Below are 57,156 nucleotides of genomic sequence, written 5' to 3'. Positions count from 1 at the left end.
CCGGGCGATGCCCAGCACGGCCGCGGCGTCGTGGGTCTCCTTGACCCGGCGCTCGGCGAGGGTCTCGCCGTCGGCCAGCACCCCGGGCACGATCTCGCCGTGCTCGCCCCGGGTGGCGACCACCAGCACCACACGGTGCCCCGCGTCCGCGGCCGCCCGCATGACGCCGCCGCAGGAGATGCACTCGTCGTCGGGGTGCGCGTGGAAGCTCACCATGGTCACCACGCGGCCGAGCCTAGTGATCGACCCTCAGGCCAGCGCGATCGACGCCACCAGCACGACGAGGACGAGCAGGACCACGGCCGCGGCGCCCAGGATCGCGCCGGCACGCGGGCCCGGGCCGCGGGCGAAGAGCTCGCGACCCGGCAGGCCCTCGGACCGTGCCGCGCCCGCCGCCCACGGCGGCACCGTCTCCTCGGGGCGGGCGACCCCTCCCCCGGCCGACCGCGCCGGCACCGACCCCGGCACGAACTGGGTGCGCTCGGGGGCGGGCGGCGCCGCGCGGGGTGGGACACCGCGCGGAGGCACCGACGAACGCCGCACCACCTGCGTCACCTCCGGCCCCGGGACCCCGCGGGAGACGACCTGCGTGCGGTCGGCGGCGGGTCCGGCCGCGTCGCGGACGACCTGGGTGGTGTCCGGCGACGCGTGGCCGTCGGTCCCCTCGGTCGACCAGCGGAACGGCGGCGGGAACGGGTCGGCCGGCAGCGGGCGCTCGTCGGTGCGCGTGGCGTCGTCCGCGTCGTGCTCGTCCACGTCGACGGGTGGGGGCGGCGGGCGCAGCGCGGGCACCGCCGGTGCGCCCGGCAGCGGCGGCGCGTCGGCGGTCGGGCCGGGGATGCCGGGCGGGCCGGGGTCCCGGGGGACGTCCTCCTCGGGCGGCGCCGAGGTGCCGCCCTCCTGCTCCTCCGGCCCGGCGGGAGCGGCCGTGGTCTCGGCAGGAGCAGCCGGCTCCTGCGCCCCCGCCTCCGCTCGCGAACCGTGTCCTGAGGACACGGTCTGCGCCGTGGCCTCGGCAGGAGCGGCCGGCTGCGGCGCAGCGGTCGGGTCGTCGGCGGTCGCACGGTCTCCCGAGGACACGGTGTCGGTCGGGGCCGGGCCGGGTCGGGCCTCGGGTGGGTCGCCGTCCGCGGGGGCGGGCGTCGGCGGGGCGAGGGCGTCCGCGAGGGATCCGGCCACCGGGCGAGCGGGGCGAGCCCCGGCCTCCGGAGGATCGCGCTCGGTGGCCGGCCGATCGGTCGCCTCGGACGACGGGGGTGTGACGGCGGGTGCCGGCGTCGACGGCGCGGGCGTGGCGACCGGCTCGGCCGCCGGGGCGGCGCGGCGAGGTTCACGGGACGTCGGCCCGTCCGCGGGCCGGGGCGGAGGAGGCGGCGGGGTCGTCGGGGAGGCGGTGCGGGGGCCGCGGGCCGCGCCGGGGCCGGACGGTGTCGTCGGAGGGATCGCAGGGCCGCCCGGGTGCGCCGGGCCGGAGGGCGGCGGGCGCCGGGAGAACGGCGGGGTGCCGGGCGGCGGGGTCCGGGGCGGCGGGGCCTGGGGTCGCGCGGCCTGGGAGGTCGTTGCGGGACCGGACCCGGGGCCCGTCGGCGGCCGCGCCCCGTTCGGGCGGGCGGGCGGGGGCGGGGCGCCCCGCACGCCGTGCCGGGCGTCGGGCGTCGTCGTGGCCGCCCGGGTGCGGGCCGAGGCCTCCTCGTCCTCGAGGCCCAGCTCGCGGTCGGCGGCGTCGAGCTCGCTGTCGTCGAGATCGTCCGCCGGGGCGGGCGGCGGGGTCGCGGGGAGCCGGGCGGCGAGGAGCTCGTCACGTCGCCGCCGATAGGACTCGGCGTCGACCCGCCCGGTGGCGAGGTCCTCGTCGAGCCGACGCAGCTGCTCGGGGACGCCCATCTCACCTTCCTCCGGGGCTCTCGGCGGACGGCGAGGTCACCCTCCGGTCTCGGGGACTCCGCACGGTAACCCACCACGGGCGTCCTGAGTGATCGTCGGCGAGGACCTCGGACGTGATCTCCGCGAAAAGCGGCGAACACTCCGGCGCCCGATCACGAAGGTGCCGTGGAGTGCGGCGACAGGGCTCGCACCGCGAAGGATGCACAGGCGGTCGAAAAGCCGGCCGCGAACGAGAGGACAGCCACGTGTCATCGACCTCGCGCACCACCGAGCCCCGCCGCGTCGTCCCGCGGCCCGCAGAGGGCGTGTGGCCGGGCCTGCAGGACCCGGGCGAGAACCGGCTCCGCATGATCGTGGCTCGCGCCCTGGTGCGCGCCGCCATCGTCCGTCTCCCGCTGCACCTCGTGTGGCCCGACGGGTCGGTCGAGGGCGACCCGCAGGGTCCCGAGCTCCGCCTCATCCGCCCGGAGGCCTTCTTCACGCGCCTCGGCCGCCAGGGCCTCATCGGCTTCGGCGAGGGGTGGATGGTCGGCGACTGGGACTCCGACGACCTCGTCGGCGTGCTGCGCTGCCTCACCGACCACGTCGAGCAGCTCGTGCCGCGTCCGCTGCGCAACCTGCGCCGGGTCTACGACCGCGGCCAGCCGCACGAGGAGGTCGCGGCCGACGCGACGGTGTCGCGCGAGAACGTCCACCGGCACTACGACCTGTCGAACGACCTGTTCAGGCTCTTCCTCGACGAGTCGATGATGTACTCCGCCGCCTGGTTCGACCCCGCCCGGCCGACCGAGTCCCTCACCGACGCCCAGCACCGCAAGATCGACGGGGTCCTCGACCTCGCGGGCGTGCGCGCCGGCAGCCGCGTCCTCGAGATCGGCACCGGGTGGGGCGAGGCCGCGATCCGCGCCGCGCAGCGCGGCGCGCGGGTGACGACGCTGACGCTCTCGGTCGAGCAGGCGGAGCTCGCTCGCGTCCGCGCCGAGCAGGCCGGCGTCTCCGACCGCATCACCATCGACGTCCGCGACTACCGCGACGCCGTCGGCGAGTACGACTCCGTGATCAGCATCGAGATGATCGAGGCCGTCGGCGAACGCTTCTGGCCCGAGTACTTCGCCACCGTCGACCGGCTGCTCGCCCCCGGCGGTCGCTTCGGTCTGCAGTCGATCACGATGCCGCACCACCGGCTCCAGGCGACCAAGGACAACTACACCTGGATCCACAAGTACATCTTTCCCGGCGGCCTGATCCCCAGCCTCGAGGCGATCGACGCGACGCTGGCGGGGCACACGTCGATGGAGGTCGTCGAGCGCCGGTCGATCGGCCTCGACTACGCCGAGACGCTGCGCCGCTGGCGGGCCACGTTCCTGGTCCGGGAGCCGGAGGTCCGCGCGATCGGCTTCGACGAGACGTTCGTGCGGATGTGGGACTTCTACCTCGCCTACTCCGAGGCCGGCTTCGCCGCGCGGTACCTGGACGACTTCCAGCTGGGCATCGCGCGGCGATAGACGTCACGGCCCGAACGGTCAGTGCTGACCGGCGGCCCGGTCGGCGCGGCGATAGCCTGCGCACCCATGGACACGACCGATGTCGCCGCGATCGTCACCGGTGGGGCCTCCGGCCTCGGGGGCGCCACCGTCCGCAAGCTCGCCGCGGGCGGCGCCCGGGTGATCGGGATCGACCTGCCCTCCGCGGTCGAGGACGCCGAGAAGCTCGACAACGTCGAGTACGTCGGCGCCGACGTGACCGACCCCGACCAGGTGGCGAGCGCCGTCGAGGCGGCGACGTCCACCGGCCTGCCGCTGCGCGTGGTGGTCAACTGCGCGGGCATCGGCACCGCCGGGCGCGTGCTGTCCAAGAAGGGCCCGCACGACCTGAAGGTCTTCCAGCAGGTCATCGGGGTCAACCTGGTCGGCACGTTCAACGTCATGCGCCTGGCGTCCGAGGCGATCGCCGCGACGGAGCCGCTGGCGGACGGGGCGCGCGGGGTCGTCGTCAACACGGCGTCCGTCGCCGCCTTCGAGGGACAGATCGGCCAGATCGCCTACTCGGCGTCGAAGGGCGGCGTCGTCGGCATGACCGTGCCCGCGGCCCGCGACCTCGCGCAGTACGGCATCCGCGTGATGACCATCGCCCCGGGCATCATCGACACCCCGATGCTGGCGGGCGTCGAGGAGTCGTTCCGCGAGCAGCTCGCGGCCGGCATCCCGTTCCCCCAGCGGCTCGGGCGTCCCGACGAGTACGCGCAGCTCGTCGCGATGATCGTCGAGCACGACTACCTCAACGGCGAGGTCATCCGGTTCGACGGCGCGCTGCGGATGCAGCCTCGCTGACCGTCGCTACAGGTCGTCGACGAACGGCACCTCGAGGACACGGTCGGACGTGAGCCACGTGCGCAGCGTCCACGTGGCCCGCACGTCGTCGGCGTTGTAGACGAGCAGCCGCTCGCGCTGTGCGGCGTCGGGCTCACCCCCGTCGAGGGCGACCGCGTCGCGGTACCAGCGCATGGAGTTCTCCCCGCCGGCCTCCGGGTCGTGCCAGGCGAAGCCCGCCGACGGCGCGACCCGCTTGAGGCCCTTGCCGTGCGGGCAGAGGAAGGCGTCGCTGACGACGGGGAAGAGGTCGATCCACGCGTCGGAGGCGATGAACTCCTCGATCTCCGCCGCCGGGGGCACGCCGGCCATGCCGGCGAAGCGCTCGGCGGAGGCGCGCAGCCAGCGGTTCTCCGCCTGCTCGTTGTAGCAGTAGGCCCGCAGCACCAGCCCGCGCTCCGCACACCGGGCGCGGACGTCGGTGAGCCACGTCCAGAACTCCCCGAACGAGCGGCCCTCGTCGCGGGTGGGCAGCGGGTCCCAGGTGACGAAGCCGCGGTAGCCGGGCTCGACCCCGATGTCGGCGCCGGAGAGCAGCGCGCCCCACAGGTAGGCGCCGTCCTCGCCGAGGCTCTCCATGTCGACGTCCACCTCGACGTCGCCGCGCGCGACGGTGGGCCGGCGCACACGGCGCACCAGCGGGACGTCGCGACGCCAGGCCCGGGCGAGGGCCACCGCCTCCCGCAGCTCCGCGCCCTCGAGCGCGCCGTCGCCCACCTCGGGGTCGTCCGGGGGCGGGCCGGGCAGCCCGACCGCGGGATCGAGCGCCGCGAGCTCGCGCACCGTGGTGACGCCCCGGCCGCGCAGCCGCAGCGCGGCGTCGCCCCGGACGACGAGGCTGACGTCGTCGACCGCGCGCAGCTCGGCCTCGCACGTCGGCCACCACGGGCAGCGGCGGCACTCGGTGATGCGCGAGGGCTCGGCGAGCGCGGGCGCCCGCCGGCGCGCGGCCTCGGCCACGGCCAGCCGGTCGGCGTGCCGCCCGTCGTAGGTCTCGAGCGCGCTGCGACCGCCGGAGCCCGACGGCGCCGCCAGGTCGATCCACACCACGACGTCGGCGTCGAGGCCGACGACCCCGCCCCAGACCGGTGCGCCCGGGCTCTCGGGGGGCGCGAGGTCCGCCGCACGCAACATGCGGTGCAGATGGGCGAGACGCAGCACGTCGCGGGTGACGGTGCGGATCCGGCGCGTGTCGTCGGGAGCGGCGGCCGCCGGGTGCGGCCTGCCGAGCGGCGACGTGAGCGCCCCACCGCCGGGATCGGTGACGCGGTGCCGCACGACGACCAGGGGCCACCAGCCGGAGGCGGGATCGCCCGGCTCGGCCCGCACCAGCACCTCGACGTTGCCCCGGCGGCCCTCGGCGGCGGGCAGCTCCGCCCCGCCCACGAAGTCGGGCACCGGGGCGGGGCCCGAGAGGAGCGCCTCGGTGGCCTCCGCGCGCGCCCGCGAGCCGGACGCCGGCGGCACCGACGTCCAGTGCGGACCGAGGAGCTCCGCCCACCGGGCGGCCAGGTCGGCACGGTGGGCCGCCGCGTCGGCACGGCGCATCGCGACCCCGGGATCGGCGTCGTCACCGCTGGGCGGGGGGCCGCCCGGGAGGTCCTCCACCGGGACGTGCTCGAGGTGCACCCGGCGGCGGCAGCGCGTGGTGGCGGCCGCGTCGAGCAGGACCGGCCGGGGCGCGGCGGCGGGCGCGCACCCGTCGTCGGCCTCCCGCGCGGTCGTCGTGCTCATGACCCGAGCTTCCCACGCCCCCCTGACACCCCGTCACGCTGCGGGATCCACGCCGGGCGCGCCGGGTGGACTGACCACTAGGGTGCGGGCGTTCGCCCGGGCGCCCGACGCGCCGCGGGCACGAGACGGGGAGGGTCCATGGGACTGCTGCGCCGCGGACGGCCCGCGACGGAGGCCGACGCGCTCGAGATCAGCGACGACGTCTTCGTCGTGAGCCCGAAGGCCGCCGACCTCGCGGTCTCGGCGCAGAAGGAGCGGCGCAAGGCGGCCCGGGCGGAGCGGCTGCTCGCCGAGACGCAGGAGGCCACGCTCCTCGGCGACAAGAAGGCCCTCAAGGCCGCGAAGAAGCGCCGGAAGAACGAGCCCGAGGACGAGGACGACGACGACCTCACCGGCACCGCCGCCGACCCGCTGACCGGCGCGAAGATCAAGCGCTACATCGGCATCGCGCGCATCGTCGTGCCCGTCGTGGCGCCGATCGTCTACCAGGCGGTGGGCATGGCCCGGGACCGCTGGGACGCCCACCGCGCGCGGCAGTTCGGCGTCGCCCCCGACGAGCTCGCGGAGTTCACCGGTCGCGGCGCGGCGCTCTACGCCCGCATCCACAACCTCGCGCTCTCCGCCCGGGACCTGCGCTCGCGCTACGGCGACGGTGACGACTCCCGCGCCGCCGAGGTCCGGTCCTTCGTCGACGACGCCCAGCAGCGCCTCACCGACCTGGAGTCCGCGGTGCGTGCCGCCGAGCAGATGCCCGGCTCGCGGCGGCGCAGCGCGCACGTCGCGGTGGGCGGCGAGCTCGACCGGATCGAGAACCGGCTGCTGGCGCTCTGGGGCGTCGGCGCCCCCACGCGCACCGCGATCTCCGGTGGCACCGACCGCTCCTGAGCACCCCGGAACGTCCCGGAGCACCCCGGAGATGGCCCGATCGGGCTACCACCGGGTGTTCCCGGCACATCACGATCTCGATACGCGTCCGCCGTCACGCGGGGTGACCCCGGCGGCCCGTGAGCGGGTGGGATCGCCTCACCGTGGCCTGGAGCTGGCCGAATCCGGTTGTGGGCGGCCCATCGGAGCGCTGGTGGCTACCCAGTGCGTCCGGGACGCGCGAGAAACATCCCTCGAATGTCGGACCTACGGGGTGACAACCTCCGCCTGACGCGCCTACTGTCCCCGCAGCCGTTGTCGCAAGGACAACGCCCGTTGCCGCAGACGCCCCGAGTGAGGGCCGTCACCCAGGTCGGCGTGGAGGGGAGGAAGGCGGTCGATGAGCCCACGCGCGCGCACCGGCGGGCCCGACGCCCCGGCCCCGCGGTCGCCCGCGACCTCCCTCGCCCCCACCGCCGGCTCCGGCGCCCCGCACGGGCGCCGCAACCGTGACGAGGCCGGCGGGCCCGTCCACCGCGCGCTCGACGTGCTCGACCTGCTGGGGGCGCCCGGCGGGCCGTCCTCGCTCGGCGTCGTCGAGATCGCCCGCCAGCTCGGGCGTGACAAGTCCCAGGTCTCGCGCCTGCTCAAGGTCCTGGCGGACGCCGGCTACGTCGACCGCGAGCCGGGCTCGCTGCGCTACCGCATCGGCACGCGCCTGTTCGCCATCGGCGCCACCGCCGTCGAACGCCGCCTGCGCGACGAGGCCGACGCCGCGGTCGCCCGCGAGGCCGCCCTGCTCGGTGAGCGCATCGACGTCGGCATCCGCAGCGGCGGCAGCGTGATGACCATCAGCACGGCCGCGCCGGACAGCGAGCTGCGGGCCTCGGGCTGGGTCGGACGCACCGCCCCGTTGTCGTGCACCGCCACCGGTCGTGTGCTGCTGTTCGACCTGGACACCGCCGCCATCGCCCGCGTGATCGTGCCCGAGGGCCTCGGGCCGGCCGGTCCGGCCGCCCCGCGTTCGCTGGACGAGCTCGTGTCGCGGGTGGTCGACGAACGCCGGCGCGGATGGTCCACCGCCCGCAACGAGACCGACCGCGGCCTGCTCGCCGTCGGCGCCCCGGTGCGCGACAGCGGCGGGACGGTGGTCGCCGCGCTGGGCGTCAGCGGGCCCGAGTCCCGTGTGGACCCCGTGTTCGACGAGGTCCGCGCCGCCGTCCTGCGCGCCGCGGCCGATCTCTCCCGAGCGCTCGGTGCCGGCGCCGGTGCCGGTTCCGGGGGACTCGCCGGCGCCCGGGCCGGTCCACCGCCCACCCACGCCACGGAAGGCGTGTCCCCCCTGTCCACTCCCCCTGCTCCCGAGAGAGGAGCGTCGTGAACTTCCTGAACTACCTGGCCAGCAACGCCCAGCAGATCATCTTCCTGACCCAGGCCCACTTCCTGGTGGTCCTCATCGCGGTCGGCGTCGGTTCGCTGATCAGCGTCGTCCTGGGTCTGGCGGTGTCCACCGGCGAGCCGGACCCGCCCCGTTACTCGGTCGACTGGTTCGCGGCCGGCGTGCGTGAGGGCGGGCTGGTCTTCACGGCGGCGCTGCTCACCGTGCCCTCGCTGGCGCTGTTCGCGCTGTTCCTGCCGATCACCGGGCTCGGCGTGACCACCGCGATCATCGTGCTGATCATCTACACGCTCTACACCGTCCTGCGGAACACCGTGGCCGGCCTGACCACCGTCGACCGGGCCGTGCTCGAGTCGGCCCGCGGGCTCGGCTACGGCCGCATGCGGCGGCTGCTCACGATCCAGCTGCCGCTCGCGTGGCCGGTCATCCTCAACGGCATCCGCGTCACCACGCTGATCTCGATCTCGATCGCCGTCGTCGGCGCCGTCGTCCAGGGCCCCGGCCTGGGCATCCTGCTCCTCAACGGGATCTCCCGCATCGGCGCGTCGAACTCCTTCTACCAGGTGCTCGCCGGCACGCTGCTGTGCCTCGTCGTCGCCGCCGTCTTCGAGATCTTCTTCGCCATCGTCCAGCGCCTGACCATCCCCAGGGGGATCCGTGTCTGACACCGCAGACCAGACCACGTCCGTCCCGGAGCCCGGCGCCGGACAGACCGACACGATCGTTCTCGAGGGCGTCGAGAAGATCTACCCGGGCAGCACCCAGCCCGCGGTGAGCCAGCTCGACATGCGGATCCCCAAGGGCGAGATCGTCATGCTCATCGGCCCCTCGGGCTGCGGCAAGACGACGACGCTGAAGATGATCAACCGGCTCATCGAGCCGACCGCGGGCCGCATCCTGCTGAACGACAAGGACGTCACCCACGTCAACGGCGACCTCCTGCGCCGCGAGATCGGCTACGTCATCCAGCAGGGCGGTCTCTTCCCGCACTTCTCCATCGCCGACAACATCGGCGTGGTCCCGAAGATGCTGGGCTGGGACAAGCAGCGGATCCGGGAGCGGGCCGACGAGCTGCTCCACCTCGTCGGGCTCGAGCCCTCGACGTTCCGCGACCGCTACCCGCGCCAGCTCTCCGGCGGCCAGCAGCAGCGTGTCGGTGTCGCCCGGGCCCTGGCCGCGGACCCGCCCGTCATGCTCATGGACGAGCCGTTCGGCGCCATCGACCCGATCACGCGCGACCGCCTCCAGGACGAGTTCCTGGAGATCCAGCGCACCGTCGGCAAGACCATCGCCTTCGTCACCCACGACCTCCAGGAGGCCGTGAAGCTCGGCGACAAGATCGCGGTGTTCGCCACCGGCAAGCTGGAGCAGTACGACGAGCCCGAGACGATCCTGACCCGCCCGGCGAACGACTTCGTGTCGGACTTCGTCGGCGGCGGCGCGGCGGTCCGGCGGCTGAGCCTCCTGGACCTCGCCCGCCTCGAGCTGCACCCCATCGAGACCGATGAGCGGGCCGTGGGCAACCAGAACGGCACCCCGGTGGCCGAGGTCGACGGCTCCGGCAAGCCGGTGTCCTGGCGGCACCTGCCGGGCGCCGAGGCGTCGGGCACCCCGCTGGTGACGGTGCCGCTGTCCGGCACGGTCTACGACGCCGTCGACGTCATGCTCGACGGCTCGGCCTCGCTGGTGGCCGTGGTCGACGAGGAGGGCCGCGCCGCGGGCGTCCTGCACTGGAACGACCTCGTCGGCGGCCTGCGGACCCGGAAGGGTGACGCATGAGCACCGCGACCACGGAGACCGTCGACTCCCAGTCCGACGTCGCCGTCCTGGAGGAGGAGAAGAAGCAGGGGCGCTTCGCGTCCCTGTGGCTGCAGCACTACGACCTGGTGATCCTCCCGGGGATCATCGTGGTGCTGCTGCTCGCTCTGCTCCTCTACATCGGCACCCGCGACCTCGACACCATCGAGCAGCGCGTGCTCGCGCCCGACAACCTCGCCTCGTTGCTCGGGCAGCACCTCTGGCTCGCCGCGCTCTCGACGATCCTCGTGCTCGTCATCGCCGTGCCCCTGGGCATCCTGCTCAGCCGGCGGGCCGCCCGCCGGGTGCAGGGCCCGGTGCTCGCCATCGGCGGGTTCGCCCAGGCCCTGCCGCCGTTCGGCGTGCTGCTCCTCATGGCGTTCGCGTTCAACTTCGGCGTCACCACCGCGGTCATCGGTCTGACGCTGGCCGCCCTGCTGCCCGTGCTCCGCAACACGGTCATCGGTCTGCAGCAGGTCGACCAGTCGCTGATCGAGGCGGCCCGCGGCATGGGCATGTCGTCGCGGCAGACGCTGTTCCGCGTCGAGGTCCCGCTGGCGGTCCCGGTCATCGTGGCCGGGCTGCGCGTGGCGCTCGTGCTCAACGTCGGGACGGCGACCCTGGCCAGCTACATCGGTGCGGGCGGGCTCGGCGAGCTCGTCCAGCAGGCGCTTCGACTCAACCGCATCAACGTCCTGCTCGTGGCCGGCGCGATCATCGCCACGGTCGCCCTGCTCATCGACTGGCTCGCCGGCGTCGCCGAGCGGATCGTCGTCACCCGGTCCGGCTGACCGGCCCGGTCCCCAGAGTTTTCTCGGCCGTCCGCCCCGCACGCGAGGCCCGGCCAACCCCGGAGGATAAGGAGATCACTGTGCGGTGGACATTCCGCGGCGACCGCTCCGGTCGTCGTTCCGGCTGGCGGGCGGGTGCGGTCACGCTCGCCGCCACGGCCCTGCTGGCCGCCGGCTGCGGCGGCCTCTCGGGCTCGGGCCAGCCCCAGGCGCAGGGCGGCAGCCTCGCGGCCAGCGGCATCAACCTCGCCGGCCAGACCTACACGGTCGGCGGCAAGGAGTTCGACGAGCAGCTCGTGCTCTGCAAGATGACGATCGCGTCGCTGCAGTCGGTGGGCGCCACGGTCAACGACCGCTGCAACATCACCGGTACCGCGTCGACGCGGGCCGCCCTCACCAGCGGCCAGATCGACATGTACTGGGAGTACACCGGTACCGGCTGGATCACCCACCTCAAGAACGCCAGCCCGATCCCGGAGTCGCAGGCGCAGTACGCCGCCGTCCGTGACGCCGACCTCGCGCAGAACCAGATCGTCTGGCTGCCGCCGTCGCCGTTCAACAACACCTACGGCCTCGCGGTGACCCAGGCGTTCGGGCAGCAGAACAACCTGCGCACGCTCACCGACTGGGGCAACTTCGTCAACAGCGGCAACCCGGCCGCCACCACCTGCGTCGAGGCCGAGTTCGCCGGCCGCGACGACGGTCTGGCCGGGCTGTTCCGGACCTACGGCGTCACCAACCCGCCGTCCGGTCCGCCCGGGCTGAACACCCTGGACACGGGGGCCATCTACCAGGCCACCGCCAACGGCAACCCGTGCAACTTCGGCGAGGTCTTCACCACCGACGGCCGCATCCCCGGCCTGAACCTGGTGACGCTCCAGGACGACAAGAACTACTTCCCGAAGTACAACGCGTCGCCGACCATCCGCAAGGAGGTCTTCGACCGGAACCCGAGCGTCCAGCGGGTGTTCGACGCGATCACCCCGCGTCTGACCGACCCGGTGATGCTCGACCTCAACGGGCAGGTGTCCTCGCAGGGGCAGGACCCCCAGCAGGTCGCCACGCGTTGGCTGCAGCAGCAGGGATTCATCGGCGGCCAGTGAGCCCCTGGTGAGTTTCTGACGGTGTGACGGCGACGGCCGGCCGCGGGTCCTCGACCCCGGCCGGCCGTCGTCGTCCGCCCCCTCCCCGACCACCCTCGCGATCGGACCCCACACCCGTGCCCCGACTGCGGCCCGCCCTGGTCCTGCTCACCACCCTCGTCGCGGTGCTCGCGCTCGCCGGCTGCTCGAGCAGCGAGCGGCTCACCCCGCCCGGGAGCCTCGCCCGCGAGCTCGACCTCACGGGGCAGACGCTGACGGTGGGCGGCAAGGAGTTCGCCGAGCAGATCGTGCTGTGCAAGATGACGATCGCCCTGCTCCAGTCGACCGGGGCGACCGTCGTCGACAAGTGCGACACGAAGGGCTCGGCCAACGTGCGCGCCGCCCTGAGCAGCGGCCAGATCGACATGTACTGGGAGTACACGGGCACGGCCTGGCGGACGTATCTCTCCCAGGAGTCGACGATCGCCGACCCCCGGGTCCTCTACGACGCCGTGCGCGCCGCCGACGCCGGCAACCAGATCACCTGGCTCGACCCGACCCCGTTCAACAACACCTACGCGGTCGGCGTGCGCACCGACGTCGCGCAGCGCCTGCGGGTGCGCACCATCTCCGGCTTCGCCACGCTCGTGCGCGCCGGCTCGTCCGAAGCCACGCTCTGCGTCGACCAGGAGTTCACGGGCCGCGAGGACGGCCTGCAGGGGCTCCTCGCGACCTACGACATCACGCTCGGCGACCGGGCCCTCGACACCCGCGAGATCGATCAGATCTACGGCGCCGTCGCCACCCAGAACCCCTGCACGTTCGGCGAGGTGTTCGCCACCGACGGGCGGCTCAACCCGCTGCGGCTCTCGACGCTGGTGGACGACCGCGGGTACTTCCTGCCCTACAACGCGGCGCTGACCGTCCGCAGCGACGTGATGGCCCGCGCCCCCCGCCTGGCCCTGCTCGGGCGCATGGTGGCGCCGACGCTCACCGAGCAGGTGATGCGCGGGCTCAACGAGCGGGTCTCCGCCGGCGGCCGCAGCCCGGACGAGGTGGCGCGGTCGTTCCTGCGGGAGCAGGGGCTGATCGGCTAGTTCGTCCTGGTCAACGCGGGGCGTTCGCACCGACCAGCGCGGCGACGGCCTGGGCCGGCGGGACGGTGCCGCCGATGAGCTCGAGCACGGTGCCGGCGGAGTCGGGGGCGTCGAGCAGCGCGAGGAGGACGGCGGCGACGTCGTCGCGGGTCACCTCGCCGTACCCGACGGGCGGCTGGGAGCCCGCCGGCCCGAGACGCACCAGGCCGGCGCCCGGGTCGTCGGTGAGCCTGCCGGGCCGAAGGATCGTCAGGTCGAGGTCGTCCCGGGCGCGCAGCGCGTCCTCGGCGGCCTTCTTCGCCCGCAGGTAGTAGCCCCAGATCGAGTCGTCCTCGTCCTCGGTGGGCGGCGCGTCGAGGCCCATCGCCGACACCAGCAGGTAGCGCCGGACGCCCGCGGCGGCGGCGGCGTCGGCGAGGAGCAGGGCGGCGTCGCGGTCGACGGTCTCCTTGCGCTCGGCGGTGCTGCCGGGGCCGGCGCCCGCGGCGAAGACGACGGCGTCCGCGCCGGTCAGGTGGCCCGCGAGCTCGCCGGAGTCGATGGCCTCGAGGTCGGCGACCACGGGGTCGGCGCCCGCCTCGCGGACGTCGTCGGCCTGGCCCGGGTCACGGATCAGTGCGGTCGTCGCGTGGCCCCGGGCGGCCGCCTGCCGCTCGAGCCGCAGGGCGATCTTGCCGTGTCCACCGGCGATGACGATGCGCATCTCCCGACCCTAACGCGGCCGTCGGAGGTGTCGCCGATGTCCGTTTCGGCGGTGGATGGAATCCGTGCCCTTGCCCGCACCCGAACCATGACGTGTGATGTGGGCCGCCGTGTCCACCACCACGTTTCGCGTCCGGACCTCTCGTCCGCGCGCACCAGGAGGCTGTCGCCGTGTACGAGAAGAACGGTGAGAAGTACTTCGTCGTCGACTCCCACATGCATTTCTGGGACGCCTCGCCCGAGAACTGGGTCCAGGGTGCCGAGCAGTACGCCAAGGGCTGGATCGAGTGCTTCCACGCCTACCAGTCGCTGGGACCGGCCGAGACCCACCAGTCGATCGAGGAGTTCCAGAAGGTCTCCGAAGAGCAGCTGATGCGCGAGGAGTTCGAGGAGGGTCACGTCGACGTCGCGATCCTGCAGTCGACCTACCTGCGCGAGTGGTACAAGGACGGTTTCAACACCGCGGCCCAGAACGGCCACCTCGTCGAGCAGCACCCGGACAAGTTCATCGTCAACTGCCGCTTCGACCCGCGCGACGGCGACGCCGGCATGCGCGAGTTCGAGGCCGACGTCGAGAAGTGGCACCCCAAGGGCGTCAAGCTCTACACCGCCGAGTGGAACGGTGACTCGCGCGGCTTCAAGCTCTCCGACCCGGAGTGCTACCGCTTCCTCGAGCGGGCCCAGGAGCTGGGCATCAAGAACGTCCACGTGCACAAGGGCCCGACGATCTGGCCCCTGGACAAGGACGCGTTCGACGTCTCCGACGTCGACCACGCGGCCACCGACTTCCAGGGCCTCAACTTCATCATCGAGCACGTCGGCCTGCCGCGCATCGAGGACTTCTGCTTCATGGCGACGCAGGAGCCCAACGTCTACGCGGGGCTGTCGGTGGTCACCGGCGGCCTCATGCACGCCCGTCCGCGGTTCTTCGCCAAGGTCATGGGCGAGCTGCTGTTCTGGGTCGGCGAGGACAAGATGACCTTCGGCTCGGACTACAACATCTGGACCCCGCAGTGGCAGGTCGAGGGCCTCGTGGACTGGGACTTCCCCGAGGGCCACGACTTCGACGACTACCCCCGCCTCGGTGTCGACGGCAAGAAGAAGATCCTCGGTCTGAACGCCGCCAAGCTCTACGACATCGACGTGCCGGCCGAGTTCCAGCTGTCCTCGGACACCAGCGCGCCGGCGTCGTCGGACGACGCCGAGCTGGTGGAGGACCGGGCGGTGGCTCAGGCATGACGGTGCTCTCCGACGCCCGCACCTCCGCCTCCAACGAGGCCGAGGCGTCGGCCGCCACGGGGACGGCGGCGCGGGTGTGGGAGGCGCTGCGCACCGTGCGCGACCCCGAGCTGGACACCGACGTCGTCTCCCTGGACTTCGTCGGGTCCTGCTCGGTGTCCGACGACGGGGTCGCGCACGTGTCGCTGCGCCTGCCCACCTACTTCTGCGCCCCGAACTTCGCGTTCCTCATGGTCGCCGACGCCCACGACGCGGTGTCGGCGGCGGAGGGGGTCGCCCGGGCCGACGTGGTCCTCGCCGACCACTTCGCCTCCGACGCGATCAACTCCGGCGTGGCCGCCCGCGCGGGCTTCGTGTCCTCGATGGCGGGCACGGAGGTCGGCGAGGCCGTCTCCGAGCTCGACGACCTGCGGCGCACGTTCACCGAGCGCGCGCTCATGGCGGGCACGGACCTCGTCGTCCGGCCCCTCATGCGGGAGGGCGCGACGCCCGAGGACGTCGCGGCCATGACCCTCGGCGACGCCCCTGCCTCCGACGACCTCTCGCGGCTGCGGAAGCGTCGCCGCGAGCTGGGGATCCCGTCCGACGACGGCGACCCCCTGGTCGTCGACCCCTCCGGCGCGACCGTCGGCGTCGAGGCCCTGCCCCTGCACCTGCGCAAGGCGCGCAGCTACCAGGTGGGCGTCGACGCGAACACCAGCATCTGCCGCGGTCAGCTCGCGGCGCGCTACGGCGTCTGACGGATCGAACCCCGGCGCGCCCGTCCTCCTCGGAGGGCGGGCGCGCTGCGGCGTCTCCGGCCGGCAACGAACGCGCTGTTCGCTGCTTCTATGCGCACGAAGTCCCCGTTCGCTCGGGGGCGGGGCTCGGAGGGGCGGGCCTCGCTCGCAGCGAACGGGCTGTTCGCTGCTTCTCTGCGCGCGAAGTCCCCGCTCGCGCGACCGACGTCGACCGGACCCACACGGCGCGCGGGCTCGGTTCAGGAGGCGGCGACGACCCGGACGTCGGGACACGGCTGCGCGGCGGCGAGGCGATACGAGCCCCAGAGCTCCTCGATGACCGCGGGCCGCTCCGTCAGCAACCGCCGCGGCCGGGTGTGGACGACCGGGATGCCGAAGCTCTGGATCCTCGCCCGCCGGCGCAGGGTCGCGTCCCAGTCGGCGAGCAGGAAGTGGTGCTTGTAGGAGTCGATCTCCCAGGCGAGCCCGACGTCGGGGAAGTAGGCGTCGGCCTCTGCGATGTACGTCCCGGACGGGTCGTACAGGCGCGCGTTCCAGAGCACCGGCGGGAGACCGCTGTCGGCGTGGAGGTCGCGTGCCCAGGCCTCCGCCACGGAGCGGACGCCGTCCGCCATCTCCTCGAGAAGGACCTGACGCGGGAGCGCGCTCCCCCGCTGCGATCCGGCCGCGAGCTCGGCGACCAGGCGGGCCACGGTCGTCCGCCCCTTCTGGAGGGGCTCCGCGAGGAGGCCGCGCACGGCGTCGCGCCGGTCCTGTCGACGGGCGGTGTCGATGATCGCGCGGTCGAGAGGAGCGAGCGCGAGATCGTCGACCATGACTGCGGCGGGGAGACGTTCGGTCCGCTCGATCTCCACGAAGGCCGACGAGGTGCGCTGCCGATCCCGGTCGACGAGCACGAGGATGCGGCCTCGGGGCGAGGGATCGGTCAACCCGTACCGGCGGAGGGCCTCGCCACCGCTGAGCACCGACGACGGTCCCGCGTACAGGAGCGCGGCCGCTGCGCGCTGGTCCCTCGTCGGCTCGTCCGGCCCCTCCTTGACCACCCCGCGCAGGACCCGACGCGCGTGACCGGCGTGGACCCTCCGGGCGATCGTGGACGAGGGCATGCCCAGGGCCGTCAGGTCGGCCACCGCCGCCACGCCGAACAGGCCGACGGACGCGAAGGCGGCAGGGTCGATGCGGGCACGACGAGGCATGCCGCGAGCGTCGCCCGGTCACGGACGCCGGCGGTAGTCGCGCCGCGGACCCTGTGGACGCGGACGGACGATGGGGACGGGCGACCGGCGCAATCCGTCGCCATCACCCGACGCGAACGCGGAGTTCGCGCGCATAGAAGCAGCGAACAGCGCGTTCGCTGCACACCACGAGCACAACCGAGCACCGAGGTCGGGCGGCTCAGCCCCAGACGTCGCGGGCGACGGAGACGACGAGGTCCAGCTTGGCGCGCTGCTGGTCGGGGGTCAGGTCGTTGCCCTCGACCGTGGAGGAGAAGCCGCACTGGGGCGACAGGCAGAGCTGCTCGAGCGGCACGTACTTCGTCGCCTCCTCGATGCGGCGCTTGAGGGTGTCGGGGTCCTCGAGCTCGCCGGTCTTGGTGGTGACGAGGCCCAGGACCACCTGCTGGTCGCCGCGGGGCAGGAAGCGCAGGGGCGAGAAGTCGCCGGAGCGGGCGTCGTCGTACTCGCAGAAGAAGCCGTCGACCTGCAGCCCGCCGAAGACGGCCTCGGCGACGTGGTCGTAGCCGCCCTCCGCGGCCCACGACGAGCGGTAGTTGCCGCGGCACATGTGCGTGGTGACGCGCAGGTCCGACGGCCGGTCGCGGAGCACCTCGTTGATCGTGTCCACGTAGCGCTGGTGCATGTGGTCGGCGTCCTCGCCGCGCGCGGCCATCGACTCGCGCTGGGCGGGGTCGTTGAGGTACGCGAGCGAGGTGTCGTCGAGCTGGAGGTACCGCACGCCCGCGGCGTAGAGCCGGGAGACCTCGTCGCGGTAGGCGGCGGCGAGGTCGTTCCAGAAGTCGTCGGGGTCGGAGTACGGCGAGCCCTCGTGCACCGGGGCGCCGCCGAGCCGATAGTGCAGCATCGACGGCGACGGGATGGTCAGCTTCGGCACGGCCGTGGTGACGGTCGACGCCAGCATCGAGAACGCGTCCCCGAAGATCGTCGTCGACAGCCCGATGCGCTGGTCGATCACCAGGGACATGGCCGCGAACGTCAGGTCGCCGGAGGCGTTGCGGAAGGCCACCTCGACCGACGAGTCCTTCGAGGAGGACACGCCGTCGAGCTGGTAGAGGAAGTCCATGTGCCACGAGCTGCGGCGGAGCTCGCCGTCGGTGGCGGCCTGCAGGCCCACCGACTCCTGCAGGGCGACGGCCTCGCGGATCGCGTCGTCCTCGGCGGCGCGCAGGGCGTCGTCGGAGAGCCGGCCCTCCGCGTGGGCGGTGCGGGCCTGCTTCAGGGCCGGCGGGCGCAGGAGGCTCCCGACGTGGTCAGCACGGAACGGGGCGGTGGTCCGGGCACTCATGCGCGGCAGGTTAACCGCGACGGACGGCCCCCGGACCCCCGTCGTCCCATCCAGTGGAAACGGGATCCCGCAGGGCGACGGTGAGGCGCCGGGCCCCCTCGCGGATCGCCCGCTCGAGGCGGCTCCGGCGGTCGGCGATGCTGCCCGGCCCCCCGGCCGGGACGACGGGCACGGCCACGGCGACGGCCCCGACGAGGGTCGGGACCCCGGCCTCGGACATCCGCACGGGCGCCGCCATGCACGCGAGCCGCTCGCGGAACTCGCCCCGGTCGACGGCGAGGTCGTTGCGCCGCACGCCGGTGAGCTCGCGCTCGAGCGCGTCCCGCTCGGTCATCGTCCGGTAGGCGTGCGCGGGCAGGCCGTCGCGGTCGAGGATCGCGCGGCGGGTCACCTCGTCGGCCTCGGCGAGCAGCAGCTTGCCGATCGCGGTGGCGTGCAGGGCGCCCCGCCAGGCCGAGATCACGGGCACCGGGTGGTCGGCGCAGTCGTCGTGGGCGACGACCACCACGTCCCCGTCGCGGAACGCCGCGTACAGCGCCCCCGCCTGGGCGGTGCTGTGCACCTCGCCGAGGATCCCACCGAGCCCGCGGGGCACGGGCAGCTGGGCGACGAGACGGTCGTGCAGCGCCGGGAGCTTGGGGCCGAGCCCGAAGCCGCGCGAGGCCTCCAGCCGCACGAGGTAGCCGTCGGTCACGAGGCTCTCGAGCAGGTGGTAGGTCGTCGAGAGGTTGTATTCGAGGCGCCGGGCGACGGCCTTCGCGCTGATCCCGTCGCCGGCGGCCGCGACGACCTCGAGCACCTGCAGGGCGCGGTGCACCGACGAGAGCGCGCTCACAGCACCCATGACACCCGAGCGGCGCTCACCCCGCCAGCCGAGTGTCCTCCGACGCCTCGGTGAGGGCCGCCAGCTCGTCGGGGGCGAGCGTCAGTTCGGCCATCGGCAGGATCGTGCCGAGCTGCTCAACGGTGCGGGCGCTCGCGATCGGCGCGGTGACGGTGGGCTGCGCGGCCAGCCACGCCAGCGCGACGGCGGCCAGCGGGACGGCGTGCGCGCCCGCGACCTCGTCGAGCACCCCGAGCACCCGCTCGCCCCGCGCGTCGAGGTAGGCCATCGCGCCGCCGGCGCGCGCCGAGGCCATCGGGCCGCTGGTGTCGGGCGGCGTGTCGCCGGGCCGGTACTTCCCCGTGAGGAAGCCCTTGGCCAGCGCGAAGTACGGCATGACCCCGAGGTCCGCCGACGAGACGAGCTCGGCCAGCTCGTCCTCGTAGCCCGCGCGCTCGATGAGGTTGTAGTGCGGCTGGAGCGCCACGGGACGCGCGAGCCCGTGCCGCTCGGAGAGCGTCAGCACCGTCGAGAGCCGCTCCGCGGAGTAGTTCGACAGCCCCACGTACCGGATCTTCCCCGCCCGCACGAGCTCGTCGAACGCCCCGAGCGTGTCCTCCACCGGCGTGTCCGGGTCGTCCCGGTGGGCGTAGTACAGGTCGATGTGGTCGGTGCGCAGGCGGCGCAGCGAGTCGTCGCAGGCAGCGCGCAGGTTCTCCGGCGAGAGCCCCGGGCGCTCGGGCCACGAGCCGACCTTGGTGGCGACGACCACCTCGTCGCGCACCCCGCGCTCGGCCATCCAGTCGCCGAGCACCCGCTCCGAGTCGCCGCCGGTGTTGCCCTCGACCCGCCAGGTGTACGAGTCGGCGGTGTCCACGAAGTCGCCGCCGGCCGCCCGGTAGGCGTCGAGCACCGCGAACGAGGTCGGCGCGTCCGCCGTCCACCCGAACACGTTCCCGCCGAGGCAGAGGGGGTGGACGTCGAGCTCCGTACGGGGGATCCGGACGCGTGCGGCCATGCGCGCCACCGTATTCCCGCCCCCGTCACACGCGCCGACTACGCTCCCGCGCACCCGTGCAGGAGATCGACGACGTCTCCTCGAGGGCGGTCGGGCGCGGACCGCGCGCATCCGGAGTGGACGAGGAGACCCCGTGATCACGAACGCGTTCCGCGTCGACCCCTGGATGATCCACGAACCGCACGTCGACCTCGACGCGCTGCCCCAGACCGAGTCGCTGTTCGCGCTGGCCAACGGCCACGTCGGGATGCGTGGCAACCTCGACGAGGGGGAGCCGCACGCGATGCCGGGCACCTACCTCAACTCGTTCTTCGAGTCCCGCCCGCTGCCGCACGCCGAGGGCGGCTTCGGCTTCCCCGACGAGGGCCAGACGCTGGTCAACGTCCCCAACGGCAAGCTGATCCGGGTGCTCGTCGACGACGAGCCGCTCGACGTGCGCTACGGCCAGGTGCGCGCGCACAGCCGCACGCTCGACATGCGGGCGGGCACGCTGACCCGCCACGTCGACTGGGTCTCCCCCAACGGCCAGCGGGTGACGGTGACGTCGCAGCGGCTCGTGTCGTTCTCGCAGCGCTCGGTGGCGGCGATCTCCTACGAGGTCGGCGTGCCCGAGGACGCCGGCTCGGACGCGCTGCTCGTCGTCCAGTCCGAGCTCTTCGCGAACGAGCAGATGCCGGTCATCGAGGGCGACCCGCGCGTCGCGGCCGCGCTGCACGACGTCCTGGTGCCCGAGCACCACTCGAACTCCAGCCACGGTGCCCGCATGACCCACCAGACGCGGCGATCCGAGCTGCGGGTCGGCGCGGCCATGGAGCACCAGGTCTTCGGGCCCGACGACGCCCAGGTCACGAGCTCGTGCTCCAACAACGTCGGGCGCACCACGGTGATCACCCGGCTCAAGCCCGGCGAGACCCTCCGCGTGGTCAAGTACATGGCGTACGGCTGGTCGAGCCAGCGCTCCCAGCCCGCGATCGTCGACCAGGTCGAGGCCGCGCTGGACGCGTCGGTCTACACGGGCTGGGACGGACTCGTCGCCGCGCAGCGCAAGTACCTCGACGCGTTCTGGGACAAGGCCGACCTCGAGATCGACGGCGACCCGCGGCTGCAGCAGGCGCTGCGGTTCTGCCTCTTCCAGGTCCTGCAGGCCGGCGCGCGGGCCGAGCACCGGGCGATCGGCGCCAAGGGCCTCACCGGGCAGGGCTACGACGGGCACTGCTTCTGGGACGGCGAGACGTTCGTGCTGCCGGTGTTCATGTACACCCAGCCGCGGGCGGCCGCCGACGCGCTGCGCTGGCGCCACAGCACCCTGGACGTCGCCTACGCGCACGCCGAGCACCTGGGCCTCAAGGGCGCGGCGTTCGCCTGGCGGACGATCAACGGCGAGGAGTGTTCGGGCTACTGGCCCGCTGGCACCGCGGCGTTCCACGTCAACGCCGACATCGCCGACGCCACCATGCGCTACGTCGCGGCGACCGACGACAAGGAGTTCGAGCGCGAGGTCGGCGTCGACCTGCTGGTGGCCACCGCGCGGCTGTTCCGCTCGCTGGGCCACCACGACAGCGACAGCGCGTTCCGCATCGACGGCGTCACCGGCCCCGACGAGTACTCCGCGGTGGCCGACAACAACGTCTACACGAACCTCATGGCGCAGAAGAACCTGCGTGGCGCGGCCGACGCCGCGGTGCGCTGGCCCCGCGAGGCCGAGCGGCTGCACGTGACGCCCGAGGAGATCGCGAGCTGGCGCAGTGCGGCGACCGCGATGGTGATCCCGTTCGACGAGGCCCTCGGCATCCACCAGCAGAGCGAGGGCTTCACCCGCCACGCGGTGTGGGACTTCGAGAACACGCCCGAGGACGCCTACCCCCTGCTGCTCAACTACCCGTACTTCGACCTCTACCGCAAGCAGGTCGTCAAGCAGCCCGACCTGGTCCTCGCCATGGTCCAGTGCCCGGACGCGTTCACCCCGCAGCAGAAGCACGACAACTTCGTCTACTACGAGCGGATCACCGTCCGGGACTCGTCGCTCTCGCCGGGCACGCTCGCCGTGATGGCCGCCGAGACCGGCCACCTCGACCTCGCCTACGACTACCTGTGCGAGTCGGCGCAGATGGACCTCGCCGACCTCGAGCACAACGTCCGTGATGGCGTGCACCTCGCGGCCATGAGCAGCGCCTGGACCGCGGTCGTGCTGGGCCTCGGCGGGATGCGCACCCACGACGGGCGGCTGACGTTCGCGCCCCGCCTGCCCGAGGCGCTCTCCGGGCTGCGGTTCCGCATCCAGTGGCGCGGGCGTTCGGTGCACATCGCCGTCGCGGGCGGGGAGACGACCTACACCCTCGAGCACGGCGACGACCTCGATCTCAGCCACCACGACGAGAAGTTCACGCTGAGCGTCGACGGCCCGGTGACCCTCGACGTCCCGCCGGCCCCCGAGACCGGGGAGGTCGAGCAGCCGCCCGGCCGGGCGCCGCTGTTCCGGCGCCATTCGTAGATCGCCGGGTCAGTAGCGCAGGCGGCTCGCCACCGGGATGACCCGGTGGCGCCGCGACGCCCCGCACACGCCGAGCGCGCGCCAGGGCAGCGACGGTCCCGGTGACTGGTAGCGCGAGCGACCGGGGTGCCAGAGCCCGTCGGCGCCGCGGTCCCACCGGGCGACGCCCGGCACCTGGCCGAGCACCGTCACGGCGACGACGTCGAGGGGCTCGGGGTCGACGGCGACGTCCCAGCCCTCGCCGCTGACCGGCAGCCCGCAGCGGCAGTGCGTGAGCGTCGCGCGGTGCCCGGTGGCGGTGGTCGTCAGGACCCCGTGGGCGGGCTCCGCGGGCAGGATCCAGGCGTCCCCGCCGGGGAACACGGCGCGTGCCGCGTCCAGCGCGGGCTCCACACGACGGTCGGACACCGGGGCCTCCGCGTCACGCATCCGTGGCGTTACATGTAGACCGAAGAGTAGTTCACCGGTTGGTGTCGGCGTCACTGGCTACCCTCCCGGACGAACGGCGCTGATCAGTGGCGTCGCGGGGCCCGGGGGGAGGGCGTGGTCGACCGCAGCGGGGCCGGACCCGACCGGATCGATCCCAGCGCGTTGCGCTGGTTGATCGGTCACGAGCTCCGGGCCGCCCGTGAACAGGCCGGGCACACCCAGTCGGCGGCGGCCCGGGTGCTCGGCTGCACCCACGCGAAGATCAACTATCTGGAGCAGGGGAAGAACCAGCAGCGCCCCGACGAGGTCGGGATGCTCCTGCGGTCCTACGGCGCCGACCCGGGCGACGTGGAACGCCTCGCGTCGCTCGCCTCGGCCGCCGACCGCGGCACGTGGTGGGCGCCGTTCGTGGACGTGGTGCCCGACTGGCTGCGCACCTTCGTGGGCCTCGAGGGCCTGGCGTCGGCGTCGTTCGCGTACGAGCCGTTGCTGCTCCACGGGCTGCTGCAGACCCGCGCCTACGCCACGGCCCTGCTCGTCGATCCCCTGCGCGTGCCGGTGGTCGACGTGGAGCGCGTCGTCGGCCTGCGCCTCGCGCGCCAGCAGCGCCTGCACGACCGGGGGCGCCCGCTGCACTACGAGGCGGTGATCGAGGAGACGATCCTCGACCGTCTCGTCGGCGGCCCCGCGGTGATGGCCGAGCAGCTCGACCACCTGCTCACCCTCTCGGCGCTGGACAACGTGACCATCCGGGTGATGCCGCTGGCGGTCGCCGTCCACGACGGGCTCGACGGCGAATTCACCCTGCTCGACTTCGACGCTGCGCGGTCGATCGGTTACGTGGAGTTCCAGGACGGGGCCGTCTACGTCCAGGATCCCGACCGGATTGGCGGATACCGCACCGCCGCTGTCAGACTTCGCGACGCGGCGTTGCCGGAGGATGCCTCCCTGGAGGTGATCCGAGGCCGCCGTGCGGCGCTGGGCTCCTGAGCCGTTCGGACGGATCGGTCCCCGTCGTCGCCGTACCGCTCCCCCGGTGCAAGGAGACACATGGCCATGACGCACGGATGGCGGACCTCCAGCTTCAGCTCCAACGGGGCGAGCTGCGTCGAGGTCCTCGAGGCCGACGGCGCCACCTACCTGCGCGACACCAAGTCCCATGGCGAGGGCGCCGTGCTGCACCTCGACGGGCCTGCGTGGTCCGCGTTCCTGCGCGAGGTCGCGCACGACGCCCCGTCCGCGAACGGCGCGGTGGAGGTCACGGACGAGGACGACGGCGGGCGCCTCGTGCGCGAGACGTCCTCGGACGCCGTGCTGCTCTTCCGCGACGACGAGTGGACGGCCTTCCGGCGCGGGGTGCTGGCCGGCGAGTTCGGCCACGTCGCGAGCTGACCCGAGCCCCTAGGGCGCCGGGGGGACCACCGTTCCCGGGGAGTCGTCGGTGCCGCCGGCGTCGCCGTCCGCGGTGTCGGTGTTGGGCTCCGGGGCCGGGACCGGGACGTTGCGCGTCGTGGTCGTCGTGCGCTGCGTCGTGGGCACGACGGGCGGGGGCGCCACGGTCGTGGTCGGCGCGACGGTGGTGGTGCGCCGCGACCGCGTGGTCGTCTCCTCCTGCGTGGTGGTCGTGCTGCTCGAGCTGAAGACCGGGGGCGCGGCCGGGATCACGGGCGGCGCCGCCTCCTCCCGGTTCGAGAGCAGGAAGTAGCCGCCCACACCGCCGGCGAGCAGCAGGGCGAGCAGGGCCACGACCGCGGCGCGGCGACCGCGGCGCGGCGCCGGCTGCTCCGGCGCCGGCTGGCCACCGACGAGGGCCGTCGGGTCGGCGGCGCCGTAGCCCGCCGTGCCGTACGCGGCCGCCGGGCCGTAGCCCCCGGGTGGCGTGCCCACCCGGCGCGTCGCGCCACCCGTGGCCGGGCCGGCCATCGGGGCGTAGGCGGTGGGGCCGGTGCCGGTGCCCATCGCCGTCGTGCGCATGGCGCCGCTGCCGGTGACGGGCGCCGGGGCGAGCACGGTCTCGGCGTCCATGCCGCTCTCGCGGGCCAGCGCGCGGAGCTCGCCGACGACCTGCTCGGTGGTCGGGCGCTCCATCGGCTCGTCGTGCGTCATCGCGGCGAGCAGGCCGCCCAGCGGGCCGGGCAGCTCGGGCGGGATCTCCGGCGCGCGGTGCAGCCGGGCGACGGCCGCCTCGAGGGCGTTGCCCGGGTACTCGCGCCGTGCGGTGATGCACTCGAGCAGCACGAGGCCGAGCGCGTAGACATCGGAGGCCGGGCCGACCTGCTGGCCGCGCACCTGCTCCGGCGACAGGTAGGACGCCGTGCCGATGACCATGCCGGTGGCGGTGATGTTCGTGGCGTCGGCGAGCACGGCGATGCCGAAGTCCGACAGGTGCGGGCGGCCGTCGGTGTCGAGCAGCACGTTGCCGGGCTTGATGTCGCGGTGGACGACGCCGTGGCGGTGCACGTAGGTGAGCGCGTCGCCGAGTGCGGAGCCGAGGGCGACGACGTCGCCGAGCGCGAGCGGCCCGGTGCGGATGCGGTCGGCGAGGGACTCGCCCTCGATGAGCTGCATCACGAAGTAGGCGCGGTCGCGCTCCTGGCCGACGTCGTAGATCGTCACCAGGCCCGGGTGGTTCATCCCGGCCAGCGTCTGGACCTCGCGCTGCCGGCGGGACTCGTCGGCTTCGCCGACACCGGCGGGGAAGAGCTTGACCGCGACGTCGCGCCCGAGCAGCTCGTCACGCGCCCGGTAGACCTCCGCCGCGCCACCACGTCCGATGAGGTCGCCGAGGGTGTAGCGCCCGCCGCCCACGGTGGGTGGCGGGCCCGCCTCCGTCGAACTCACGCCCGCGCGCCTCCTCGATCCACGTGCTGCCGACCCTGTGCGTCGGCGTCGTCTCGTCCGGACACGGGTGTCCGTCGGACCGCTGTCCGTGCCCATCGTGCCTGGCCGCCCGGCGCGTCCGACGGCCACCCTGCCGCACGGGGTGCCTCCGGAACCAGCACGGCCGGGCCGGGAACGGCTCCCGATCGGGTGTGGCCCGGGTCGTGCCCCGGGTACCGTGCCAGCTCGGACCCCGTCGGCCTGGAGGACCCATGAGCCGTGATGACTACGTGCAGCAGGGCAAGCAGTTCGCCAACGACCTGCGCGACACCGCGAGCAAGAAGGTCGCCGACAACGAGGAGAGCATCCTCGGCGCCGTCGGCAAGGCGGCCCGTTGGGTCGACCAGAAGACCGGCGGCAAGTACGCCGACCGGATCGGCAAGGCGGAGGCCAAGGTCGGCGAGGGCGTCGGCCGGGTCGCCAAGCAGGGCACCGGCGAGCCGAAGGCGCCCGGGGCGGCGGCCGGCGACGGCACCGAGCCCGTGACGCCGCCGTCGGGCACCCGCCCCGCCGGCGCCCAGCCCCCCGGTACCCAGCCCCCCGGCAGCACCACGCCGACCGGGACCCCGGACGCGACCCCGCCGCACGCGGAGGGGGCGCCCGCCGGCCCCGGCGCCGCGACGACAAGCTCCGGCCCGACCGAGCCCCCGACCGGGCCCGTCGGCCCGCCCACCCGGGGTGCCACCGAGCCGACGACCGAGCCGACACGCCCCACGCACCCGCCGCGCGACGACGCCGCCGACTGGCCGCGCCCGCCGCAGTCGTGACGGGAGGAGCCGCAGATTCGGCGCCGCCAGGCGCCGCCGCTCGCGCCGGAGTCGCAGTGCAGTCCGACGAAGGAGGACTGACCTGCGATCTCTTCGGCACGGCGGGGAACGACAGTGGCTGAGTTCGACAAGGCGACGCGCCCCGAGCCGACCGAGCGGCCCGGTCACTACGCGATCCTGCTCGACGAGCAGTGGAGCATCGGGCCCAAGCTGCACGGCGGCTACCTGCTGGCCGTGCTGGCGCGGGCGGCCCGGGCGGCGATCGCCGACGAACGACCGGACCACACCTGCCCGCAGGCGGTGACCGGCACGTTCCTGCAGGCCCCCGAGCCCGGGCCGGCGACCATGCAGGTCACCGTCCTGCGGCTCGGGCGCGGGGCGTCGCAGCTCCGGGTGCGCCTCGACCAGGACGGGCCGGCCGTCGAGGCGGCCTGCGTGCTCGGCCCGCCCGCCGCGCTGTCGCCGGACGACCACGAGCCCGGGCCGCCGGAGTTCACGCCCTTCGAGGACTGCCCGCGCAGCCCGACGGCCACCGACGACGGGCGCGGCTCGCTGCCGATCATGGGTGTCGTCGACACCCGGCTCGACCCGCGGACCACCGGGTTCCTGCAGGGCCGCCCGTCCGGCGAGGGCCGCATCGCGGGCTGGGTGTCGCTGGACTCGGGCGAGCCGTGGACCCCGGAGGGCCTGCTCGTGGCGCTGGACATCCTGCCGCCGGCCACGTTCGACATGGGGCTCGCGGGCTGGTCGCCGACGATGTCGCTCTCGGCGCACGTCGTCGCGGCCCCCGTACCCGGCCCGCTGCGGGTGGTGCAGTGGGTCGAGCGCGCCGGCGCGGACCGCATGCACGAGACGTGCCGCGTGTGGGACCCGGCCGGGCGCCTCGTCGGCCACGCGCACCAGCTCGCGGCCATCCGGAGGTAGCTACTTCGTGGTGCCGTCGGGCAGCAGCCGCCGGAAGCCGGTGTAGGGCACGAGCACCTCGGGCAGCGTCACCGAGCCGTCCTCGGCCTGGCACTGCTCGAGCACCGCGGCCATGGTCCGCCCGATCGGCAGCCCGGAGCCGTTCAGCGTCGCCACCTGGCCCCGCCCGCCGTGCGCGTCCTTCGACCGGATGCCGGAACGGCGGGCCTGGAACGTGCCGCAGTCGGAGCACGACGAGATCTCGCGGTAGGTGCCCTGGCTCGGCAGCCACACCTCGATGTCGTAGGTCAGCCGGGCGTTGAACCCCATGTCGCCGGCCGCGAGCCGCACGACCCGGTAGGCGAGCCCGAGCTCCTGCAGGCACGCCTCGGCGTGGGCGAGCATCGTCTCGAGCTCGGCGTCCGACTCCTCGGCGGCGCAGACGCGCACCAGCTCGACCTTGGAGAACTGGTGGAGCCGCAGGATGCCCCGGGTGTCGCGACCGTAGGAGCCCGCCTCGGAGCGGAAGCACGGTGTCCACGACGTGTACGCCCGCGGCAACGACTCGGTGGGGAGGATCTCGTCGGCGTGCAGCGCCGTGAGCGGGACCTCGGCGGTGGGGATGAGCCAGAGGTCACGCTCGTCGGTGCCGGTGCGGAACAGGTCGTCGGCGAACTTCGGCAGCTGGCCGGTGCCCGTCATCGTCGTCCCGGTGACGAGGTACGGGACGGAGAACTCGGTGTAGCCGTGCCGGCCGGTGTGCAGCGTGAGGAAGAACGTCGCCAGCGCCCGCTCGAGCACCGCCCCCGGTCCGCGCGCGATGCTGAACCGGGCGCCCGAGAGCTTGGCCGCGCGACCGAAGTCGAGGATGCCCATCGCCTCGCCCAGCTCGACGTGGTCGCGCGGGGCGTCGAGCGCCGGGGGGTCGCCGACGCGGCGGACCTCGACGGCGTCGGCCTCGGAGGCACCGTCGGGGGCGGCGTCGGAGGGCAGGTTGGGGATCGTGAGCAGCAGGTCGCGCAGCGCGGCCTCCGCGGCCTCGACCTCCTCCTCGGCCTCGCGGATGCGCTCCTTGAGCTCGCGGGCGCGCTCCTTGAGCCGGTCGACGTCGGCCGACGGCGACCCGCTCTTCGCGGCCTTCCCGACCTCGCCGGCGGCCCGTTTCGACTCGGCGCGCAGCTCGTCGACCGCGCCGATGGCCCGCGCCCGTCGCGACGACAGCGCCTCGAGGCCGGACAGGTCGAGCGCGTAGCCGCGCCGACCCAGACGGCGGACCGCCTCGTCACCGAGCTCGAGCAGGAGCCGTGCGTCGTGCATCCGGGGGCGTCCTCTCCGGGGGTGGGTGGGAACCGCAGGGTTCCAGGGTCCCGCACGCGGGCGTCGGCGCGACGCCCAGGGCCGCCCGGCGCACCGGGCGCACAGGACGGCGCCTTGGCGTGGAGGTGGTCCGGCCCGCGGCGGACGACACGCGGGGGACGACGAGCGTGCCGAAGGGCACGCGGGGTGGAACCGGAGGGGGTGGGCGAGGGGGGAGTTGAACCCCCACATCCTTTCGGATACACGGACCTGAACCGTGCGCGTCTGCCATTCCGCCACTCGCCCCGAGTGATCTGGTTCGAACGCTAGCACGGCGCTTTCGGGCCTTCCGGAAGGAGGTCCACGCCCTCGCGACGGCGACCGATACCATCGGAACTGCCCGGCCGGTGTGGCGACACTCCGGACCGGGCAGCAGTCATGCGAGGCGACCGGTTGAGTGTCGGACGAGGAGGGATCGCGGTGGGGCGCGCACAGCGCTTCGAGCGCAAGCTCGAAGGTCTGGTGGGTGACGCCTTCGCACGCGTGTTCGGCGGCAAGGTCGTCCCGCAGGAGATCGCACAGGGTCTTCGCCGTGAGGCGGAGGACGGCGTGCGAGAGTTGGCAGGTGGGCGCCGCTTGGCGCCCAATCAGTACACGGTGGTGCTCAGTCCCGCGGACCACGAACGCCTGGCCGGCGACGAGGAGACCATCACCCACTCGCTCATCGAGGTCGTGGAGGAGCACCTCACGGAGGGCGGGTGGGAGACTTACGGTGAGGTCGTAGTCTCTCTGGAGCGTTCCGACGCGCTGCACACGGGACAGTTCCGCACCAGGTCGTCCGTTGACCCCGACGCGTCGCGGCGACGGGCCGCGAGCCCCCGATCCGCAGGAGAACAGCCCATGAGTCAGGCACCCGGCCGCTACCCGGACGACCAGCAGGGTCGTGACGGCAACTACGGCCAGCCCGGATACGACCAGTACGGCCAGCCTCAGCAGGGCTACCCCCAGCAGGGCGGCTACCCGCAGCAGGGTGGCTACGACCAGTACGGCCAGCCGCAGGGTTACCCGCAGCAGGGTGGTTACCCGCAGCAGGGTGGCTACGACCCGTACGCGCAGCAGGGTGGCTACCCGCAGCAGGGCTACGGCCAGCAGCCCGGGTACGACCAGTACGGCCAGCCCCAGCAGGGCTACGGCCAGCAGCCCGGGTACGACCAGTACGGGCAGCCCCAGCAGGGCTACGGCCAGCAGGGCTACGACCAGTACGGGCAGCAGGGCTACGGCCAGCCCCAGGGCTACGACCAGTACGGCCAGCCCCAGCAGGGCTACGGCCAGCCGCAGGGCTACGACCAGTACGGCCAGCCCCAGGGCTACCCGCAGCAGGGTGGCGGCTACGGCGGCCAGTACGGCCAGGGCGGGTACGACCCGTACGCCCAGCAGGGCGGCTACGACCAGTACGGCCAGCAGGGTGGCGGCTACGGCGGCGTGCAGACCCGCCAGCTCACCGCGTCGCTGACCCTGGACGACGGCTCGAACCGCTCGTACCAGCTGGTGAACGGCTCGAACGTCATCGGCCGCGGTCAGGACGCCCAGTTCCGCCTCGCCGACACCGGCGTCTCCCGCCGTCACCTCGAGATCAACTGGGACGGCCAGCAGGCCACTCTGTCGGACCTCGGGTCGACGAACGGCACCACCGTCAACGGGACGCCCGTGCAGACGTGGCAGCTCGCCGACGGCGACACCATCCGCGTCGGCCACTCGGCTCTGCTGTTCCGCGCGCAGGGCTGAGGTCCGAAGGCCCGACGGCGTGCCCGAACTCGTCCTCCAGATCACGAGAGCCGGATTCCTGGCCCTCTTGTGGCTGTTCGTCCTCGCCGCGTTGCGGGTCGTGCGCAGCGACCTCTACGCGGCCTCGGGTCTGCGGGCCGCGGCGCCCGGCGGCCGACGGCCCCCGCGAGGGGGTACGTCCAAGCCGGCCCGCGGCGGCGGCCGCTCGGGCCCCAAGGCCCTGATCGTCACCGCCGGTGCCCTCGCGGGCACCCGTATCGCCCTCGACGGCCGCCCGATCATGATCGGGCGGGCGGACGACTCCACGCTCGTGCTCGACGACGACTACGCGTCGACCCGGCACGCGCGGATCTCCCAGTCCGGCGACGACTGGTACGTCGAGGATCTCGGGTCCACCAACGGCACGTACCTCGACCGCAACAAGGTCTCCGGACCGACCCGCGTGCCGCTCGGCACGCCGATCCGGATCGGCAAGACGGTCATCGAGCTCCGGTCATGACCGCGGCGGCGCCCGACTCCGCCGCGGAGACACCCGTCATCCGGACCCGGGTGTCGTTCCCCCATCCCCTCCCGTGCAGGATCGACCCGTGACCCTGGTGCTGCGCTACTCCGCTCGCAGTGACCGGGGCCTGGTACGGCAGAACAACCAGGACTCGGTCTACGCGGGCCCGCGCCTGCTCGCCCTCGCCGACGGCATGGGCGGACACGCGGCCGGCGAGGTGGCCTCGAAGCTGGTCATCGCCGCCCTCGTGCCGCTCGACGACGACGAGCCCGGTGACGACCTCCTGGGCGAGCTCGCCGAGGCCACCGCCCAGGGCAACGACGCGATCACCGAGCTCGTCAGCGAGGAGCCCGACCTCGACGGCATGGGCACCACGCTCACCGCGGTGCTGTTCGCCGGCAGCCGGCTGGGCATGGTGCACGTCGGCGACTCCCGCGCCTACCTCTTCCGCGACGGCGTGCTCACGCAGATCACGCGCGACGACACGTTCGTGCAGTCCCTGATCGACGAGGGCCGGATCACCGAGGACGAGGCCGCGAGCCATCCCCAGCGCTCGCTGCTGCTGCGCGCCCTCACCGGTCACGACGTCGAGCCCGCCCTCACGGTGCGGGAGGCGCGGTCGGGTGACCGGTACCTCCTGTGCTCCGACGGGCTCTCCGGTGTCGTGAGCGCCGAGACCCTGGCCGAGGCCCTGACGATCGCCGACCCGCAGGACTGCTCGGACCGGCTCATCGAGCTCGCCCTCAAGGGCGGCGGACCGGACAACGTCACCTGCATCGTCGCCGACGTCGTCGACGTCGACTACGGCGAGCACGACCCCATCTACGGCGGCGCCGCCGGCGACGGCCGCCCCGACCGCCCGCCGGGCGACTCCGCGGCCGCGCGCGCCTCCGCCGCGACGCTGACCCGCAGCGAGCCGGAGCCGCGGCCCGCGCCCACGGTCTCCGAGACCCCGCGCCGGGGCGGCGCGAAGCGCGGACGCCTGCGCCTGGCCCTCGCCGCGCTGGCCGTCGTCGCCCTCGCGCTCATCGCCGTGATCGCGGCGAAGATCTACGTCGACAACCAGTACTACGTCGCGAGCAGCGGCGACCAGGTCGCGATCTACCAGGGCGTGCCCGGCACGTTCCTCGGCGTGACGCTGCAGGAGGTCGTCGAGAACCCCGGCCTGCGCGTCGCCGACCTCACACCGGTCGCGCGCCAGCAGCTCTCCGGCGACGGCATCCGGGTCGCGGACCTCGACGGCGCCCGCGCCACCGTCGCCCGGCTGAGCGCCGAGCAGATGCTCCCGCCGTGCCAGCCGGCCGTGCTGCCCGGCACCGTGCCGCCGGCCGGTGCGCCGCAGCCCGGGGTCCCCGCGCCCACCGCCGCGCCCGGCGTCGCCGGTCCGGCCCCGGTGGCCTCGCCCACCACGACCGAGCCGCAGGTCCCGGGGCGGGACTGCCGCCAGGTGCCGTAGTGACGCGCCCGACCGCTCCCGGCGGCGCCGGCCCCGGCTCCGCCGGGGCCCCCGGGATCGAGCGTCCGGCCGACCGCACGGCCATGCGGCCCGCGGTCGCGGCCGCCGTGTCCACGCGTCGCGGGGTCGAGCTCGCACTGCTCGGCTTCGCCGCGGTCATCACCACCGGCGCCCTGGTGCTCGTCGAGGCCAACCAGGAGCAGGAGCTCACCTGGACGCTGCTGTACCTGGGCGCGGCCTACATGGCCATCCTCGCCGCGGCCCACGTCGCGGTCCGGAAGTTCGCGCCGTACGCCGACCCGCTGGTGCTGCCCCTCGCCGCGCTGCTCAACGGCCTGGGCCTGGTCATGATCCACCGGGTCGACCTCGCCCGGATCGCCCGCGCGGCCAGCCTCGGGAACGACGAGCCCACCCAGGAGGCCCTGCGTCAGGTCGGCTGGACCGCGATCGGCATCGTCTTCTTCGTCGGCGTGCTCGTCCTCGTGCCCGACCACCGCACCCTCGCGCGCTACGGCTACACCGCCGGGTTCGTCGGCCTGGTGCTGCTCGCCCTGCCCGCGGTGCTGCCGGCCTCCCTCTCGGAGGTCAACGGCGCCCGCATCTGGATCCGCCTCGGGCCGGCCAGCATCCAGCCCGGTGAGTTCGCGAAGATCCTGTTCGTCGTCTTCTTCGCGTCGTTCCTCGTGGTGAAGCGCGACCTGTTCACCAGCGCGGGCAAGCGGTTCCTCGGCATGACGTTCCCGCGCCCCCGCGACCTCGGGCCCCTGCTCGTGGCGTGGGGCGTCGCGATGGCGGTGCTGGTCTTCGAGTCCGACCTCGGGACGTCCCTGATGTTCTTCGGGATCGTCCTGGTGATGCTCTACGTCGCCACCGAGCGCATCTCGTGGGTGATCATCGGTCTGGTCATCTTCGGGGCGGGTGCGTTCGCGGCGTGGACGTTCGTCTCCCGCGTGCAGACCCGCGTCTCGGTGTGGCTCGACCCCTTCGCCGACTTCAACGGCCGCGGCTTCCAGGTCAGCCAGGGCCTGTTCGGCCTGGCGACCGGCGGGGTCGGCGGCACCGGCCTGGGCGCCGGGCGCCCCGAGCTCGTGCCGTTCGCCAGCACCGACTTCATCTTCACCTCCCTGGGTGAGGAGATGGGCCTCGTCGGGATCGCGGCGCTGCTGCTCATCTACTGCCTGCTCGCCACCCGGGCGATGCGCAGTGCGCTGGCCGTGCGCGACACGTTCGGCAAGCTGCTCGCCGCGGGCCTCGGGTTCGCCCTCGCATGGCAGGTGTTCGTCGTCGTCGGTGGCGTCATCAACCTCATCCCGAACACCGGCATCACCGCGCCGTTCGTCTCCTACGGCGGGTCGTCGCTCGTGGCCAACTACGCCCTGGTCGCCCTGGTGCTGCGGGTGTCGAACGCGGCCCGCCAGCCGGCGAGCGAGAAGAAGCCCAGCCCGGCGGCCGGGCCGTCGGCGCCGCTCGCGCCCCTGGCCGAGGCCAGCACCGAGATGGTGCAACGCGACCAGGTGCGCACCCCACCGTCCGGCGTGCAGCACCAGGAGCCGGCCGGACCGGCGGCCCCCACGGGCCGCGCCCCGCGAGGAAGGACCCGAGGAGAGTGAACACCCCGCTGCGACGGGTCTCCCTCGCGGTCATGGTGCTGGTCCTGCTGCTGCTGGGCCAGGCCACCTGGATCCAGGTCGTCAAGGCCGACGAGTACCGCGCCGACCCCCGGAACGCCCGCGTCCTGCTCGACGAGTACGCCCGCCAGCGCGGCCAGATCTCGGCCGGCGGCGAGGTGCTCGCCCAGAGCGTCGAGAGTCCCGACCCGGGCGACCGCCTGCGCTTCCTGCGCCAGTACACCGACGGCCCGCTCTACGCGCCCGTCACCGGGTACTACTCGCAGATCTACGGCGCGGGCGGCATGGAGCGCGCGATGGACCCGGTGCTCAACGGCACCGACGACCGCCTGTTCGTGCGCCGCATCTCCGACGCCGTCACCGGCCGCGACCCGGCGGGCGGCAACGTCGTGCTGAGCATCGACCCGCGGATCCAGCGGGCGGCCTACGAGGCCATGACCTCGCGGAACTACCAGGGCTCGGTCGTCGCGATCCGGCCGCAGACCGGCGAGATCCTCGCGATGGTCTCGACGCCGTCGTACGACCCGAACCCGCTGGCGAGCCACAACGGTGAGACCCAGCAGGAGGCGTGGGAGGAGCTCACCGAGGCCGAGCCGCCGACGCTGACCAACCGCGCGATCAACGAGACCTACCCGCCCGGCTCGACCTTCAAGATCGTCAACACGGCGGCCGCGCTCGAGGCCGGTGCGATCACCCCGCAGACCCCGGTGACCGCGGCTCCGCGCATCACGCTGCCCGACTCGACGACGCAGCTCGAGAACTACGACGGCAAGCCGTGCGGGCCCGGCGCGACCGTCCCGTTCGCCACCGCCTTCGCGAAGTCCTGCAACGGGCCGTTCGCGCAGCTCGCCGTGCAGGTCGGCGCCGACCGGCTGCGGGGCATGGCCACCTCGCTGGGCTTCAACAACCCGGCGCTCACGGTCCCGATGCCGGTGCAGGCCTCGCAGGTCGGCGACCTCGACGACGGCGCGTCGGTGGCCCAGTCCGGCATCGGCCAGCGCGACGTCCGCCTCACGCCGCTGCAGAACGCGCAGATCGCGGCGACGGTGGCCAACGGGGGCGTCCCGATGACGCCGAACACCGTGTCCCAGATCCAGGGCCAGGACCTCTCGACGGTCGACACCACCGAGCCCGATCGGCTCGCCCGGGCGTTCTCGCAGTCCACCGCGGACACCCTGACCCAGCTCATGATCGGGTCGGAGAACAACGGCTCCGGTGAGGGCAAGATCCCCGGCGTCCAGATCGCCTCCAAGACCGGCACCGCCGAGTGGGGCGCCGACCCGAAGACCAACCCCCCGCACACCTGGTACGACGCCTTCGGCCCGGTGCCGAACCCGCAGATCGCGGTGTCGGTGATCGTCGAGCGCGGCGGCAACCGCGGCGAGGAGGCCACCGGCGGCTCGGTGGCCGCCCCGATCGGCCGTGCGGTCATCGCCGCCGCCCTGGGGGGTGACGGCTGATGGCGCCGACGACGGGATCGCTGATCGGCGACCGCTACCGGCTCGGGCGACGCATCGCCGTCGGCGGGATGGGCGAGGTGTGGGAGGCCGAGGACTCCCGGCTGGGCCGCACCGTCGCCGTCAAGATTCTCAAAGCCGAGCTCACCGGGGACCCCGAGTTCCTGCACCGCTTCCGCACCGAGGCGCGCACGGCCGGCTCGCTGAACAACTCGGGCATCACCGCGGTGCACGACTACGGCGAGACCACCACCGAGTGGTCGACGGCCAACGGCACCGTGCAGGTGCCGACGGCCTACCTGGTCATGGAGCTGGTCCGCGGCGAGCCGCTGGCCCAGATCCTCGCCGTCCACGGGCGTCTCGGCGTCGACTACACGCTCGACATCCTCGAGCAGAGCGGGTGGGCGCTCGAGGCCGCGCACGAGCGCGGGCTCGTCCACCGCGACGTCAAGCCGGGCAACATCCTCGTGACGCCCGCGGGCCAGGTGAAGATCACCGACTTCGGGATCGCCAAGGCCGTCGACGCGGCCCCGGTGACCCGGTCGGGCATGGTCATGGGCACCGCGCACTACATCGCCCCCGAGCAGGCCGGCGGCGGCGACGCGGGCCCGGCCTCGGACGTCTACTCGCTCGGCGTGGTCGGCTACGAGTGCCTCGCGGGGCGCCGCCCGTACCTCTCGGAGAACGCGGTGACGGTCGCGATGATGCACATCCGCGACCCGCTGCCGCCGCTGCCGAACGACGTCCCGCCCGTGGTCCGCCAGCTGATCGAGGCGACCCTGGCCAAGGACCCGCGCCAGCGCTACGCCACGGGCGGCGAGTTCGCCCAGGCCGTCGCCGCCGTCCGGCGGGGCGAGCCGCTGCCCCTTCCCGGTGCCGGCTCCGCGCCGACCGAGCGGGTCAACCCGCAGACCCGGGTGGCGCCCGCGCTGTCGCGCGAGCCCTCGCCGCCCCGTGGGCAGGACCGTCCCGACCGATGGGCGTCCCGGCCCGAGGAGCCCCGTCGCCGCGGACCGTGGGGCGCGGTGGCCGCGCTCGCGGTCGTGGCCCTGCTGCTGGTGGCCGGGGTGTTCTGGGTGATCAATTCGGCGGAGACCTCGCCCCCGCCCCCGCCCACCGAGACCACGGCGGCGTCCTCGACGACCACGCCGCGACCCACGACGACGACCCGGACGTCGCGGACCACGACGAGCTCGTCCGCCGCGAACGGCGTCTCGGTCAACCCCGTCGACTACGTCGGGCGACCGGCGTCGGTGGCGGCGGCCGCCCTGCAGGACGTCGGGCTGGAGGCGGAGATCGGCACCGTGCTCGGCGGCGAGCCGAACGACCCGTCCCGGTGCCGGGTGCTCTACCTGTCGCCGACGGGTGACGTACCGCGCGGTGAGACCGTGTCCGTCACCTGTCAGGAGTTCTGAGGATGACCACCCCGCGGCTGCTGTCCGAGCGCTACGAGCTCGGCCCGGCGCTCGGCTACGGCGGGATGTCCGAGGTGCACGGCGGGCGCGACGTCCGTCTCGGCCGGGACGTGGCCATCAAGGTCCTGCGCGCCGACCTGGCGCGCGACCCCCAGTTCCAGATCCGCTTCCGCCGCGAGGCCCAGAACGCGGCGGCGCTGAACCACCCGGCGATCGTGGCGGTCTACGACACCGGCGAGGCACCCTCCGACGACGTCCCGCTGCCCTACATCGTCATGGAGTACGTGGCGGGGCGGACGCTGCGCGACATCGTCAAGGCCGAGGGCCCCATGGAGCCCTCCCGTGTCTGCGAGGTCCTCGCCGACGTCTGCGCGGCCCTGGACTTCTCCCACCGGCACGGGATCATCCACCGCGACGTGAAGCCGGCCAACATCATGATCACGCCCGCAGGCGCGGTCAAGGTGATGGACTTCGGCATCGCGCGCGCCCTCTCCGACGCCCAGCCCGCCGTCACCCAGACCGCCGCCGTGATCGGCACGGCCCAGTACCTCTCCCCCGAGCAGGCCCGCGGGGAGTCGGTCGACGCCCGTTCCGACGTGTACGCCACGGGCTGCGTGCTCTTCGAGCTGCTCACCGGTCGGCCTCCGTTCACCGGCGACTCCCCGGTCGCGATCGCGTACCAGCACGTGCGGGAGGACCCGCCGGCCCCGTCGGAGATCAACCCGCGGGTGCCGCCGGAGCTCGACGCGATGACGCTGAAATCCCTGGCCAAGAACCCGGCGAACCGCTACCAGAGCGCCGACGAGATGCGCGAGGACTTCTACCGCGTCCTCAACGGCGAGCGCCCCGGTGCGCCGATGGTGATGACGGCCGCGGAGCACACCGAGTACATGACCGGGAGCCACCCGGTCGCGCCGTACGACGGCGGCTACGGCGGTCGTGACGACGAGGTCGACGAGTTCGAGCAGTGGCAGGCCGAGCAGTCGGAGGCCCGGCGCAAGCGCGGCCGCCGGCGGGCGATCGCGTTCACCGCCGTGCTCGTGCTGCTCGCCGCGCTGGCGGGCGCGTACTTCCTGTTCTCCCCGTCGGCCAACACGATCGCGGTGCCGACCGTCGTCGGCCAGCCCCAGGCCGCGGCGCTGCAGTCGCTGTCCACCGCGGGGCTGCGCCCGACCGTCGTCCCGGTGGCGTCGCCGCCGAACCAGGTCGGCCAGGTGGTCACCACCAACCCCACCGAGGGCATCGAGGTCGCGCCGGGCAGCGTCGTCGAGCTCCGCGTCGGACGCGGGCCCGATCCGGTCCAGGTCCCCGACCTGCAGGGACAGACCGCCAACGAGGCCCAGGCCACCGTCCAACGGCTCGGTCTGAGCCTCGCCCCGGTGCCGCAGCAGCGCGAGGTCGACGACGAGAACCAGGTCGGCCGCGTGCTCTCCCAGGAACCGGCGGCCGGACAGTTCCTGACCCCGGGCACCCCGGTGCTGCTGACCATCGGCCGGCAGCGCGAGACGTTGCGTGTTCCCGACGTCGTCGGCCAGGACCGGCAGACGGCGACGACGACCCTCGAGGGCGTCGGGCTGCGGGTCACCGTCTCCGAGGTCGACGACAGCCGGCCGGCGGGCACGGTCACCGACACCTCGCCGGGCGCCGGCGCCACCGTGTCGCGCAACTCGAGCGTCACGCTCGAGGTCTCGCGCGGGAACACGGTGTCCGTGCCGTCGATCGTCGGGCAGACGCCGTCGGAGGCCGCGCAGACCCTGTCGCAGGCGGGCTTCAACGGCTCGATCTCGCAGACCTCGCAACAGGTGTCCGACCAGTCCCAGGTCGGCAAGATCCTGAGCCAGAACCCCACCGCGGGCAGCGAGGCCGAGGCCGGCGCCACGATCCAGGTGGTCGTCGGTTCCGGGGGCAGCGACGGCGGGTTCGGCGGCCTGTTCCCCGGGAACTGACTCCCGGGTCAGGCCGGGGGCGCGGCGGCGAGGGCCAGCGCGCGCAGGCCCTCGGTGAGGTCGTGCACGATCCCGTCGTCGACGGGGTGGCCGCAGGCGTCCATCCACGTGGCGAGCAGCCGGTGGCCGTCCTCGGTGAGCACCGACTCGGGGTGGAACTGCACGCCCTCGAGCGGGAGCTCGCGGTGGCGCATGGCCATGAGCACCCCGTCCTCGGTCCAGCCCGTCGGCTCCAGCTCGGCGGGCAGCGTGTCGGGCCGCACCGTGAGCGAGTGGTAGCGCGTGGCGGTGAAGGGGGTGCGCAGGCCCGCGAGCACGCCGGCGCCCTCGTGGTGCACCAGCGACGTCTTGCCGTGCCGCAGCTCCGGGGCGCGCTCGACGACGGCGCCGTGCACCGCACCCAGCGCCTGGTGGCCCAGGCAGACCCCCAGCACGGGGCGGGCGACGGCGGCGCAGCGCCGGATGACGTCGTTGCTCGCGCCCGCGTCGTCGGGGGTGCCGGGACCGGGGCTGACCAGCACGCCGTCCACCTCGTCGACGAGGTCGACCACGCCGTCGGCGTCGTTGCGCAGCACCACCGGGTCGGCGCCGAGCTGCGCGAGGTACTGGACGAGGTTGTAGACGAAGCTGTCGTAGTTGTCGACGACCAGGACGCGCATACCCCGAGCGTACGGCCCCGGGGGGCAGGTCCGGGTGCACTAGACTGGCGTGAGCAATCCCGCCCGATCGGAGCCGACGTGCCCAAGTCCAAGGTCCGCCGCAAGCCGGCCTACACCCCGCCGCCGAAGGCCGGGCCCGCCCCCGCAGGTCCGTCGCACCCGGCGTACGTCGTGGTCATGCTCGGCGTCGGCCTGCTCGGGCTGGCGTGGCTGGTGGTCAACTACCTCGCCTCCGAGTCGATCCCCTTCATGCAGGACCTCGGGCCCTGGAACTTCCTCATCGGCTTCGGGCTCATCGTGGTCTCGCTGCTGATGACCATGAAGTGGCGCTGAACCACACCGCTGTGATTCGTCCACCGCTGTGGACACACCCTGTGGACAAGTCGTCGTGAGCGAGCCCGCGCAGTGGGCGGCCCCGTGGACCGCGGTCGTCATGGGTGCCGTGGCCGCGCTCGGGCTCGGGGCCTGGGCCGTCGCGGCGACGGATCCCCCGGGTCGCCTGCTCGTCGGGCTCGCCGCCCTCGCGGTCCTGGCCGTCACGGCCGTCGGGGCGCTCGCCCGGCCCCGGCTGCAGGTCGACGACGCGGGCCTTGCCCTGCGCGGGATCACGGGGACGCGCCGGTGGCCGTGGGAGCACATCGACGCGGTGCGCGTCGTGCGGATGCGGCGGATGGGCCTGCCGGCGGCCTACCTCGAGGTGGAGGCGCGTGACGGCGCCGCGGACGCCGAGCCCACCGACCGGCTGCTCGTGCTCGGCCGGCTCGAGCTCGGCACCGACCCGGTGGACGTCGCCGAGTCGCTGCAGCGCCATCGCGCCCGCGCGGGACGCCGGGCGGCGGGCCGGCCCGATCTAGAGGGTGAGCACCCGCAGGACGTCGAGGACGACGAGCACCGCGGCGATCCCCCCGACGGCCCAGAGACCGGCCCGCGGATGTGACCGCGCCGGTCCGTGCACCAGTGCGGCGGCGACGAGCAGGCCGGTGACGAGCCCGCCGAGGTGCCCGAGCACCGACAGCCCCGGGATCGTGAAGGTCAGCACGACGTTCAGCCCGATGGTCAGCAGCGCGGGCGTCGGCGAGAGCTGGAGTCGGCGCAGCACCACGACGAGCGCGCCCATCAGACCGAACACCGCTCCGGAGGCGCCGGCGACGGGCCGGTCGGGGTCACCGAACAGCATGATCGCCGTGGATCCACCGAGCAGCGAGACCCCGTAGAGCAGCGCGTACCGCAGCCGGCCGAGGACGAGCTCGAGGTCCCGGCCCAGCACCCACAGCGCGAACATGTTGACCGCGACGTGCAGCGGACCGATGTGCAGGAAGCCCGCGGTCACCAGCCGCCACCACTGCCCGGCGGCGACGTCGGCGGGCACGAGCCAGGTCGCCTCGACCCACGGCGACGTGTAGTTCGCCCACGCGCTGCCCGCCGAGAGGGCCGTCAGCACGAAGACGACGACGTTGACGGCGACGAGGGTGATCGTCACGACCGGCGTCGCGCCCGGACGGGCGCGCCCGCCTCCGACGGTGCGCGGAGCCCGTGTCGTGCGGGCGGCGTCCGCGACGCAGTCGACGCAGTGCGCGCCGACCGGTGCCGCGCGCAGGCAGTCCGGGCACGCCGGCCGCCCGCACCGGGTGCAGGCCAGCGCGGTGGGCCGGTCGGGGTGCCGCACGCAGTGCGGCGCCGCGTCCGGTCCCGCCGTGGGCCGGGATCCCGGGGATCCCGGGGGTCCCGGCGCGGTCACGGCGTCCTCACGCCCGAGCTCCTCAGGCGATCTCGACCGAGGTGATGACGATGTCCTGCACGGGACGGTCGCCGGGACCGGTCGCGGTGGCCGCGATCGAGTCGACGACGTCGCGCGAGGACTGGTCGGCCACCTCGCCGAAGATCGTGTGCTTGCGGTTGAGCCAGGTCGTCGGCGCCACCGTGATGAAGAACTGCGAGCCGTTGGTACCGGGCCCCGCGTTGGCCATCGCCAGCAGGTAGGGCCGGTCGAAGCGCAGGTCGGGGTGGAACTCGTCGGCGAACTTGTAGCCGGGCCCGCCGCGGCCGGTGCCCGTGGGGTCACCGGTCTGCAGCATGAAGCCCGCGATGACGCGGTGGAAGATGGTCCCGTCGTAGAACGGGCCGGAGCTGCCACCCTTGGCGTTGGGCTCGCTGTACGACTGCTCGCCGGTGGCCAGGCCCGTGAAGTTCGCGACGGTCTGGGGCGCCTCGTTGGGGAACAGCCGCACGGTGATGTCCCCGTTGGAGGTGTGCAGCGTTGCGGTCGGGGTGTCGGCGGAGGTCACGGGCCCATCGTGCCACTAGGACTGTGACGACCTTCGAATGGAGTAGCGGGTGTGACGTCCCGGCGGGTCGGGCACCTGCACAAGTGGGGCCGGGGCATCATGGCCGCCCCACCGACGAGTGAGGTGACGTTTCTTGAGCAGCAAGACACTGATCGGCGCCAGGGAGGACCTGGACGATCTGCGCAAGGAGGGCCGCAAGGCCCGGAAGAAAGCCGAGCAGCGCGCCCAGAAGGCCGCTGACCAGGCCCGCAAGGACCGCGAGAAGGCTCGCAAGCAGGGCCAGAAGAAGCGCGCCGAGGTCCGCAAGGACGTCCGCAAGGCCGCCGACGAGGCCCGCCAGCGGGTGCTCGACGCCCGCGCCCAGGCCCGCCAGCGTGCCGAGGAGGCGCAGGAGGAGGCCCGCAAGCGCGCCCAGGAGGCCCGCGCGGAGACCCGCAAGCGCGCCAACAAGGCCGCCAAGGACGCTCGCAAGCAGGCGCAGGCCTACGCCAAGGACGCCCGCAAGCGCCTCGAGAAGTCGGCCGTGCCGACCTCGGCGGACGAGCTGCGCGACCTCGGCGACACCGTGCGCGGCCAGCTCGAGGACGGCCTGACCACGGCGCGCAAGGAGCTCGCGGCCCGCATCGAGCCCGAGGAGCCCAAGAAGCGTCGCCGTTGGGGCCTCTGGCTCGTTGTGCTCGCCGTTCTCGGTGCCGGCATCGCCGTCGTGGCCACGCGCCGCGAGCCGGAGCTGCCGCCCCCGCCGCCGCCGGCCCCGCGCCCGAAGCCGGCCACGTCGGCCGGCCCGGTCTCCGGTGCGACGCCCACGTCGCCCGCCGCGAGCGCCCAGGAGATCCCGACCCACACCGCCACCGACGCGGTGAGCGGCACCAGCCCGAACGGCGCGGTGTCGTCCGACAAGCCCGCCACGGGCGGCAAGGACTAACCCGCCCCCCGCAGCACGCTCGTCGGCACGGCCCGTCCTCGGTCTCCGGACCGGGGACGGGCCGTCGGCGTGCGCGCACCCGGCTCATCCGCCCACGAGGCGACGCAGCCGGTCCCCGGCGTCGACGCCCCGGTCGAGGACCGCGTCCTGCGGCCGACCGCCCACCACCGTGGCCACGTTCGCCGCGCTCGTGGTGCCCGGCGTGAGGTAGGCGCCGTGGCCGCGTGACTCGGCGAGCACCCGCCCGTCGGGGAGCACCACCTCGCGCGCCGAGAGCCCGGTGACGCCCGACATCCGGTTGGGGTCCGGACCGAACCAGGCCGTGTCCGCCACCGGGTCGCCCGCGGCCTCCACCACCCACGCATGCCCCGGCGGGCGCCCCGGCGCCTCCCCGACGCCCGGGCTGCCGAGGGACACGACGTCGTCGACGCCCTCGGCGCCGCCCGGCGCGACCGCGGCGGCGGTGACCACCGAGCCGTACGAGTGCCCGATCGCCGTCACGTGGGCCTCGTGCCCCGGCCGGGCGGCGTCGAGGCCGTCGAGGAACGAGACGAGCCGCGGGGCGCCCTCGTCGGCGGGCCCCCGGCCGAGCACCGACCGGTCGGGATCGGCCACCTCGTGCGCCTGCGGCGCGTCGTAGCCGTACCAGGCCACCGCCGCGGTGCCCGGGCCCGCCGCGGCGGCCAGCGCGTCCAGCTCTCCGAGACGGCCGGGCAGCTCGTCCACCCCGGTGGTGAAGCCGGCGGTGAACACCCCGACGTGGGCGGCGGCGTCGACGTCGCCGCGCGCGACGGCGGCCCGCACGCCCGCCCCGCCGCCCGACCCGTCGTCCGCCCGCGGGTCGACCTCGAGGTCCAGCAACGCCCGGCCCGGCGCGTCGACGGCGGCGGCGACCGCTGCCAGCCGGGCGAGCCGCGCCCGCACCTCGTGCAGCTCCCACCCGATCGACGCGAGCTCCACCGGGTCGGCGGTGCGCACGAGCCGGTCCCGCACGGCCTGTTCCTCGCGCCGCGCGTCCTCCTGGGCACCGGCGAGCAGCACGCGGTTGGCGCGGTCCCGGACCGCGGCCGGGAGCCCGTCGAGAGCGCCGACCAGCGACGGGCGCTCGCGCTCGAGGGCCGCCCGGGCGTCGGGGTCGAGCCCCGCCCACCACCGGGCGACCTCGCCGGGATCGGGCCCGCCGGTTCCCGTGACGCCGGTCGGCGGCGGGCCCGCGGGCGTGTGTCCGGCGCCGTCGAGGGCCGCGGCGAGCGCGGCGTCCACCGCCTCTGGCGGCGCGCTGCCGGCCAGGGCCGCGGCTGCGGTCCCGAGCGCGGCGAGCACGCCGTCGACGTCGGCGAGCAGCGCGGCGTGGCGCTCCCGCAGCGACGTCCGCGCGCCGGTGGCCACGCCCGCCGCCGCACCCCGCCACCCGGGCACCGGCCCCGCGAGCACCTCGCCGGCCCGGGCCAGCGCCGCCCGCGCGACGGCGAGCCGCGCCGCCGCGGCGCCGGGCGGGGTCGTGGTCACGGCCCCGCGAGGACGGCCGCCGCGTCCTCGTCACCCGTGGCGTAGGCCTCGCCCGCCGCGGCCAGCGCCTCGCCGTGGGCCACGACGTCGGCGCTCCACAGCGCTACCGCGACCTCCCAGCGGTCGGCGAGCGCCGCGGCCGCCGGGCCCGCCCGTCCCCCGGGGAGGACCTCCGTGCCCCGCACCGCCCCGGCGGTCGCCGTCACGGGGACGGCGAGCGCCGCCGCGACGCACGCCCGTCCCGCTCCCTGCAGCTCCTCGGGCCGCACCGCCGGCCCGTCCTGTTCGTCCACACCGGTTCCGACGCAGGTCGGCCGCGGGCGGATCCGGGGACTGCGCGGGCTGGGGACGCATCCGGGCGATGGGGACCGCGGGCGGCGATACTCGGGCGCGTGCCCGTCCCCACGCCCGCGGAACTGGAGGCGGCCCGGACCCGCCTCCTGCCCGACGTCCTGCCCGGCCCCGACGACCCGCCCCTGCGGGTGCTCTTCTGCGGCATCAACCCCGGCCTCGTGTCCGCGGCCACCGGGCACCACTTCGCCCGCCCCGGCAACCGCTTCTGGCCCGCGCTGCACGCCGGCGGCTTCACCCAGCGCCTGCTCGCCCCGTCCGAGCAGGGCCTGCTGCCGTCGCTCGGCCTGGGCATCACGAACGTCGCGCCGCGGGCCACCGCGCGGGCCGACGAGCTCGACGACGCCGAGCTGGTCGCGGGCGGCGAACGGCTGCGCGCCCTGGTCGCGGAGGTCCGCCCGGCCTGGCTGGCCGTCGTCGGGATCGGGGCCTACCGCGTCGCGTTCGGCGAGCGCCGTGCCGTCGCGGGCCGCCAGGAGCGCACGCTCGGCCCGACGGGGCTCTGGGTGCTGCCCAACCCCAGCGGCCTCAACGCCCACCACACACCGGCGACCCTGGCCGTGGCCTTCGGCGCACTGCACGAGGCGGCGGCCGGATAGCGCGGGCGGTTCCTGGGCACAGGCCCGTCATGAAGGCTGCGATCTACCGCCGTACCGGTCCGGCCGCCGAGGTGCTCTCGGTCGAGGACATCGAGACCCCCGAGCCCGGGCCCGGCGAGGTCCGGGTCCGCATCACCGGCTCCGGGGTGAACCCCACGGACTGGAAGACCCGCGCGGGCCTCACCGGGCAGGAACCCCAGGACTTCCAGATCCCGCACCAGGACGGCGTCGGCGTGGTCGACGCGGTGGGCGAGGGCGTGGACTCCCCGGCCGTCGGCGAGCGCGTGTGGCTGTTCCTCAGCGCCTTCGGCAACCGCTACGGCACCGCCGCCGAGTACTCCGTGCTGCCCGCCGCGCACGTCCGCCCGCTGCCCGGGGACGCGCCGGACGAGCTGGGCGCCTGCCTCGGCGTGCCGGCCGTAACCGCGGCGCACTGCCTGCTCGTCGGCGGCAGCGGCGACCGCGGGGCGCTCGCCGGGCGGACCGTGCTCGTCGCGGGCGGGGCCGGGGCGGTCGGGCACTACGCGATCGAGCTGGCCAAGCACGCCGGCGCCCGCGTCGTCTCCACGGTGAGCTCGGACGAGAAGGGCGAGCTGGCCCGCGCGGCCGGCGCCGACCTCGTCGTCAACTACCGCGAGCCGAATGCCGTCGACCAGGTGAAGGGCTTCGCCGACCACGTCGACCGGATCGTCGAGGTCGCCCTCGGCGCCAACCTCGGGCTGGACCTCGCGGTGGCCGGGGCGGGCACGGTCATCGCGGTCTACGCCAACGAGCCGGACGACCCGGTGATCCCGACCCGCCGGTTCATGGTCGCCAACGCCTCGATCAGCTACGTGCTGCTCTACGGCGTGCCGGACGACCAGCTGCGCGCCGCCGTCGCCTGGACCGCCGACGCCGCCGGCACGGGCGCGCTCTCGCCGCTGCCGATCACCCGCTACGGCCTGGACGACATCGTCGCCGCGCACGAGGCCGTGGAGAACGGGGCGGTGGGGAAGGTCGTCGTGGTGCCCTAGCCGTGCCCTGGTCGTTCCCGGGGGCGTGACGAGCAGGACACCGTGTACCTGTGACCTACCGTCACAGCTACCCACGGGTTACCTTCGCCGGATGCCACCACGTCAGGGGGAGCACCCCTCCGATCCCTACGACGTGCTCGTCGTCGGATCCGGCTTCGGGGGCAGCGTCACGGCGCTGCGGCTGGCCGAGAAGGGCTACCGGGTCGGCGTCCTCGAGGCGGGCCGCCGGTTCACGCCCGAGACGCTGCCGAGGACGTCGTGGGACATCCGCAACTTCCTCTGGGCGCCGCGCCTGGGCTGCTACGGCATCCAGCGCATCCACGTGCTGCGCGACGTCCTCGTGCTCGCCGGTGCGGGCGTCGGCGGCGGCTCGCTGAACTACGCCAACACGCTCTACCGGCCGAAGAGCGACGCGTTCTACCGCGACCCGCAGTGGTCGTCGATGACCGACTGGCGCGACGAGCTCGACCCGTTCTACGACCAGGCCACCCGCATGCTCGGCGTCGTCACGCAGCCGTCGGTGACGCCGTCGGACGAGGTGATGCGCCAGGTCGCGGCCGAGCGTGGGCGCGCGGACACGGTGGCGCCGACGCAGGTCGGCGTGTACTTCGGCGAGGGCCCGGGCGTGACGTCGCCCGACCCGTTCTTCGGCGGCGCCGGACCCGAGCGCACCGGCTGCCTCGAGTGCGGCGAGTGCATGACCGGCTGCCGCCACGGCGCCAAGAACACCCTCGAGACCAACTACCTCGCGCTGGCCGAGCGGGCGGGCGCGACGGTGCACCCGGAGACGACGGTGCGCACGGTCCGGCCTCTGGCGACAGGCGGCTACGCCGTCGAGACCCGGGCGACCCGGGGGCGGGGCCGGACGACCTACACGGCCGAGCACGTGGTGTTCGCCGCGGGCACCTGGGGCACGCAGACCCTGCTGCACCGCCTGCGCGACACCGGCGTGCTGCCGCGCATCTCGCGGAAGCTCGGCGAGCTGACGCGCACCAACTCCGAGGCGCTGGTCGGGGCGATGGCCCGGCGGGCCCCGGAGCGCGGCGGGCCCCGCGACTTCACCCGCGGGGTCGCGATCACGTCGTCCTGGCACCCGGACGAGGACACGCACATCGAGCCCTGTCGCTACGGCTACGGCAGCAACGCCATGGGCCTGCTGACGACGCTGATGACCGACGGCGACGGGCGGATGCCGCGCGCGCTGCGGCTGCTCGGTGCGATCGTCCGGCACCCGCGCACGTTCGCCCGCTCACTGGACAAGCGGCACTGGTCGGAGCGCACCGTGATCGCGCTGGTCATGCAGTCGCTCGACAACTCGATCACGGTCCGGCGGCGCTTCGGCCGGCTCGTCTCGCGCCAGGGCCACGGCACCCCGAACCCGACGTGGATCCCGGCCGCCAACGACACCGTCCGGCGGATCGCCGAGATCATCGACGGCGACCCCGGCGGCACCTGGGGCGAGGCGATCGACATGCCCATGACCGCGCACTTCATCGGCGGCTGCCCGATCGGCCCGTCCCCGGAGACCGGGGTGGTCGACGGGTACCAGCGGCTCTACGGGCACCCCGGCCTGCACGTCGTCGACGGCTCGGCGCTCTCGGCGAACCTGGGCGTGAACCCGTCGCTGACCATCACCGCCCAGGCCGAGCGCGCCATGGCGTTCTGGCCGAACAAGGGCGAGCGCGACCCCCGCCCGGAGCTCGGCACGCCCTACCGCCGCGTGGAGCCGGTGGCGCCGCGGAATCCCGTCGTGCCGCCCGACGCCCCGGGCGCCCTGCGCCTCGTGCCACTGGGCACCCCCGCCGTCCCACCCCGGACGCCTGTGTCCTGACCCCGTGTCAGCCTGGGGGCCATGCTGACGTCAGGTGTCAGGAAAGCCCCCACGATCTTGGTGGGGTCCTCTGGGTCGGGGTCCGTCTCGAGCTGGTGGAGATACTGACGTTCAACGTCAGCATGGCCCCCACGCTGACACCACCCCGTGCGTCAGCCCGGCGCGGAGAGCGGCCAGGATCGCGGCCGTGCCCGCCGACGTCCTGCTGTTCTCCAACTCCCGCCCGCCCGGCGCCGAGGTCCCGTTCGCGCACGCCGCCGAGCCCCTGCGCCGGCACCTCGGCGACCGCGTCGTGTGGTTCCTGCCCTGGGCCGGCCACGACCTCGACGCCTACACCGGCTTCGTCGGCGACGCCCTGCGCGAGGTGCTCGGGCCCCTCGACGTCCGCGGCCTGCACGCCGAGCCCGATCCCGCGGCCACCATCCGCGACGCCGACCCGGACCGCGAGACGGTGTTCGGCGGCGGCGGCAACACGTTCCGGCTGCGGCGCCGCGTCGGCGACAACGGCGTCCTGGCCGCCCTGCGCGACCGGACCGACCTGCGCTACGCGGGCGCCAGCGCCGGCTCCAACCTCGCCTGCCCGACGATCATGACGACGAACGACATGCCGATCGTCGACCCCGGCGGGCTCGACGCCCTGGGCCGCATCCCGGTGCAGATCAACCCGCACTACCTCGACCCCGACCCGCACTCGACGCACCGCGGCGAGACCCGCGAGGAACGCCTCCACGAGTTCCACGAGGAGAACACCGTCGCCGTCGTCGGCCTGCGCGAGGGCGCCTGGCTGCACGGGACGGACACGAGCCTGACCCTCGACGGCTACACCGCCCGGCTCTTCCGCCGCGGCCACGAGCCCGCGGAGCTCGCGATGGGTGCCGACCTCACATGGCTGACCGCCTGACCGGGGAGGCGGAAGGACGGAGCTCGGAGCAAACTGGGCCCCGATGACCACGATGCGTCGCTCGTCCTCCGATGCCCTGCTCGCCGAGGAGCTGCGCTCGGTCGTGCGCGGGCGGGTGCGGTTCGACACCTCGAGCCGGGCGATGTGGTCGGCCGACGGGTCGAACTACCGCCACGTCCCGATCGGCGTGGTGCAGCCGGTCGACCTCGACGACGTCGAGGCGACCGTCGACATCGCCCGCCGCTACGAGGTGCCGCTGCTGCCCCGCGGGGCGAGCACGAGCATCGGCGGGCAGGCGGTCAACGAGGCCCTCGTCGTCGACTTCTCGCGCCACCTCGACCGGGTGCTCGAGATCGACCCGGAGGCGCGCACGGCGCGGGTGCAGCCCGGGGTCGTGCTCGACGACCTGCGCGACGCCGCCCGCCCGTACGGGCTGACGTTCGGGCCCGATCCCTCGACGCACAACCGCTGCACGCTCGGCGGGATGATCGCCAACAACGCGTGCGGGTCGCACTCGGTCGCGTGGGGCAAGACCGTCGACAACGTCCGCGAGCTCGACGTCCTGCTGGCCGACGGGACGCGCATGACCGTCGGCCGCACCCCCGACCTGGCCGCCGCCGCGCGCCGGCCCGGCCGCGAGGGCGCGATCTACCGCGAGCTCACCGCGCTCCGTGACCGCCTCGGCACCACGATCCGCACCGAGCTCGACGCGCCCGGGATGACGCGACGGGTCAGCGGCTACAACCTCGAGCAGCTGCTCGACGAGCACGGCGTCGACCTCGCGCGCGCCCTCGTCGGCACCGAGGGCACCTGCGCGACGATCATGGGCGCGACGGTCGAGCTGGTGGAGTCGCCGCCGGTCCGCGCCCTGTGCGTCCTCGGGTTCCCCGACGCCTACATCGCCGCGGACCACGTCATGCCGATCCGCGAGCACGCGCCGCTGACGATCGAGGGCATGGACGTCGGCGTCATCGGCGCGCTGCGCGCGAGCCGTCCCGACGACCGCACCCACGAGCAGCTGCCCGAGGGCAAGGGCTGGCTCTACGTCGAGACCGGCGGGGCCGACCGCGCCGAGGCCGAGGCGAAGGCCGAGGCCATCGGGCGCGAGATGGCCCGCTACGGCGCGAGCGTGAAGGTCGTCGCGGACCCCGGCGCGATGCGCGCGCTGTGGAAGATCCGCGAGGACGGGTCGGGCATCGTCACCCGCTCCCCCGGCGGCGGCGAGGCCTGGCCCGGGTGGGAGGACGCCGCCGTCCCGCCGGCGGTGTTCGGCGCCTATCTGCGCGAGTTCGACGCGCTGCTCGGCCGCCACGGCCGACGCGGGGCCTACTACGGGCACTTCGGCGACGGCTGCCTGCACGTGCGCATCGACTTCGACCTGCTCACCCGGGCCGGGCTCGCGAACTTCCGCGCCTTCATGCTCGACGCCGCCGACCTCGTCGCCGCGCACGGCGGCTCGGTCTCCGGCGAGCACGGCGACGGCCAGGCCCGCGCCGAGCTCCTGGAGCGCACCTTCTCGCCGACCATGATCGAGGCGTTCGGCGCGTTCAAGGCGGTCTGGGACCCCGAGGGCCGGATGAACCCGGGCCGGGTGGTGGAGCCGCGCAGGCTCGACGACGACCTCAAGGTCTTCGTCGGCACCCCGACCATCGGCCCGCGCACCGAGCTCGCGTTCGCCCACGACGGCGGCAGCTTCACGACCGCCACGCGCCGCTGCATCGGCGTCGCCAAGTGCATCTCCGACACGGGCGGATACATGTGCCCGAGCTACCGCGTCACCGGCGAGGAGGCGCACTCGACGCGCGGCCGCGCCCGGATGCTCTTCGAGATGGCCTCCGGGCAGCTGGTGCCCGACGGCTGGCGCTCCACCGAGGTCCGCGACGCCCTCGACCTGTGCCTGAGCTGCAAGGCCTGCCAGCGCGACTGCCCCGTGGGCGTCGACATGGCCACCTACAAGGCGGAGTTCCTCTCCCGGCACTACGAGGGCCGCGCGCGCCAGCGCCCGCGCAGCCACTGGTCGATGGGCTACCTGCCGCGCTGGCTGCGCCTCGCCGACGCCGTCCCCGGGCTGCCGCGGCTGGCGAACGCCCTCGCGCGCCGGCCAGCCCTCGCCGCGATCGCCAAGCGCCTCGGCGGCATCGCCCCCCAGCGCGACATCCCGCCGCTCGCGCCCCGGCCGCTGCGCCGGCTGGTCGGGCCGCACCCGGCGCGCGCGGACAGCTCGAAGCCACGGCTGCTGCTGTGGCCGGACACGTTCACCTCGGCGTTCGACCCGGAGCTCGCCCTCGACGCGATCGCCGTCCTGGAGCACCTCGGCTACCACGTCGAGCTGCCCACGCAGGGCGTGTGCTGCGGGCTGACCTGGCACACCACCGGCCAGCTCGACACCGCGCGCGCCGTGGTGCGCCGCAGCCTCGAGGTCCTCAAACCCTGGCTCGACGACGGCGTCGCGGTCGTCGGCCTCGAGCCGTCGTGCACCGCGGCGCTGCGCCAGGACGTCGTCGAGCTCCTGGGCGCCGACGACGAGGACGCCCGGCGTCTGGCGGCCTCGACGCGCACGCTCGCCGAGGTCCTCGCGAAGCACCTCGACGAGATCCGGGACGGCGTCGTCGCCCCCGGCGGGCGGGCGATCGCGCAGGTGCACTGCCACCAGTACGCCGCGATGGGCTACGACGACGACCGCGCGGTGCTCGGCGCCCTGGGCGTCGAGACCGAGGTGCTCGACGCCGGGTGCTGCGGGCTCGCGGGGAACTTCGGCTTCGAGCAGGGGCACTACGAGGTCTCCACGGCCTGCGCGGAGCGGGGCCTGATGCCGGCGGTCCGGGCGGCCGACGCCGACACCGCCGTGCTCGCCGACGGCTTCTCCTGCCGCACCCAGATCCGCCAGCTCGACGAGACGGGCCACGAGCCGGTGCACCTCGCCCACCTGGCAGCCACCGCGTTGGGCCTCCGGTCCGGTGAGCGGACGTCCGTGCCTGGACGAGCGCTCCCGAGGCCGTAGGCCCCATGGAGCGCCCCGGCGTCCTGCGCTGGATCGGCTACGCCTTCGGGGCGCGCCTGCCCACACGCTTCGCGCCGTGGGTGCTGCACGACCTCACCGCGCGCACGTGGTTCCTGCGCCACCTGGCCCGCACGACCGTGCAGGCCACCCCCGCGGCGCTGCTCGCGCTGCTGCCGGGCCCGGTGTGGCTGAAGGTGGCGCTGCCGCTGTTCGTGCTGTTCTCGTCGCTGTTCATGGCGACGCTGTTCTCGCCGATGGTGCGCGAGAAGCGGCTCTACCAGCACGGTTACCTGCCGGAGGTCGTGCTGCGGGAGCCGGACCAGTAGCTCGTGACGGTCCACGGCTCCTCAGCGCTGCGACCGAGGGTTCAGAGCCCCGCCGGGCACTGTTCGGGCGGCGTGACCTGCGGGTCCAGCAGGTAGGCCGTGTACGCGTCGGCGGCGCACCGGCTCGGCGCGTCCAGCGTGGTGTGGCCGATCGCGTCGACCACGAGGACGTGCGCCGCCGAGAGCTGGGACGCGGTGGCGCGGGCGTCGATCAGCGGTGTGGTCGGGTCATGGCGCGAGTTGACCATCAGCGCCGGCGCGGCGAGGGGCGCGTTCCACGGGCCCAGGTAGCGGTCGGGGTCGACGGCGGGCCAGTCGACGCACATCGCGTGGTTGAGCGCGGTCGACGCCCCGACGATCGGGTGCGCCGCCTGCTCGGCGACCACCGCGGCGTCCATGTCGGCGGCGGACGGGGTGACGGCGTCGGTGCACTGGATCGCGAGGTAGGACGGCGAGTGCTCGGGCGCCCAGGGCACGGCGGCGAGGGGGATCCGCCCGCCCGACGGGGGCGCGCCGGGCGCCAGCGCGGCGAGCGAGCGCATCAGCCCGGGCAGCCGGCCCTCGGTCTGCAGCGCCCGGTCGATGCGGGCGACGAGCTCGGCGGACGTGGTCCCCGCGGCCGCCGCGGCCACGACGTCGGTCGCGCGGGCGCGGGGATCGGGGCCCAGGGGGCACCCCGGGGCCGCGGCGCACCGGTCGAGCGCGACCCCGAACGCCTCCTCCCAGGCCTCGCTGACCCCGGCCCGCACGTCGACCGGCCGGCGCTCGGTGCCCGGTGCACCCGCGGCGTTGGCGACGAGGTCGAGGCTGCCGTCGAGCACCATCGCGCGGGTGTGCGACGGGAAGAGGTTGGCGTAGGTCGCGGCGGAGTACGTGCCGTAGGAGTAGCCGTAGAGGCTCAGCTGCTCCTCGCCGAGCGCCTGGCGCAGGAGGTCGACGTCCCGCGACGCGTTGGCGGTCGAGAGGTGGCGCAGGCGCTCGCCGGTCGCCGCGAGGCACGCCCGCCCCGGCTCCGCGGCCGAGGCCCAGAACTCCGGCGTCCGGGCGGGACCCACGGGCGCCGGCACCCGGTCGCCGCCGAACGGGCCGCAGTCGACGGGCGCCGACGCCCCCGTGCCCCGGGGATCGACGGCCAGGATGTCGAAGCGCCCCCGCAGCCCGTCGAACCGCTTCGACAGCCGGCGCAGGCTCGACACCGCCGGCGTCCCCGGCCCGCCGTAGTTCACGACGAGGGTGCCGACGCGCGCCGCCGGGTCGGTGGCGGGCAGGCGGACGGCGGCCAGCGAGATCGTCTCGCCGGCCGGCTGCCGGTAGTCCAGGGGCACCGTGACGTCCGCGCACTGGAACGCGCCGCCGCAGCCGCGCCAGTCGACGGTCGGCACCGGGGCGCCGTTCGTGCCCATCGGCGGCGTACCCGGGGCGGAGGCGCCGCGCGACGGGGCGGCGCCGCACGCGCCCAGCAGGACGGCGACGACCAGCACGACGATCGCCGCGGGAGACCTCACCCGCCCATCATGCGACGTGCCTACTGCATGTCCATGATCGACGGCCACAGCTCCGACCAGGGCGCCCGGGGCGTGCAGAGCGCGAGCGGCACCACGCCGTTGACCACGCCGTTCGCCGCGGGATCGACGTGCGTGGGCAGCGGTGTGATCGTGCGGCAGAAGCCCGCGGCACCGCGCACCTCGCCCACGAGGATCGCGGCGGTCGCCGTGTCCGGCGGCGGGCCGAAGAACCCGTAGCCGCGGTGCCCGCTGTAGACCTCGGGCAGGCCGGCGGCGGGCCCGTACCGGTCGAGCGCGGACGCGAACCAGTACGAGAAGGCGAGCACGGTGGTGCGCGAGCGCTCCGCGGGCGGCAGGGACCGGTACGCCGCGCCGGTGTCGGTCGCGAGGCTCTGCCAGCCGACCTGGCCCGCCGTGAGGAAGTCGCCCCGTTCGACGCGGTACGACGCCGGCCCGATCGGGAGGGAGAGGACGGCGACGACCAGCCCGGAGGCGATGAAGGCGGGCACCGAGACCGACCAGGACCACCAGCGCGCGGGCGTCCGGCCCTGCAGCGCGACGGCCCCGGCGGCGAGGAGGACCGCAGCCAGCCCCATGACGTAGTAGGGGCGGCCCCCGACGGCGATCATCGCGGCGGTGGTGACCACGGCGCCGATCCCGATCGCGCGCCAGGGCCGCAGCGCGTCGGAGCGCAGCAGCGCCCACAGCCCGAGGCCGGCGAGCACCACGCCAGGCACGAGCCCGACGTCCCAGGCGGCGAAGGGCAGGAAGCACCAGCGGTTGCCGGTCAGGCCGCCCTCGCCGGCCACCACCGCGCCCATCCGCAGTTGCGGCCAGCCGTGCGCGGCCTGCCAGAGCAGCGTCGGCACGGTGGACGCGGCGGCCAGCGCCAGCGCGACCCAGAGCATCGGGCGCCCGAGCAGCCGGCGCGGCCCGGCCACGAGCACGCCGACGGCCAGGCCCGCGACGAGGAAGGGCACGAGCAACTTGTCGAACAGGGCCAGCGCGAGCACCGGGCCGGCGGCGAGCAGGAGCAGGTCGTTGCCGGTCCGCACCCAGCGCACGACCAGCCAGAGCAGCAGGGTCCACAGGACCGGGTCGAGCGTGGAGGTCGCGAGCAGGTGGCCGGTGGCGAGGAAGAACGGCGAGATCGCGACCGCCGCGCCGGCCAGGAGCTGCGCCCGACGCCGGCCGCCCATCTCCCGGGCGAGCAGCGCGGCGAGCACCACGTGCCCGGCGCTCGCGAGCGTCGCGGGCAGGCGCAGGACGACGAGGTTGCCCGGCGCGAGGTGGTCCAGCGCCGCGGCGAGCCAGGGCACCAGGGGCGGCTGGTCGGCGTACCCCCAGGCCAGGTGGCGGCCGGCGGCGATGAAGTAGAGCTCGTCGCCGAACGCGCCGTACCAGGCCGAGGCGATCCCGTGCACCAGCGCGAGCGCGCCCGCGAGCAGGAGCACCGGGCGCCACGCCACCCGGATCGTCGCCGGCTCCGGGGCGTCCGCGACGGCGGCCGGCGTGACGACCGGCTGCGGGGCGGTGGCGGTCATCGGCAGCACGCTCCACGCGTCCCGTCGTGACCCATTCGAGGGACCTTAGGCGACACGCTCCCGCGGGTCGGACGCGGCCGACCGTGCTGCCAGAATGTCGGGCGATGGAGCTCACCGGCAGCTGGACCACCGCGCTGCCGACCGCCGTCGCCGAGCGCTACGAGCTGCGCGAGACGCGCAACGCCGCCGCCGTCCTCGCGGCCACGTGCGCGGACGAGGTCACCGAGCTCTGCGCGGTGCTCACGGGCTTCACGCTCACCACGGCCGACCTCGTCGAGGCGGGGGGCAACGAGTCGCGGCTGGCCGCACGCCTCAACACCGCGTTCCGCGAGCGCGGCTGGCGCGAGGGCCGCGTCGACACCGTCGTGACCTCCCGCCTGCAGGTGCAGCCGTGGCACCCGGCCGGCGAGCACGGCGTGACCGTGCGCGAGAGCGAGGTGTTCAACGAGGGCTACAAGGTCGACAACGTCAAGGGCCGCGTGGCCCTCGACGTGGAGTGGAACGCCAAGGACGGCAACCTCGACCGCGACATCGGGGCCTACCGCGCGCTCTACGACGCCGGCCTCATCGACGGCGCGGTGCTGCTGACCCGCACCCACGACGACCTGCGCGAGCTCGCGAGGGAGCTGGCCCGGGCGGCCGGGCGCAGCGACGACGAGGTGCGCAGCCGGCTCTCGACGTCGACCACCACCCACCTGGGCAAGCTCGAGTCGCGCATGACCCGGGGCGACGCCGGCGGCTGTCCCCTGCTGGCGGTGGCGATCTCGCGTCGCTGCTGGGACCCGGCGCCCGGCGAGCCGGCCCGCGCCCCGGCCCCGGCGCCGCTGATGCTCACCGACGAGTACGTGCCATGAGCCCCCGCAACGACCACCGCCGCGGTCGCTCCTGCGTCGCGCCCGCGTCGCCGTCGGCGGGGGGGCCATGAGCAGCGACGACACGGCGCTGTCGGGGGCCGCCGCTAACGTCCCGCCCGCCCCGATCCCGGCGAGGAGGTCCGAGACGATGACCGCGGCGGTGGACGTCGAACCGAGCGACGAGAACCCCACGGCGACGCGCGCCCGGCGCGCGGAGCCCCTGCGCGTGGACGCCGCCCCGTTGGAGAGCACCGCGCTGCCGCGCACCGCGGGCGGCTTCTCCTGCGTGTACGCCGACCCCCCGTGGCGGTTCACCAACCGCACCGGCAAGGTCGCGCCCGAGCACCGGCGGCTCGACCGCTACGACACCATGAGCGCCGCGGACATCGCCTCGCTCCCCGTGTCCGACGTCGTCTCCGCCAACGCCCACCTCTACCTGTGGGTGCCCAACGCGCTGCTGCCCGAGGGCCTGGCGGTGATGCAGGGCTGGGGCTTCCGCTACGTCAGCAACCTGGTCTGGGCCAAGCGACGCAAGGACGGCGGACCCGACGGGCGCGGCGTCGGGTTCTACTTCCGCAACGTCACCGAGCTGATCCTCTTCGGCGTGCGCGGGTCGATGCGCACGCTCGATCCGGGCCGCCGCCAGGTCAACATGATCGAGACGCGCAAGCGGGAGCACTCCCGCAAGCCCGAGGAGGCCTACGACCTCATCGAGGCGTGCTCGCCGGGGCCGTACCTCGAGATGTTCGCCCGCTACGCCCGTCCCGGGTGGTCGAGCTGGGGTGCCGAGTCGGCCGAGGAGGTCGCTCCCCGCGGCCGCCAGTACCCCGCTTACA

52 protein-coding genes and 1 tRNA gene (2 of these 53 only partly in view) are annotated in these 57,156 nt (G+C 74.4%); 34 read left to right on the top strand and 19 right to left on the bottom strand.

Translation table 11 applies throughout. The annotated features are described in order from the left end of the window. Nucleotides 1-225: the start of a PIG-L family deacetylase gene (locus PH191_RS22465; RefSeq protein WP_274196863.1), read on the bottom strand. It extends 552 nt beyond the left edge of the window; the window shows 225 of its 777 coding nt (coding positions 1-225); the start codon lies at nucleotides 223-225; the stop codon falls past the left edge of the window. A 24-nt stretch (nucleotides 226-249) separates the two neighbouring features. Then, nucleotides 250-1,884: a hypothetical protein gene (locus PH191_RS22460; RefSeq protein WP_274196862.1), complete on the bottom strand. Its 1,635-nt coding sequence runs from the start codon at nucleotides 1,882-1,884 to the stop codon at nucleotides 250-252. A gap of 245 nt (nucleotides 1,885-2,129) precedes the next feature. On the opposite strand from PH191_RS22460, the gene PH191_RS22455 reads away from it, so the two are divergent. After that, the gene (locus PH191_RS22455) at nucleotides 2,130-3,389 is read left to right on the top strand and encodes an SAM-dependent methyltransferase (protein ID WP_274196861.1); all 1,260 of its coding nucleotides are present in this window, start codon (nucleotides 2,130-2,132) and stop codon (nucleotides 3,387-3,389) included. Nucleotides 3,390-3,455: 66 nt separating this feature from the next. Beyond that, entirely contained in the window at nucleotides 3,456-4,214 is a 759-nt protein-coding gene (locus PH191_RS22450) for an SDR family NAD(P)-dependent oxidoreductase (RefSeq protein WP_274196860.1), read from the top strand. Between the two features lie 6 nt (nucleotides 4,215-4,220). Here PH191_RS22450 and PH191_RS22445 read toward each other — a convergent pair whose 3' ends face one another. Further along, nucleotides 4,221-5,987: a TM0106 family RecB-like putative nuclease gene (locus tag PH191_RS22445; RefSeq protein ID WP_274196859.1), complete on the bottom strand. Its 1,767-nt coding sequence runs from the start codon at nucleotides 5,985-5,987 to the stop codon at nucleotides 4,221-4,223. 138 nt (nucleotides 5,988-6,125) lie between these two features. On the opposite strand from PH191_RS22445, the gene PH191_RS22440 reads away from it, so the two are divergent. From PH191_RS22440 to PH191_RS22410, 7 genes are all read left to right on the top strand, one after another. Further along, complete coding sequence (locus tag PH191_RS22440; protein ID WP_274196858.1) at nucleotides 6,126-6,872, top strand: DUF6474 family protein; 747 nt, start codon at nucleotides 6,126-6,128, stop codon at nucleotides 6,870-6,872. 379 nt (nucleotides 6,873-7,251) lie between these two features. Beyond that, nucleotides 7,252-8,232 (top strand): IclR family transcriptional regulator, encoded by a 981-nt coding sequence (locus PH191_RS22435; protein WP_274196857.1) that lies wholly within the window; start codon nucleotides 7,252-7,254, stop codon nucleotides 8,230-8,232. Next, entirely contained in the window at nucleotides 8,229-8,915 is a 687-nt protein-coding gene (locus tag PH191_RS22430) for an ABC transporter permease (protein WP_274196856.1), read from the top strand. Before PH191_RS22435 ends, PH191_RS22430 begins: the two co-directional genes overlap by 4 nt. Before the next feature lie 55 nt (nucleotides 8,916-8,970). Continuing rightward, a complete protein-coding gene (locus PH191_RS22425; protein ID WP_274196981.1) occupies nucleotides 8,971-10,029 on the top strand; it encodes an ABC transporter ATP-binding protein in 1,059 nt (352 codons plus the stop codon). After that, nucleotides 10,026-10,838, top strand: coding sequence for an ABC transporter permease (locus PH191_RS22420; protein WP_274196855.1), 813 nt, complete (start codon nucleotides 10,026-10,028; stop codon nucleotides 10,836-10,838). Before PH191_RS22425 ends, PH191_RS22420 begins: the two co-directional genes overlap by 4 nt. A gap of 80 nt (nucleotides 10,839-10,918) precedes the next feature. Then, nucleotides 10,919-11,941, top strand: a complete 1,023-nt coding sequence (locus PH191_RS22415; protein WP_274196854.1) for a glycine betaine ABC transporter substrate-binding protein — start codon at nucleotides 10,919-10,921, stop codon at nucleotides 11,939-11,941. A gap of 116 nt (nucleotides 11,942-12,057) precedes the next feature. Beyond that, a complete protein-coding gene (locus PH191_RS22410; RefSeq protein ID WP_274196853.1) occupies nucleotides 12,058-13,017 on the top strand; it encodes a glycine betaine ABC transporter substrate-binding protein in 960 nt (319 codons plus the stop codon). A 10-nt stretch (nucleotides 13,018-13,027) separates the two neighbouring features. Here the strand turns inward: PH191_RS22410 and PH191_RS22405 are convergent, their stop codons facing one another. Then, complete coding sequence (locus PH191_RS22405; protein ID WP_274196852.1) at nucleotides 13,028-13,720, bottom strand: NAD(P)H-binding protein; 693 nt, start codon at nucleotides 13,718-13,720, stop codon at nucleotides 13,028-13,030. 170 nt (nucleotides 13,721-13,890) lie between these two features. Between PH191_RS22405 and PH191_RS22400 the strand changes: the two genes are divergently transcribed. Both PH191_RS22400 and PH191_RS22395 read left to right on the top strand, forming a co-directional pair. Further along, the gene (locus PH191_RS22400) at nucleotides 13,891-14,958 is read left to right on the top strand and encodes an amidohydrolase family protein (RefSeq protein ID WP_274196851.1); all 1,068 of its coding nucleotides are present in this window, start codon (nucleotides 13,891-13,893) and stop codon (nucleotides 14,956-14,958) included. Beyond that, entirely contained in the window at nucleotides 14,955-15,698 is a 744-nt protein-coding gene (locus tag PH191_RS22395; protein ID WP_274196850.1) for a metal-sulfur cluster assembly factor, read from the top strand. Before PH191_RS22400 ends, PH191_RS22395 begins: the two co-directional genes overlap by 4 nt. Nucleotides 15,699-15,937: 239 nt before the next feature. On the opposite strand, the gene PH191_RS22390 is transcribed toward PH191_RS22395, so the two are convergent. The 4 genes from PH191_RS22390 to PH191_RS22375 all read right to left on the bottom strand — a co-directional run bounded on the left by PH191_RS22390 (nucleotide 15,938) and on the right by PH191_RS22375 (nucleotide 20,062). Next, entirely contained in the window at nucleotides 15,938-16,894 is a 957-nt protein-coding gene (locus tag PH191_RS22390) for a hypothetical protein (RefSeq protein ID WP_274196849.1), read from the bottom strand. Nucleotides 16,895-17,093: 199 nt separating this feature from the next. After that, on the bottom strand, nucleotides 17,094-18,221 hold the full coding sequence (locus PH191_RS22385) for a 5-methyltetrahydropteroyltriglutamate--homocysteine S-methyltransferase (protein ID WP_274196848.1): 1,128 nt from the start codon (nucleotides 18,219-18,221) through the stop codon (nucleotides 17,094-17,096). Nucleotides 18,222-18,231: 10 nt separating this feature from the next. Beyond that, a complete protein-coding gene (locus PH191_RS22380; RefSeq protein WP_274196847.1) occupies nucleotides 18,232-19,065 on the bottom strand; it encodes an IclR family transcriptional regulator in 834 nt (277 codons plus the stop codon). Between the two features lie 16 nt (nucleotides 19,066-19,081). After that, the gene (locus PH191_RS22375; protein ID WP_274196846.1) at nucleotides 19,082-20,062 is read right to left on the bottom strand and encodes an aldo/keto reductase; all 981 of its coding nucleotides are present in this window, start codon (nucleotides 20,060-20,062) and stop codon (nucleotides 19,082-19,084) included. A 133-nt stretch (nucleotides 20,063-20,195) separates the two neighbouring features. Here PH191_RS22375 and PH191_RS22370 point away from each other — a divergent pair, with 133 nt between their 5' ends. Beyond that, on the top strand, nucleotides 20,196-22,553 hold the full coding sequence (locus PH191_RS22370) for a glycoside hydrolase family 65 protein (protein WP_274196845.1): 2,358 nt from the start codon (nucleotides 20,196-20,198) through the stop codon (nucleotides 22,551-22,553). A 9-nt stretch (nucleotides 22,554-22,562) separates the two neighbouring features. On the opposite strand, the gene PH191_RS22365 is transcribed toward PH191_RS22370, so the two are convergent. Further along, on the bottom strand, nucleotides 22,563-22,961 hold the full coding sequence (locus tag PH191_RS22365) for a hypothetical protein (protein WP_274196844.1): 399 nt from the start codon (nucleotides 22,959-22,961) through the stop codon (nucleotides 22,563-22,565). A 135-nt stretch (nucleotides 22,962-23,096) separates the two neighbouring features. Between PH191_RS22365 and PH191_RS22360 the strand changes: the two genes are divergently transcribed. Together PH191_RS22360 and PH191_RS22355 are read left to right on the top strand one after the other, a co-directional pair. Continuing rightward, nucleotides 23,097-23,972: a helix-turn-helix domain-containing protein gene (locus PH191_RS22360; RefSeq protein WP_274196843.1), complete on the top strand. Its 876-nt coding sequence runs from the start codon at nucleotides 23,097-23,099 to the stop codon at nucleotides 23,970-23,972. A gap of 60 nt (nucleotides 23,973-24,032) precedes the next feature. After that, complete coding sequence (locus tag PH191_RS22355) at nucleotides 24,033-24,374, top strand: DUF397 domain-containing protein (protein ID WP_274196842.1); 342 nt, start codon at nucleotides 24,033-24,035, stop codon at nucleotides 24,372-24,374. A 9-nt stretch (nucleotides 24,375-24,383) separates the two neighbouring features. Here the strand turns inward: PH191_RS22355 and PH191_RS22350 are convergent, their stop codons facing one another. Continuing rightward, the gene (locus PH191_RS22350) at nucleotides 24,384-25,823 is read right to left on the bottom strand and encodes a serine/threonine-protein kinase (RefSeq protein ID WP_274196841.1); all 1,440 of its coding nucleotides are present in this window, start codon (nucleotides 25,821-25,823) and stop codon (nucleotides 24,384-24,386) included. A gap of 251 nt (nucleotides 25,824-26,074) precedes the next feature. On the opposite strand from PH191_RS22350, the gene PH191_RS22345 reads away from it, so the two are divergent. After that, on the top strand, nucleotides 26,075-26,629 hold the full coding sequence (locus PH191_RS22345) for an antitoxin (protein ID WP_274196840.1): 555 nt from the start codon (nucleotides 26,075-26,077) through the stop codon (nucleotides 26,627-26,629). A 114-nt stretch (nucleotides 26,630-26,743) separates the two neighbouring features. Then, a complete protein-coding gene (locus PH191_RS22340; RefSeq protein WP_274196839.1) occupies nucleotides 26,744-27,553 on the top strand; it encodes a thioesterase family protein in 810 nt (269 codons plus the stop codon). On the opposite strand, the gene serS is transcribed toward PH191_RS22340, so the two are convergent. Together serS and PH191_RS22330 are read right to left on the bottom strand one after the other, a co-directional pair. Next, nucleotides 27,554-28,849 (bottom strand): serine--tRNA ligase, encoded by a 1,296-nt coding sequence (serS, locus tag PH191_RS22335; RefSeq protein WP_274196838.1) that lies wholly within the window; start codon nucleotides 28,847-28,849, stop codon nucleotides 27,554-27,556. It lies immediately after the preceding gene. A gap of 202 nt (nucleotides 28,850-29,051) precedes the next feature. Further along, a tRNA-Leu gene (locus PH191_RS22330) sits at nucleotides 29,052-29,134 on the bottom strand. Between the two features lie 174 nt (nucleotides 29,135-29,308). Here PH191_RS22330 and PH191_RS22325 point away from each other — a divergent pair. The 7 genes from PH191_RS22325 to pknB all read left to right on the top strand — a co-directional run bounded on the left by PH191_RS22325 (nucleotide 29,309) and on the right by pknB (nucleotide 39,017). Next, the gene (locus tag PH191_RS22325) at nucleotides 29,309-30,613 is read left to right on the top strand and encodes a DUF3662 and FHA domain-containing protein (protein ID WP_274196837.1); all 1,305 of its coding nucleotides are present in this window, start codon (nucleotides 29,309-29,311) and stop codon (nucleotides 30,611-30,613) included. Nucleotides 30,614-30,632: 19 nt separating this feature from the next. Beyond that, nucleotides 30,633-31,112, top strand: coding sequence for an FHA domain-containing protein FhaB/FipA (locus PH191_RS22320; protein WP_274187367.1), 480 nt, complete (start codon nucleotides 30,633-30,635; stop codon nucleotides 31,110-31,112). A gap of 88 nt (nucleotides 31,113-31,200) precedes the next feature. Then, on the top strand, nucleotides 31,201-32,571 hold the full coding sequence (locus PH191_RS22315; protein ID WP_274196836.1) for a PP2C family protein-serine/threonine phosphatase: 1,371 nt from the start codon (nucleotides 31,201-31,203) through the stop codon (nucleotides 32,569-32,571). Nucleotides 32,572-32,654: 83 nt separating this feature from the next. After that, nucleotides 32,655-34,181 carry an FtsW/RodA/SpoVE family cell cycle protein gene (locus tag PH191_RS22310; protein WP_274196980.1) on the top strand — a complete coding sequence of 509 codons (1,527 nt, stop codon included), beginning with the start codon at nucleotides 32,655-32,657 and terminating at the stop codon, nucleotides 34,179-34,181. Beyond that, nucleotides 34,178-35,659, top strand: coding sequence for a peptidoglycan D,D-transpeptidase FtsI family protein (locus PH191_RS22305; RefSeq protein ID WP_274196835.1), 1,482 nt, complete (start codon nucleotides 34,178-34,180; stop codon nucleotides 35,657-35,659). The genes PH191_RS22310 and PH191_RS22305 overlap by 4 nt, the downstream gene beginning before the upstream one ends. Further along, nucleotides 35,659-37,071 (top strand): protein kinase domain-containing protein, encoded by a 1,413-nt coding sequence (locus PH191_RS22300; protein ID WP_274196834.1) that lies wholly within the window; start codon nucleotides 35,659-35,661, stop codon nucleotides 37,069-37,071. The genes PH191_RS22305 and PH191_RS22300 overlap by 1 nt, the downstream gene beginning before the upstream one ends. Before the next feature lie 2 nt (nucleotides 37,072-37,073). Beyond that, nucleotides 37,074-39,017: a Stk1 family PASTA domain-containing Ser/Thr kinase gene (gene pknB, locus PH191_RS22295; protein ID WP_274196833.1), complete on the top strand. Its 1,944-nt coding sequence runs from the start codon at nucleotides 37,074-37,076 to the stop codon at nucleotides 39,015-39,017. A gap of 8 nt (nucleotides 39,018-39,025) precedes the next feature. On the opposite strand, the gene PH191_RS22290 is transcribed toward pknB, so the two are convergent. Next, nucleotides 39,026-39,676 (bottom strand): aminodeoxychorismate/anthranilate synthase component II, encoded by a 651-nt coding sequence (locus PH191_RS22290; protein WP_274196832.1) that lies wholly within the window; start codon nucleotides 39,674-39,676, stop codon nucleotides 39,026-39,028. Between the two features lie 78 nt (nucleotides 39,677-39,754). Here PH191_RS22290 and crgA point away from each other — a divergent pair, with 78 nt between their 5' ends. Together crgA and PH191_RS22280 are read left to right on the top strand one after the other, a co-directional pair. Then, complete coding sequence (crgA, locus tag PH191_RS22285) at nucleotides 39,755-40,009, top strand: cell division protein CrgA (protein ID WP_116708157.1); 255 nt, start codon at nucleotides 39,755-39,757, stop codon at nucleotides 40,007-40,009. Between the two features lie 55 nt (nucleotides 40,010-40,064). Further along, nucleotides 40,065-40,613: a PH domain-containing protein gene (locus PH191_RS22280; RefSeq protein ID WP_274196831.1), complete on the top strand. Its 549-nt coding sequence runs from the start codon at nucleotides 40,065-40,067 to the stop codon at nucleotides 40,611-40,613. Here the strand turns inward: PH191_RS22280 and PH191_RS22275 are convergent. Together PH191_RS22275 and PH191_RS22270 are read right to left on the bottom strand one after the other, a co-directional pair. After that, on the bottom strand, nucleotides 40,527-41,414 hold the full coding sequence (locus PH191_RS22275) for a rhomboid family intramembrane serine protease (protein WP_274196830.1): 888 nt from the start codon (nucleotides 41,412-41,414) through the stop codon (nucleotides 40,527-40,529). The two genes, PH191_RS22280 and PH191_RS22275, sit on opposite strands and share 87 nt — an antisense overlap. A 22-nt stretch (nucleotides 41,415-41,436) precedes the next feature. Beyond that, entirely contained in the window at nucleotides 41,437-41,961 is a 525-nt protein-coding gene (locus PH191_RS22270; RefSeq protein ID WP_274196829.1) for a peptidylprolyl isomerase, read from the bottom strand. A gap of 133 nt (nucleotides 41,962-42,094) precedes the next feature. On the opposite strand from PH191_RS22270, the gene PH191_RS22265 reads away from it, so the two are divergent. Beyond that, nucleotides 42,095-42,886, top strand: a complete 792-nt coding sequence (locus PH191_RS22265) for a hypothetical protein (RefSeq protein ID WP_274196828.1) — start codon at nucleotides 42,095-42,097, stop codon at nucleotides 42,884-42,886. Nucleotides 42,887-42,970: 84 nt separating this feature from the next. On the opposite strand, the gene PH191_RS22260 is transcribed toward PH191_RS22265, so the two are convergent. Together PH191_RS22260 and PH191_RS22255 are read right to left on the bottom strand one after the other, a co-directional pair. Further along, nucleotides 42,971-44,395 carry an alpha/beta hydrolase gene (locus PH191_RS22260; RefSeq protein WP_274196827.1) on the bottom strand — a complete coding sequence of 475 codons (1,425 nt, stop codon included), beginning with the start codon at nucleotides 44,393-44,395 and terminating at the stop codon, nucleotides 42,971-42,973. Further along, a complete protein-coding gene (locus PH191_RS22255) occupies nucleotides 44,392-44,688 on the bottom strand; it encodes a hypothetical protein (RefSeq protein WP_274196826.1) in 297 nt (98 codons plus the stop codon). The genes PH191_RS22260 and PH191_RS22255 overlap by 4 nt, the downstream gene beginning before the upstream one ends. 99 nt (nucleotides 44,689-44,787) lie before the next feature. On the opposite strand from PH191_RS22255, the gene mug reads away from it, so the two are divergent. From mug to PH191_RS22225, 6 genes are all read left to right on the top strand, one after another. Further along, a complete protein-coding gene (gene mug / locus PH191_RS22250) occupies nucleotides 44,788-45,345 on the top strand; it encodes a G/U mismatch-specific DNA glycosylase (protein WP_274196825.1) in 558 nt (185 codons plus the stop codon). 29 nt (nucleotides 45,346-45,374) lie between these two features. Further along, nucleotides 45,375-46,358 (top strand): NADPH:quinone reductase, encoded by a 984-nt coding sequence (locus PH191_RS22245; protein WP_274196824.1) that lies wholly within the window; start codon nucleotides 45,375-45,377, stop codon nucleotides 46,356-46,358. 91 nt (nucleotides 46,359-46,449) lie between these two features. Beyond that, nucleotides 46,450-48,189 (top strand): GMC oxidoreductase, encoded by a 1,740-nt coding sequence (locus PH191_RS22240; protein WP_274196823.1) that lies wholly within the window; start codon nucleotides 46,450-46,452, stop codon nucleotides 48,187-48,189. Nucleotides 48,190-48,376: 187 nt separating this feature from the next. Next, nucleotides 48,377-49,090 carry a dipeptidase PepE gene (pepE, locus tag PH191_RS22235; RefSeq protein WP_274196822.1) on the top strand — a complete coding sequence of 238 codons (714 nt, stop codon included), beginning with the start codon at nucleotides 48,377-48,379 and terminating at the stop codon, nucleotides 49,088-49,090. Between the two features lie 43 nt (nucleotides 49,091-49,133). Then, nucleotides 49,134-52,091, top strand: coding sequence for an FAD-binding and (Fe-S)-binding domain-containing protein (locus tag PH191_RS22230; RefSeq protein ID WP_274196821.1), 2,958 nt, complete (start codon nucleotides 49,134-49,136; stop codon nucleotides 52,089-52,091). A gap of 5 nt (nucleotides 52,092-52,096) precedes the next feature. Further along, nucleotides 52,097-52,417, top strand: coding sequence for a DUF5313 family protein (locus PH191_RS22225; protein WP_274196820.1), 321 nt, complete (start codon nucleotides 52,097-52,099; stop codon nucleotides 52,415-52,417). Between the two features lie 41 nt (nucleotides 52,418-52,458). On the opposite strand, the gene PH191_RS22220 is transcribed toward PH191_RS22225, so the two are convergent. Together PH191_RS22220 and PH191_RS22215 are read right to left on the bottom strand one after the other, a co-directional pair. Beyond that, entirely contained in the window at nucleotides 52,459-53,922 is a 1,464-nt protein-coding gene (locus PH191_RS22220; protein WP_274196819.1) for an alpha/beta hydrolase, read from the bottom strand. 20 nt (nucleotides 53,923-53,942) lie between these two features. Then, the gene (locus tag PH191_RS22215; protein ID WP_274196818.1) at nucleotides 53,943-55,466 is read right to left on the bottom strand and encodes an ArnT family glycosyltransferase; all 1,524 of its coding nucleotides are present in this window, start codon (nucleotides 55,464-55,466) and stop codon (nucleotides 53,943-53,945) included. 104 nt (nucleotides 55,467-55,570) lie between these two features. On the opposite strand from PH191_RS22215, the gene PH191_RS22210 reads away from it, so the two are divergent. Further along, nucleotides 55,571-56,320 carry a BglII/BstYI family type II restriction endonuclease gene (locus PH191_RS22210; protein WP_274196817.1) on the top strand — a complete coding sequence of 250 codons (750 nt, stop codon included), beginning with the start codon at nucleotides 55,571-55,573 and terminating at the stop codon, nucleotides 56,318-56,320. Nucleotides 56,321-56,468: 148 nt separating this feature from the next. Further along, nucleotides 56,469-57,156: the 5' portion of an MT-A70 family methyltransferase gene (locus tag PH191_RS22205; protein ID WP_274196816.1), read on the top strand. The gene runs 5 nt beyond the window's last position; 688 of the gene's 693 nt are visible here — the first part of the coding sequence; its start codon is at nucleotides 56,469-56,471; its stop codon lies off the right edge, out of view.

This window comes from Actinomycetospora callitridis (assembly GCF_028737265.1).
GTDB classification, from domain to species: Bacteria; Actinomycetota; Actinomycetes; order Mycobacteriales; family Pseudonocardiaceae; genus Actinomycetospora; species Actinomycetospora callitridis.
Note: the sequence above shows the minus strand (reverse complement) of the source record. Positions and strands in the feature narration are given on the sequence as shown.

Excerpts from the sequence above, each read along its gene's own strand:
- PH191_RS22460 (WP_274196862.1), bottom strand. The coding sequence starts at position 1,884 with ATGGGCGTCCCCGAGCAGCTGCGTCGGCTCGACGAGGACCTCGCCACC.
- PH191_RS22450 (WP_274196860.1), top strand. The coding sequence starts at position 3,456 with ATGGACACGACCGATGTCGCCGCGATCGTCACCGGTGGGGCCTCCGGC.
- PH191_RS22445 (WP_274196859.1), bottom strand. The coding sequence starts at position 5,987 with ATGAGCACGACGACCGCGCGGGAGGCCGACGACGGGTGCGCGCCCGCC.
- PH191_RS22440 (WP_274196858.1), top strand. The coding sequence starts at position 6,126 with ATGGGACTGCTGCGCCGCGGACGGCCCGCGACGGAGGCCGACGCGCTC.
- PH191_RS22435 (WP_274196857.1), top strand. The coding sequence starts at position 7,252 with ATGAGCCCACGCGCGCGCACCGGCGGGCCCGACGCCCCGGCCCCGCGG.
- PH191_RS22420 (WP_274196855.1), top strand. The coding sequence starts at position 10,026 with ATGAGCACCGCGACCACGGAGACCGTCGACTCCCAGTCCGACGTCGCC.
- PH191_RS22405 (WP_274196852.1), bottom strand. The coding sequence starts at position 13,720 with ATGCGCATCGTCATCGCCGGTGGACACGGCAAGATCGCCCTGCGGCTC.
- PH191_RS22395 (WP_274196850.1), top strand. The coding sequence starts at position 14,955 with ATGACGGTGCTCTCCGACGCCCGCACCTCCGCCTCCAACGAGGCCGAG.
- PH191_RS22390 (WP_274196849.1), bottom strand. The coding sequence starts at position 16,894 with ATGCCTCGTCGTGCCCGCATCGACCCTGCCGCCTTCGCGTCCGTCGGC.
- PH191_RS22385 (WP_274196848.1), bottom strand. The coding sequence starts at position 18,221 with ATGAGTGCCCGGACCACCGCCCCGTTCCGTGCTGACCACGTCGGGAGC.
- PH191_RS22380 (WP_274196847.1), bottom strand. The coding sequence starts at position 19,065 with ATGGGTGCTGTGAGCGCGCTCTCGTCGGTGCACCGCGCCCTGCAGGTG.
- PH191_RS22375 (WP_274196846.1), bottom strand. The coding sequence starts at position 20,062 with ATGGCCGCACGCGTCCGGATCCCCCGTACGGAGCTCGACGTCCACCCC.
- PH191_RS22355 (WP_274196842.1), top strand. The coding sequence starts at position 24,033 with ATGGCCATGACGCACGGATGGCGGACCTCCAGCTTCAGCTCCAACGGG.
- PH191_RS22345 (WP_274196840.1), top strand. The coding sequence starts at position 26,075 with ATGAGCCGTGATGACTACGTGCAGCAGGGCAAGCAGTTCGCCAACGAC.
- serS (WP_274196838.1), bottom strand. The coding sequence starts at position 28,849 with ATGCACGACGCACGGCTCCTGCTCGAGCTCGGTGACGAGGCGGTCCGC.
- PH191_RS22310 (WP_274196980.1), top strand. The coding sequence starts at position 32,655 with ATGCGGCCCGCGGTCGCGGCCGCCGTGTCCACGCGTCGCGGGGTCGAG.
- PH191_RS22300 (WP_274196834.1), top strand. The coding sequence starts at position 35,659 with ATGGCGCCGACGACGGGATCGCTGATCGGCGACCGCTACCGGCTCGGG.
- pknB (WP_274196833.1), top strand. The coding sequence starts at position 37,074 with ATGACCACCCCGCGGCTGCTGTCCGAGCGCTACGAGCTCGGCCCGGCG.
- PH191_RS22290 (WP_274196832.1), bottom strand. The coding sequence starts at position 39,676 with ATGCGCGTCCTGGTCGTCGACAACTACGACAGCTTCGTCTACAACCTC.
- PH191_RS22245 (WP_274196824.1), top strand. The coding sequence starts at position 45,375 with ATGAAGGCTGCGATCTACCGCCGTACCGGTCCGGCCGCCGAGGTGCTC.
- PH191_RS22240 (WP_274196823.1), top strand. The coding sequence starts at position 46,450 with ATGCCACCACGTCAGGGGGAGCACCCCTCCGATCCCTACGACGTGCTC.
- PH191_RS22230 (WP_274196821.1), top strand. The coding sequence starts at position 49,134 with ATGACCACGATGCGTCGCTCGTCCTCCGATGCCCTGCTCGCCGAGGAG.
- PH191_RS22225 (WP_274196820.1), top strand. The coding sequence starts at position 52,097 with ATGGAGCGCCCCGGCGTCCTGCGCTGGATCGGCTACGCCTTCGGGGCG.
- PH191_RS22215 (WP_274196818.1), bottom strand. The coding sequence starts at position 55,466 with ATGACCGCCACCGCCCCGCAGCCGGTCGTCACGCCGGCCGCCGTCGCG.
- PH191_RS22210 (WP_274196817.1), top strand. The coding sequence starts at position 55,571 with ATGGAGCTCACCGGCAGCTGGACCACCGCGCTGCCGACCGCCGTCGCC.